The 57671-nt window shown below is 74.5% G+C and carries 32 protein-coding genes (1 of these 32 running past the window's edge); 15 read left to right on the top strand and 17 right to left on the bottom strand.

Annotated elements, in window-relative coordinates:
• Positions 1–186, bottom strand: partial view of an SRPBCC family protein gene (locus BMW99_RS18030; protein ID WP_069466179.1) — the start only. The gene continues 243 nt to the left of window position 1, outside the view; the window shows 186 of its 429 coding nt (coding positions 1–186); its start codon is at positions 184–186; the stop codon falls past the left edge of the window.
• A 124-nt stretch (positions 187–310) separates the two neighbouring features.
• Positions 311–883, bottom strand: coding sequence for a TetR/AcrR family transcriptional regulator (locus BMW99_RS18025; protein ID WP_069466180.1), 573 nt, complete (start codon positions 881–883; stop codon positions 311–313).
• Positions 884–1039: 156 nt separating this feature from the next.
• Between BMW99_RS18025 and BMW99_RS18020 the strand changes: the two genes are divergently transcribed.
• Positions 1040–2011 (top strand): zinc-binding dehydrogenase, encoded by a 972-nt coding sequence (locus BMW99_RS18020; RefSeq protein WP_075017149.1) that lies wholly within the window; start codon positions 1040–1042, stop codon positions 2009–2011.
• Between the two features lie 183 nt (positions 2012–2194).
• Here BMW99_RS18020 and BMW99_RS18015 read toward each other — a convergent pair whose 3' ends face one another.
• The gene (locus BMW99_RS18015; RefSeq protein ID WP_069467703.1) at positions 2195–3082 is read right to left on the bottom strand and encodes an SDR family NAD(P)-dependent oxidoreductase; all 888 of its coding nucleotides are present in this window, start codon (positions 3080–3082) and stop codon (positions 2195–2197) included.
• 71 nt (positions 3083–3153) lie between these two features.
• Here BMW99_RS18015 and BMW99_RS18010 point away from each other — a divergent pair, with 71 nt between their 5' ends.
• Positions 3154–4086, top strand: a complete 933-nt coding sequence (locus BMW99_RS18010) for a LysR family transcriptional regulator (RefSeq protein ID WP_075017148.1) — start codon at positions 3154–3156, stop codon at positions 4084–4086.
• A gap of 6 nt (positions 4087–4092) precedes the next feature.
• Here the strand turns inward: BMW99_RS18010 and BMW99_RS18005 are convergent, their stop codons facing one another.
• Positions 4093–5124 (bottom strand): medium chain dehydrogenase/reductase family protein, encoded by a 1032-nt coding sequence (locus BMW99_RS18005; protein WP_069466854.1) that lies wholly within the window; start codon positions 5122–5124, stop codon positions 4093–4095.
• A gap of 153 nt (positions 5125–5277) precedes the next feature.
• On the opposite strand from BMW99_RS18005, the gene BMW99_RS18000 reads away from it, so the two are divergent.
• Together BMW99_RS18000 and BMW99_RS17995 are read left to right on the top strand one after the other, a co-directional pair.
• Positions 5278–5955 (top strand): TetR/AcrR family transcriptional regulator, encoded by a 678-nt coding sequence (locus tag BMW99_RS18000; RefSeq protein ID WP_069466857.1) that lies wholly within the window; start codon positions 5278–5280, stop codon positions 5953–5955.
• Between the two features lie 124 nt (positions 5956–6079).
• Positions 6080–6820, top strand: a complete 741-nt coding sequence (locus BMW99_RS17995) for a class I SAM-dependent methyltransferase (RefSeq protein WP_069466855.1) — start codon at positions 6080–6082, stop codon at positions 6818–6820.
• Positions 6821–6871: 51 nt separating this feature from the next.
• On the opposite strand, the gene BMW99_RS17990 is transcribed toward BMW99_RS17995, so the two are convergent.
• Complete coding sequence (locus BMW99_RS17990) at positions 6872–7777, bottom strand: sigma-70 family RNA polymerase sigma factor (RefSeq protein ID WP_218108518.1); 906 nt, start codon at positions 7775–7777, stop codon at positions 6872–6874.
• Positions 7778–7836: 59 nt separating this feature from the next.
• Between BMW99_RS17990 and BMW99_RS17985 the strand changes: the two genes are divergently transcribed.
• Positions 7837–8607, top strand: coding sequence for an SDR family oxidoreductase (locus tag BMW99_RS17985; RefSeq protein WP_075017147.1), 771 nt, complete (start codon positions 7837–7839; stop codon positions 8605–8607).
• A 62-nt stretch (positions 8608–8669) separates the two neighbouring features.
• On the opposite strand, the gene BMW99_RS17980 is transcribed toward BMW99_RS17985, so the two are convergent.
• The 4 genes from BMW99_RS17980 to BMW99_RS17965 form a co-directional block, all read right to left on the bottom strand.
• On the bottom strand, positions 8670–9233 hold the full coding sequence (locus tag BMW99_RS17980) for a universal stress protein (protein ID WP_075017146.1): 564 nt from the start codon (positions 9231–9233) through the stop codon (positions 8670–8672).
• Positions 9234–9249: 16 nt separating this feature from the next.
• Positions 9250–10506, bottom strand: a complete 1257-nt coding sequence (locus tag BMW99_RS17975; RefSeq protein ID WP_075017180.1) for an SLC13 family permease — start codon at positions 10504–10506, stop codon at positions 9250–9252.
• A gap of 154 nt (positions 10507–10660) precedes the next feature.
• Entirely contained in the window at positions 10661–13000 is a 2340-nt protein-coding gene (locus BMW99_RS17970) for an FUSC family protein (RefSeq protein ID WP_176735604.1), read from the bottom strand.
• 139 nt (positions 13001–13139) lie between these two features.
• A complete protein-coding gene (locus tag BMW99_RS17965; RefSeq protein ID WP_069465582.1) occupies positions 13140–13769 on the bottom strand; it encodes a MarC family protein in 630 nt (209 codons plus the stop codon).
• A 149-nt stretch (positions 13770–13918) separates the two neighbouring features.
• Here BMW99_RS17965 and BMW99_RS17960 point away from each other — a divergent pair, with 149 nt between their 5' ends.
• The gene (locus tag BMW99_RS17960; protein ID WP_069465581.1) at positions 13919–15043 is read left to right on the top strand and encodes a PP2C family protein-serine/threonine phosphatase; all 1125 of its coding nucleotides are present in this window, start codon (positions 13919–13921) and stop codon (positions 15041–15043) included.
• 9 nt (positions 15044–15052) lie between these two features.
• Here BMW99_RS17960 and BMW99_RS42670 read toward each other — a convergent pair whose 3' ends face one another.
• Positions 15053–16087: a hypothetical protein gene (locus tag BMW99_RS42670; RefSeq protein ID WP_069465580.1), complete on the bottom strand. Its 1035-nt coding sequence runs from the start codon at positions 16085–16087 to the stop codon at positions 15053–15055.
• Positions 16088–16186: 99 nt separating this feature from the next.
• Positions 16187–17419, bottom strand: coding sequence for a fumarylacetoacetase (fahA, locus tag BMW99_RS17950; RefSeq protein ID WP_069465579.1), 1233 nt, complete (start codon positions 17417–17419; stop codon positions 16187–16189).
• 339 nt (positions 17420–17758) lie between these two features.
• Between fahA and BMW99_RS17945 the strand changes: the two genes are divergently transcribed.
• On the top strand, positions 17759–19165 hold the full coding sequence (locus BMW99_RS17945; RefSeq protein ID WP_245791528.1) for an SDR family NAD(P)-dependent oxidoreductase: 1407 nt from the start codon (positions 17759–17761) through the stop codon (positions 19163–19165).
• Between the two features lie 55 nt (positions 19166–19220).
• Here the strand turns inward: BMW99_RS17945 and BMW99_RS17940 are convergent, their stop codons facing one another.
• Positions 19221–20324 (bottom strand): LacI family DNA-binding transcriptional regulator, encoded by a 1104-nt coding sequence (locus BMW99_RS17940; protein ID WP_079176102.1) that lies wholly within the window; start codon positions 20322–20324, stop codon positions 19221–19223.
• A 379-nt stretch (positions 20325–20703) separates the two neighbouring features.
• Between BMW99_RS17940 and BMW99_RS17935 the strand changes: the two genes are divergently transcribed.
• Positions 20704–21819 (top strand): PP2C family protein-serine/threonine phosphatase, encoded by a 1116-nt coding sequence (locus BMW99_RS17935; protein ID WP_069467062.1) that lies wholly within the window; start codon positions 20704–20706, stop codon positions 21817–21819.
• A 177-nt stretch (positions 21820–21996) separates the two neighbouring features.
• Here the strand turns inward: BMW99_RS17935 and BMW99_RS17930 are convergent, their stop codons facing one another.
• Both BMW99_RS17930 and BMW99_RS17925 read right to left on the bottom strand, forming a co-directional pair.
• A complete protein-coding gene (locus tag BMW99_RS17930) occupies positions 21997–22449 on the bottom strand; it encodes a universal stress protein (protein WP_069467061.1) in 453 nt (150 codons plus the stop codon).
• A gap of 5 nt (positions 22450–22454) precedes the next feature.
• Positions 22455–24140 carry an MDR family MFS transporter gene (locus BMW99_RS17925; RefSeq protein ID WP_079139021.1) on the bottom strand — a complete coding sequence of 562 codons (1686 nt, stop codon included), beginning with the start codon at positions 24138–24140 and terminating at the stop codon, positions 22455–22457.
• A 427-nt stretch (positions 24141–24567) separates the two neighbouring features.
• Between BMW99_RS17925 and BMW99_RS17920 the strand changes: the two genes are divergently transcribed.
• Complete coding sequence (locus BMW99_RS17920; protein WP_075017144.1) at positions 24568–25971, top strand: hypothetical protein; 1404 nt, start codon at positions 24568–24570, stop codon at positions 25969–25971.
• On the top strand, positions 25968–30626 hold the full coding sequence (locus BMW99_RS17915; protein ID WP_075017143.1) for an FtsK/SpoIIIE domain-containing protein: 4659 nt from the start codon (positions 25968–25970) through the stop codon (positions 30624–30626). The genes BMW99_RS17920 and BMW99_RS17915 overlap by 4 nt, the downstream gene beginning before the upstream one ends.
• Before the next feature lie 105 nt (positions 30627–30731).
• On the opposite strand, the gene BMW99_RS17910 is transcribed toward BMW99_RS17915, so the two are convergent.
• Together BMW99_RS17910 and BMW99_RS17905 are read right to left on the bottom strand one after the other, a co-directional pair.
• Complete coding sequence (locus BMW99_RS17910) at positions 30732–31037, bottom strand: hypothetical protein (protein WP_069461764.1); 306 nt, start codon at positions 31035–31037, stop codon at positions 30732–30734.
• A gap of 42 nt (positions 31038–31079) precedes the next feature.
• Positions 31080–31964 carry a hypothetical protein gene (locus BMW99_RS17905; RefSeq protein WP_069461763.1) on the bottom strand — a complete coding sequence of 295 codons (885 nt, stop codon included), beginning with the start codon at positions 31962–31964 and terminating at the stop codon, positions 31080–31082.
• A 188-nt stretch (positions 31965–32152) separates the two neighbouring features.
• On the opposite strand from BMW99_RS17905, the gene BMW99_RS17900 reads away from it, so the two are divergent.
• The 5 genes from BMW99_RS17900 to BMW99_RS17880 all read left to right on the top strand — a co-directional run bounded on the left by BMW99_RS17900 (position 32153) and on the right by BMW99_RS17880 (position 56926).
• A complete protein-coding gene (locus BMW99_RS17900) occupies positions 32153–49729 on the top strand; it encodes a scabin-related ADP-ribosyltransferase (protein WP_075017142.1) in 17577 nt (5858 codons plus the stop codon).
• Positions 49726–52476: a right-handed parallel beta-helix repeat-containing protein gene (locus BMW99_RS41355; protein WP_075017141.1), complete on the top strand. Its 2751-nt coding sequence runs from the start codon at positions 49726–49728 to the stop codon at positions 52474–52476. Before BMW99_RS17900 ends, BMW99_RS41355 begins: the two co-directional genes overlap by 4 nt.
• Positions 52477–52559: 83 nt before the next feature.
• On the top strand, positions 52560–53612 hold the full coding sequence (locus BMW99_RS17890; protein WP_075017140.1) for an RICIN domain-containing protein: 1053 nt from the start codon (positions 52560–52562) through the stop codon (positions 53610–53612).
• 456 nt (positions 53613–54068) lie between these two features.
• Positions 54069–56477, top strand: a complete 2409-nt coding sequence (locus BMW99_RS17885; RefSeq protein ID WP_069464525.1) for a glycosyl hydrolase family 95 catalytic domain-containing protein — start codon at positions 54069–54071, stop codon at positions 56475–56477.
• A gap of 101 nt (positions 56478–56578) precedes the next feature.
• Positions 56579–56926: a hypothetical protein gene (locus BMW99_RS17880; protein WP_075017139.1), complete on the top strand. Its 348-nt coding sequence runs from the start codon at positions 56579–56581 to the stop codon at positions 56924–56926.
• A 31-nt stretch (positions 56927–56957) separates the two neighbouring features.
• Here BMW99_RS17880 and BMW99_RS17875 read toward each other — a convergent pair.
• On the bottom strand, positions 56958–57671 hold a 714-nt coding region (locus BMW99_RS17875; RefSeq protein WP_075017138.1), incomplete at its 5' end, for an electron transfer flavoprotein subunit alpha/FixB family protein.

The following is a 57671-nucleotide window of genomic DNA, read 5'->3' as shown; positions in this document are numbered from 1 at the left end:
GCGCTCCCAGGCGGCGGAGGTCCCTTCGGTCACCTCGGCCCAGGTGTCGCCCATCCCGTGCACCTCGAAGTGCTCGGCGTCGATCGTCGGCCACGCCTGGGCGCGCTCCGCGCTGAAGTCGGTCAGCACGCGCTGCACGTCCGCGGGGCTCAGCGTGGAGAGGAGGTGGAAACGCACGACTGCCATGGGAAGGTCCTCGCTTGAGAAGTAACTGTTCCAACCGGTGACGGAAGAGTCCCATGTGCGGGCGTCACTAGTCAAGGCGGTGACGAGCCCTGCCCGTGCGGGATCGCGGGATACGCCGCGCTCGTCACGGGGAGTTCGTGGGTGGGCGGTTGGCCTCGGCGATGACCGCGCCGGCCAGGCGGGCGGAGCGGGTGGCGATCTCGCGGGGCGTGCAGGGGCGGCCGTTGCCGAGCCACCAGGTGATGGACTGCGTGAACATCGCGCCCAGCACCGCGGCGGGCAGGCTGTCGGACGGCGGCGGCCGGAGGTGCTCCTTGACCATGTCCGTCAGGGACGCACGCATCTTCGCGGCGAACCACGGGCTGCCCTTCGCGCCGAGCAGCGCGGCGTAGAAGCGGTGGTACCGGTCGATGTGCTCGAAGAACACCACCCACCGCTCGGCGGCGGGCGGCCCAGCGCCCGCGTCCTCGGACACGGTGCCGAGCAGTTCCGCCATCGCCTCGTCGAAGATCTGCTCGACCAGCTGGTACTTGTCCGCGTAGTTCCGGTAGAAGGCGGCGCGGCTCACCATCGCGCGCTCGGTGACCTGCCCGACGGTGAGCCGGTCGAACCCGCGCTCCTCGATCAGCTCGACCAGCGCGTCACGCAGCAGTTTGCGCGTACGCCGCACCCGCAGGTTCTCCGTGGGCTGAGACACTTCGCGCTCCTTGTCCCGATCGGAACAGCGCCGGTGATCTGTTCCTTGTCGCGGTGCGAGGCCCTCGCGAAGCTGGAAAGCGCACCGGACGCCTCGCCCGGGACAGGCTGTCCCGCCCGGGTGCGGGCGTCAACCAGCGATCCGAGGAGCCCGCCCGTGAAAGCCGTCCGCGTCACCGAGTTCGGGCCGCCGGAGGTCCTGCGCGTCGAGGAGGTCGCGGACCCCGTGCCGTCGGCCGGCCAGGTGCTGGTCGACGTCGACGTGGCCGGCGTCGGCTACGGCGACGTCATCGTCCGGTCCGGCCGCTACCCGTTCCCCACTCCCTACGTGCCCGGCCTGGAGGCGGGCGGCACGATCCGCGCGGTCGGCCCCGGCGCCGACCCGGCGCTCGTCGGCAGGCGGGTGGTGGCGGCCACCCTCGGCATGACCGGCGGCTACGCCTCCCTCGCCCTGGCCGAGGCCGCCAACACCTTCGAGGTGCCCGCGGACCTGCCCCTGGAACACGCCGTCGCGGTCTTCCAGGCCGGTGCCGTCGCCTTCGGCCTGGTCGCGGCGATCGATGTGCGGCCCGGCGAGAGCGTGCTGGTCACCGCCGCGGCCGGCCGGATCGGCTCGCTGCTGGTGCAGCGGGCGAAGGCCGCGGGGGCCGGGCTGGTCGTGGGTGCCGTCGGCGGCGCGGAAAAGGCCGGGATCGTGGGGGAGTTCGGCGCGGACGTGGCCGTCGACCACTCCGCACCGGACTGGGTCGCCCAGGTCAGGAGGGCGACCGGGGGCCGCGGCACGGACGTCACCCTGGACGCGATCGGCGGCGACATCGGCGCGCGGGCACTGGAAGCGACGGCCGGCGGCGGCCGGTTCGGCCTGTACGGCTTCACCTCCGGCACCTGGGTGCCGCTGGACGCCCACCAGATCGGCCGCCGCGGCATCACCGTCGTCGGCGCGCTCGGGATCGCCTTCGCCAAGTCCGCGGCCGAGCAGCGCGCCGACGCGGAGGCGGCCCTGAAGGCCGCCGTGGCGGGCGAGTTGGTGCCGCGCATCCACGACACGTTCCCGCTGGATCAGGCCGCCGCGGCCCACGCCGCGGTGGAGAGCCGTAGCACCGTCGGCGCGGTCCTCCTCACCCCGTGACGCTTCGTCCTGCCGGCCGGCTCGTGGCCCTCGGCGCGGGCGCCGCCCGCGCCGGACGGTGTGCGCCCGGGGCTCCGGCCGCGGGGCTCGGCGCGCCCTCGGTCCGGCCGAGGACCGCTTCTTGGGGACGGGGACGACCAGCCGACGGCGCCCCGGCCCAGGGGCGCCCGGCCGGTGCCGCGGTCACGGTGTGAGCAGCTGGTCCTGCTCGGTGAGCGGGGCCCCGTCGTGCCACGGCAGGACCGTGCCGAACTGGACCAACTCGCCGTACAGCGAGGGGTCCACGCCGTCGGCGAGGACCAGGTCGAGCACCGCCTTGGCGGCCTGCTCGGGCGACTGGGCCTGGCTGTAGTCGGTGAACCAGGGGCGGGACGTGGGGGTGTCGACCATGCCGGGGCACACCGCGGCGACCAGGGTGCCGTCGGCCAGGTCCCGCTCGCGGCGCTCGGCGGCGACCGCGCGCACCGCGGCGACCTGCGCCACCTTCGACGGGATGTTCAGCCAGCGCGGCCAACCGGCTTCCTCGCTGGTCCTGTTGTGGATGGCGGTGCGCCACGACTCGACGGCGTACTCGACCTGCTCCAGGCTCGCGCCGTCGAACAGGTGGTGCAGCCGCGGGTCGAGGTAGCCGAGGGTGCCGAGCCCGCTGGCGACGACGAGCAGCCGGCCGCCGGGGCGCAGGACCTGGCCGAACGAGCGCAGGACCGCGTGGGTGGCGCTGTTGGAGACGTCGATGAACTCGTCGGCCCGCGCGGACTGCGACTCGTCGGGCAGCACCCGGGCCACCGCGTTGGACAGCACGATGTCGACGCCGCCGTGGCGGGCCCGCAGGTCCTCGGCGAGACGGGCGACGGCACCGGTGTCGGTGACGTCGAGGACGCGCCCCTCGACCCGGGCGCGGGTCCCGCGCAGTGCGGCCACCTCGCGGGCGGCGTCCGCCACCCGCTGCTCGTTGCGGCCGGTCAGCAGGACGACGTCCTCCGGGTTCATGCGGGCGGCCAGCCCTTCGGCGAACGCGCGGCCGAGTCCCTGGTTGGCGCCCGTGACGAGGGCGATGCGAGAAGTGTTCATGGCCTCCACGCTAGGAACGTCAGGTTCATGAGTCCAACGAAAGTTCCGCACGGGTAGTATGCGGAAACGTCATGGACTTCACAGAGGTGTCACTGACCGCGCTGCGGGTCTTCCGTGCGGTGGTCGACCAGGGGACGTTCACCGCCGCCGCCGAGTCGCTGGGCTACACCCAGTCGGCGGTGTCGCGGCAGATCGCGGCGATCGAACGCGCCGCGGGCGCCGAGCTGCTGGAACGGCGGCGGGACGGGGTGCGGCTCACGCCGGCCGGCCGCGTCGTGATGCGGCGAGCGACCGTGGTGCTCGACGAGATCGACGCCGCCGCCCGGGAGCTGTCCGGCTTCCCGGAGGAGGCCGGGACGGTACGGCTGGGATGGTTCCCGAGCGCCGGTGCGGTCCTCGTCCCCCGCGCCCTGGCGGAACTGCGCAGGACCGACCCCGCGGTGACGGTCGTGGGCCGGGAGGGCAGCACGCCGGCACTCGCCCGCGCACTGCGGGCCGGCAGCATCGACCTGGCGCTGCTCGCGTCGGCGCCGCCGTTCCGCCCGCCGGACGCCGAGTCGCCGCCGCTGGCCCTGCAGACCCTCACCGAGCGGGCGCTGTGCCTGGCCGTGCCGGCCGCCCACCCGCTCGCCCGCGGCGACTACGTCGACGTCGCCGACCTGCGCGGGCAGCGCTGGATCGCCGGGCCGGCCGCGGAGGGGGACCGGGCGATGGGCGTGTGGCCGGGGCTGGACGAGCGGCCCGAGATCGCCCACACCGCGCGCGACTGGCTGGCCAAGCTCCACCTCGTCGCCGCCGGCTGCGGCATCACCACCGCGCCGTCCACCCTCGCCGCGGCGATGCCCCCCGGGGTGCGGCTGCTGCCGGTGCGCGGCGGCCCGCAGGAGCAGCGGCGGCTGATGCTGGCCCGCCTCCCGGTCCCGCCGGCCGGCCCGGTGGCGCGGCTGGCCGCCGCCCTGCGCGCCGCCGCCCTCGGCGCCGCGCCGCCCGCCGCGCCGTCCTGACCCGGCTCACGGGGTCAGCACGACCTTGCCCGCGACCGTGCCGGACTCGGCCAGGCGCAGCGCTTCGGCGGCGCTGGTGAGCGGGAGCCGCGCCGCGATCTGCGCGGTGACCTCGCCGTCGCGCAGGGCCGCGAAGACCTGGCCGAGATCGGCCCGCAGCCGCGCCCTGAAGCGGTCCTTGGACAGGGCGCGGCCCGCCCAGACGTTGAAGAAGTACGCGTGGCGGCCGTTGGGCAGCGCGTTCCACACCCCCACCCGGCCCAGCAGCTTCAGCACGGGCCACTGCTTGGAGCCCTCGTCGTCCCGCGTGGAGGCGGACCCGTACGAGACGAGGGTGCCGCCGGGCGCCAGCAGATGCCAGGAGTCGACGACGCTGCGGCCGCCGATGTGGTCGAAGACCGCGTCCACGCCGCCGGGTGCGAGTGCGCGGACCCGGGCGGGGACGTCCTCGGTGCGGTAGTCGACCGGGATCGCGCCCAGCGCGCGCAGCGCGTCGTGGTGGCGGGCGGAGGCGGTGCCGATGACCGTGGCGCCGGCCGCGCGGGCGAGCTGGACCAGGACGGAGCCGACGCCGCCGTTGGCGCCGTGCACCAGCACGGTCTGCCCGGCGCGCACCCGCGCCTTGCGGTGCAGCATCTGCCAGGCGGTGACGCCGTTGACGACCAGGGTCTCCGCCTCGGCCGGGCCGACCCCGTCCGGCACCGGCACCGCGTCCGCCGCGTCGACCAGCGCGTGGCTGGCCCAGCCGCCGACCTTCACCAGCGCGGCGACGCGGGTGCCCGCCAGGTCCGCGGCGACGCCCGGGCCGCTCGCGACCACGGTGCCCACGAGGTCGTAGCCGGGGACGAACGGGAACGGCGGCTGGTCGTAGTAGCGGCCGCGGCGCATCTGCTGCTCGGCGAACGAGACACCCGTCGCCTCCATCCGGACCACGACCTGCCCCGGCCCGGGCGTGGGGACCGCGCCGTGGCGGATCTCCAGCCCCTCGGGTTCGACCTTGCCCGGCAGGACGACCTGGACGAGTCCCTCGGCGTTCATGGCGACCTCCGCTGCCGCGTCCTCGGTGAGGACTGAATGATTGGTTCTTGCCTTCGTTATATGTTCTAACTCCGAGTGTACGGGCTCGTCAAGTGGTTGCGTGATAACCTCTCACTGAATCGTGAAGGTGTAGCGCGAGTGGTGGTGACGGACATGGCGGCCGAGGGGGAATCAGGCGTGGCGCAGCCCCCGAGCCCGCGCGAGCGCTACCGCGCGCAGGTGTGCGACGAGATCAAGGACCGCGCGTGGGGGCAGATCGCCACGGCGGGCGCCTCCGCGCTCTCGCTCAACGCCATCGCCAAGCAGATGGGCCTGAGCGGCCCCGCGCTCTACCGGTACTTCGGCAGCCGCGACGAACTGATCACCGAGATGATCCGGGACGCGTACCGCGGGCTCGCCGACGCCTTCCACGCCTCGGCCGAGGCCGCCGGCGGAGCCGACGCGGCCGCGCTCGCCCACGTGCTGCGCCGGTGGGCCCTCGCCGATCCCCAGCGCTACCTGCTCATCTACGGGACCCCCGTGCCCGGCTACCGGGCGCCGGACGAGATCACCGCCATCGCCGCCGAGATCATGGACGTGCTGCTCGACGCCTGTGCGGTGCTGCCGTGGAACGCCGACGCCCCGGCGGCGGCGTTCGACGCCCACCTGGCGGACCACCGCGACTGGGCGCGCGGCCACCGGGCCGGCGCTCCCGTCCTGCACCGTGCCCTGGTCTTCTGGACCCGCCTGCACGGCGTGCTGTCGCTGGAGGTCGCGGGCCACTTCGCGGGCATGGGCTTCGACCCGGAGCTGCTGTTCGCCGCCGAACTCGACGACCTGCTGGCGGGCTGAGGGCGCCCGGGCGGCAGGGCCGCGCGGGCGCGTCCCGCGGGCCGCCGGTGGAGGTCCGGGACCGAACGGCCGCCCCTCCGTCGTGCTGCACGATAATCCGCAAATCGGTGGATATGGTGCACAGGTGGACGCAGTGAACTTCTCCCCCGGCATCGTGGCCGACCTCCACGGCCCGCTCAGGCCGGTCACCCAGGACCCCGAGCCCTACGCCGCGTTCGTCGAGGAGTGCGGCGGGCCGGCCCTGGAACTCGGCTGCGGCGACGGCGACCCGCTGCTCGACCTGTGCAAGCGCGGCCTGGACGTGGAGGGCGTCGACTCCTCGGCGGACATGATCGAGCGCTGCCGGCGGCGGGCCCGCGAGCAGCGCCTGCGCGTCGTCCTGCACCACCAGCGCATCGAGAGCCTGCACCTGGCGTGCCGCTACCGCGCCATCTTCCTCGCCGGACCGACGTTCAACCTGCTGCCGGACGACCCCACCGCGATCGCCGCGCTGCGCGGCATCCGCGGCCACCTCGGCGAGGGCGGCACCGCCCTGGTGCCGCTCTTCGCGCCCCGGCCGACCGCCGCGGACGACATCGGCCAGGTGCGCGTCGCGACCGCCGGCGACGGCGCGGAGCTGCGGGTGTCGGTGCTGTCGGAGGACCGGAACGAGACGGAGCGGACGCAGACGACCCTGCTGCGGTACGAGCGGCACCACAACGGGCGGAGCACGGTCGTCGACCGCCCGTGGGTGCTGCACTGGCACACCCCCGAGAGCTTCGAGGACCTCGCCGCGGCGGGCGGACTCGTCGTGACGTCCATGGAGCAGACCCCCGGCAGCGCCGTGCAGCGCTACCGGCTGCGGGCCGCGCGCTCGGCGGGCTGAACGCGGCGCCCGGCGCGTGGCGGCCCCGGCCGGGCGCCCCGGTGGCGGCCGTCAGCCGTCGAGAACCGCGAGGTCGAGGGCGCGCAGCCGCGCCGGCTCGGCGATCACGTCGATCGCGGTGATCATCCCGCCGGCGTCCACGGTGAAGGCCAGCACCACCGCGGCCCTGCCGCCGCGCGCCATCACCAGACCCGCCGTGCCGTCGACCAGCGCCGCCGCGGTGAACCGCGCGCGGACCGCGGACGCGAACGCGCCCCGGGACACCGCCCGCGCGCCGTGCAGCACCGCCGGCGACGGCGTCGGGCCGACCGCCGCGTCCGCGCGCAGCACCACGTCCGGGTCGAGCAGGGACAGCAGCGCGTCGAAGTCCCCCTCGCGCGCCGCCGCGAGATACGCCTCGACGACGCGGCGCTGCCGGGCCAGGTCCTCGCCCGGTACCGCGGGCACGCCCTCGACCCTGCGGCGGGCGCGGCTGGCGAGCTGCCGGGCCGCGGCGGGGGAGCGCTCCAGCAGCGGGCCGACCTCGTCGAACGGCACGGCGAACATGTCGTGCAGCACGAACGCCACCCGCTCGGCCGGTGCCAGGGTGTCCAGCACCACCAGCAGCGCCAGACCCACCGAGTCGGCCAGCACCGCCTCCCGCTCCGGGTCCCCGCCGTCCTCGGCGGGGGCCGTGCGGCCACCGGCCGCCGCGTCCAGCGGGTCCTCCCGGCGCCGCTCGCGCGACCGCAGCATGTTCAGGCAGACCCGGGACACGATCGTCGTGAGCCACGCCGCCGGGTTCCCGATCCCGCTCGGGTCGGCCCGCGCGGCACGCAGCCAGGCGTCCTGCAGGGCGTCGTCGGCCTCGCTCGCCGAACCGAGCATGCGGTAGGCCACCGCGTGCAACTGCCTTTGGTTCTCGGCGAAACGGTCCGTCAGCCAGCCGTGGTCGTCCACGCCGTCACATTCACCCATCCGGCGGTGTCGGGCAAGCAGCGAAGGAAACGACACGCCAACGAGCTGGGAGAACGACCATGGCCCCCTCCATCCTCATCACCGGCGGCACCGGCACCCTGGGCCGCCGGGTCACCCCGCTGCTGCGCGCGGCCGGGTGCGAACTGCGTGTGCTCAGCCGCACCGGCCGCGCTCCCGGGGACGGCATCGAGTACGTCACCGGCGACCTCGCCCGTGGCGACGGCGTCGCGGCGGCCGTGGACGGCGCCGAGACCGTACTGCACCTGGCGGGCGGCCCCAAGGGCGACGACGTCGCGGCGCGCACCCTGGTGCGGGCGCTGCGCGGGTCCGGCGTGCGGCACCTGGTGTACATCTCGGTGATCGGCGCGGACCGCGTCCCGGTGGCCTGGTTCCGCAGGAAGCTCGCCGCCGAGCAGGAGGTCGCCGGCAGCGGCGTGCCGTGGACGACGCTGCGCGCCGCGCAGTTCCACACCCTCACGTTCTCCGCCGTGCGGAAGATGGCCGGGATGCCGGTGCTGCCCGTCCCCGGTGGCCTGCGCTTCGAGCCGGTCGACGCCGGTGACGTGGCCCGCAGGCTCGCCGACCTCGCACTCGCTGCGCCCGCCGGCCTGGTGCCCGACCTCGCCGGGCCGCGCGTGTACGGGCTCGGCGAACTGGCCGAAGGCTACCTGGCGGCCCGCGGCAGGCGCCGGATGCGGCTGCCGGTACGCATCCCCGGCAAGGCCGGGCGGGCCTACCGGGCCGGCGACAACCTCGCGCGGCCGGGGGCCGACCGCGGCGAGCGCACCTGGGAGGAGTACCTGGCCGAGCGGCTGTCCCAGGACGGCTGAGCGCGCACGGACACGCGCGCCCGGTCCGGTGGCCCCCCCGCTCGGCCCCGTCCACCCCGGCGTCAGGGGCGGCCGGGCGGCGGAGGCGGCGGTGGCGGCGGCGGCTCGTGGGGGCCGCCGTGGGGGTGCGGGTGGTGGTGGGTCGGCGGGGGCGGGATGGTGTCGGTGCCCGGCGGGGTGTCGGGCCACACCAGCAGCACGGGGCACGGCGCGTGGTCCACGACGAAGCGGCTGTGCGGCCCCAGGCTGTGGGGGCCGAGCCGGCTGTGGTCGCCGTCGCGCGCCAGCACCAGCAGCTCGGCGCCGTCCGCCTCGGCGACCACCTCGCGCTCCACCCGGCCCGAGCGCTGCCGGCGGGTGCAGGGACGGCCCAGTCGCGCGGCCGCGTCCCGCAGCAGCTGCTCGCCGTGCGCCACGGCCTCGTGCTCCACCTCGGTCCCCGGGTCGCGCGACGGCCGGCCGCCGCGCCCGAGCAGTCCCGCGAACGCGGCGTGCGCGGCGGCGGGCACCTCGGGGTCGGGGACGTGCAGCAGCACGACCTCGGCGCCGTCCGGCGCGTGGGCGCGGACGGCGTCGACGCACGAGGGCCAGGTGCCCTCGACGATCCAGGCGACGACACGTGCCATTCCGGTCTGCCTCCGATCAGCCGCCGATCACGGTGGACGACACCCACAGTGCCAGCACCGCCACCAGCAGCGCGGCAGGCACGGCCAGCAGTCCCAGCCGGGTGAACTCCCCGAGATCCACGTCGGTTTCGTGCTCCCGCACGATACGCCGCCACAGCAGCGTGGCCAGCGAGCCCGCGTAGGTGAGGTTGGGGCCGATGTTGACGCCCAGCAGCACGGCGAGCACCGCCACCGAGCCGTGCGGGGCGGTCAGCGGCAGCAGCACCAGGACCGCGGGGAGGTTGTTGATCAGGTTCGCCAGGAGCGCGGCCAGGCCCGCGATCGCCAGCAAGTCCGCCAGACCCGTGCCGCCCGGCACCAGATGGCCCAGACCCGCGCCCAGGCCGTGGTCGACGAGCGCGCGCACCACGATGCCCAGCCCCAGCACGAACGCCAGGAACGGCACGGAGGCGGCCCGGAACAGCGCGACGGGCGTGGTGGTGCGGCGGGCCAGGGCGCGGACCGCCAGGACCGCCGCACCGGCGAACGCGGCCCACGCCGGGTTGACGCCCACCGCCGACGCGGCGGCGAACCCGGCGAGCGTGCAGCCGACCGTCACCAGCGCGAACACCGGCGGACGCGGGGGATCGCCCATGTCCGGCCGGCGCGCGCCCGCCGCCAGGTCGGTCGCGAAGAACCGGCGCAGCACCACGTACTCCGTGCCGATCGCCAGCAGCCACGGCAGCACCATCAGCGCCGCGAACCGGGTGAACGTCAGGCCGCTGGCGGCCAGCGCCAGCAGGTTCGTCAGGTTGGAGACCGGCAGCAGCAGCGACGCGGTGTTCGACAGGTGGGTGCAGGCGTAGACGTGCGGGCGCGGGCGGGCGCCGAGCCGGGCGGCCGTCGCGAAGACCACCGGGGTCAGCAGCACGACCGTCGCGTCCAGGCTCAGCGCCGCGGTGATCACCGAGGCGACCGCGAACACCTGCACCAGCAGGCGCTGCGGGCTGCCCGCCGCGCCGCGCGCCATCCACGCCCCGCAGAAATGGAACAGCCCTTCCTCGTCGCACAACTGGGCGAGGACCAGCACCGCCGCGAGGAACCCGATGACCGGCCCGAGCTGCCGGGCCTCCGCGCCGGCGTGGTCCAGCGAGATCGCGCCCGTGGCCAGCACGATCCCGGCCGCGGGGACCGCGACGACCGCCTCGGGCCAGCCGAACGGCCGCACCACGGCGAACGCCAGCACCAGCAGCAGAAGGGCGGCGGACAGGGCCTCGGCGGCCGTGGCGTTCAGCACGGAACCCCTTGGGAAGGACGGGTGGTCGGCGGGCGGGTGGTGGCGGGTGGTCAGCGGGCGGCGCGGTGTGCGGCGGTCGGCGGTGTCCGGACGGTGCGGCCGGCCGGCGTGCGTGATCCCATGCAACCAGCCGCGGCGCCCCGCGCCCGCCTCACACGCGTGTCGGCGGCACCAGGGTGCTGCCGGACGGGCCCCCGTGGCCCGGGGTGGCGGCCACCGGCACTCCCAGCGGGCGGGCCAGCGCGACCACGCTCTCGTCCAGCCGCTGCAGGTGCCGCAGCACCCGGTAGGTGACGGTCTGCGAGCGGTCCACCGCGGAGCCCGAACCCTCCAGCATCGACGCGATGCTCGGCCCGGTCTCGATCTCGCCCGCCGGGGACGGACTCCCGCCCTCGCCGCGGACGGTGGGGCCGCCGCCCGGCAGGTCGGCGTCGCTGACACCGTCGATCAGCAGGTCGATGTTGTGCTCAAGGCGCTGCCCGACCGCCGCCAGCCGCGGGTCGGCGGCCACGTTCTTGCTGTAGGGGACGAGTTCGGCGGTCGCCGCCAGCGAGCGCACGTGATAGGCGCAGGTCTCCAGCAGCGCCACCACGTACTGGGCGGTGCGGCGCCTGACCCGCAGCGGGGTGAACGGGTGCGTCAGCGGGCCCGTGGAGGTGCGCAGGTCGTCCAGCGCCGTGTCCAGCTCGCGGGCCATGTCCACCAGGTCCACGGCGGGGCCGCCGCTCAGCTGCCCGACCGCGGCCGTCGTGACGTCCCGCAGCCTGGCCAGCACCGTGGACAGCAACTGGTCGGTGCGCCGGTCGGTGGGCACGGGGAAGACCAGCACGGCGGCGACGATCCCGCACGCGGCGCCCAGCGCCGTCTCCTCGATCCGCAGCACCAGCACCGACGCGCTGTAGGTGTGCAGCAGCGTGTAGAGCAGGCCCAGGGCCGCGGTGACGAAGAACGACATCAGGGCGTACGACACCGGCGCGGTGAAGAACATCGCGAAGATCAGCAGCAGGACCAGCGCGAACGCCGTCCACGTGTGGTGGCCGACCGCGCCGGCCAGCAGCACGCCCGCCACCACCCCGCACACCGTGCCGATCAGCCGCCGGTAGCCGCGCACCAGGATCTCCCCGGTGGAGGAGGTGTTCAGGAACACCACCCAGCAGGTCAGCACCGCCCAGTACCAGCGCTGGCTCGACAGGAACTCGCCGCCCGCGATCGCCAGGGCGGAGCCGGCCGCGACCTGCATCGCCGCCCGGGTCGTCCGGCGCCGCAGGCCCGTCGGCTCCTCCGCGACCTCGGCCTCGCCCGTCAGCGACGCGTCCTCCGCCTCGATCTCCTCACGGGAACGGGTGGTCTCCGGGGCGTCGTCCGAGGTGTCGCCCGGCCCCTCCACCGCCAGCCGCAGGCCCAGCACGCCGCGCGCGGCCTCGCCGACGCCGCGGAACGCGTCCTGGATCGCGGTGGACGCCCGCGGCAGGTTCTCGTCCTCCCGGTAGCCCAGCAGCCGGTTGCGCACCTGGGCGAGGCCCGTGCCGCGGCCGTCGGAGGCCAGCCGGGACACCAGCACCTGGAGCGCCCGCACCTCCGAGCGCAGCAGGCCGAGCACGTCGTCGTCCGTGCGACGGGCCAGGGGCGGCAGCGGAGCGTCCGGCAGGTGCAGCGTCAGAGTGGTGTCCGCGTGGTCGGCGCTGCGGGCGCCGAGCAGGAGCACGCCCAGGCGCTCCGCCGCGATCTCGGCCGCGGCGATGCGCCGCTGCAGCAGCTCCGCGGTGCGCTCGTCCTCCATGCCCTCATCCAGGCCGGCCTGGATCATCAGCGCGGTCTCGTGCAGCCGAGCGGTGTCCCGCCGCATGTCCGCGAAGGCGCCCTCGCGCTCGTCGGACCCGGCGTCCAGGAACGCGATCTGGCTGCCGAACAGCTGCGCGATGCGCGCCCGGAACGCCTGCCGCAACCGGTCCAGGGCGCTCTCCGGGCGGGCCGGGACGAGCACGAAGCGGAACACCGCACTGGCCGCGAACGCCACGACGACCGTCAGCCACAGCCGCGGCAGCGTGCCGCTCGTCGCGTGCACGAACAGTGCGACGAAGTAGACCTGGAAGGTGATCACGCCCAGCGCCGTGCCCCGGTCGCCGAACCTGCGGACGTAGGCGGCGCCGAAGATCAGCAGGATGAAGAAGAGGTCGCCGAGGACGACATGGGGGTTGAGCAGCGCGCCGAGCGTCACCGACACCAGCGCGGCGACCACCCCCAGCGCCAAGGTGACCGCCTGGTCGCGCACCGCGCGGTCGCGGATCGCGAACGTCGAGACCATCCCGGTGATCGCCCCGGCGACCAGCAGCGGGACCAGCACGGAGATCAGGGACAGGACCAGCAGCGCCAGGGCGATCGAGCCGGTCGTCCGCAGCCCGGCCAGCAGCCGCAGCAGCCCCGGGTCGGACGCCGCGTAACGGTCCCAGAAGGCGGCGATCCGCCTGCGTACCGCCGCTGTGCCAGTCATCGTGCCGCGCGTTCCTCATCTGTCGGACCCGGAATCAGCATCGCACGGACCCCGTCCCGGCCGGTGAAGGCCCCCGCGCCGCTCTGACCTCGGCCGGGGCCGGCCGGGCCGCGTCGGCGGCCCGCGGCCGGCGCCGCCGTCAGCCGCGGTGGCCCAGCGAGGTGATGCCGAGGTCGAACAGGCCGTCCAGGAACAGGTCCACGCCGACGGCCGCCAGCAGCAGGCCGATCAGGCGGGCCAGCAGCTCGATCAGGGTGTGGTGGGTGCGTTCCAGCACCACGCCGAGCACGAGCACGCACACCAGGTCCACGGCGATCACCGCGACGTACGCGCCGACCACCGTGGACCGCCAGCTCCACGCGTCCCGTTCGGCCGCCTCGATCAGCACCGCGGTCAGCGCCAGCGGGCTGACCACGTACGGCATCAGCAGCTCCCGCACCCCGCTCGTCAGGTCCGGCGCGTCGTCCCCTCCGGCCACGCCCCCGATGTGCACGCCGAGCACCAGGCCGACCGCGTACAGGAAGAAGATGATGCCGCCGGCGAGGGCCAGCGCGGCCGTGGAGATGTGGAACAGCTCCAGCAGCCACGGCGCGGTGAAACCGGTGACCACGCCGACGAGCACCGCGACGCCCGAGGAGATCAGCGCGATGGTCCGCAGCTGCGCGCGCGAGTGGTTCTGCGCCAGGCTCGCGAAGGCGAGCAGCACCTTCGGCGGGCCGATCACCGAGAAGAAGGTGATGAAAGCGGCGGAAAACGTCAGAGTGATCACAGGATGCAATGATGGTCAGTCAGCCTGTCCCGGCCGCGTATTGACGGGCCGTTTCACCGCGCCGCCGGCCGCCGGCCGGGCGGCTCCGGACGGGTGACGGCCCCGGACGCGGACGGGCGGGCGGCCCCACCGGGGTGTATCCAGGAAGAATGCGGTCCCAGCCCCGCGGCGGTAGCGGGTCCTGGCAGCAGAACCGGGGCCTGGTGTGGGTGCCCGTCGTGCTCATTCTGGTGATCACCCTCGCCGACGTCATGGCCCCGCAGGACATCCACCTCGGCCCGCTGCTGATCGTCGCCCCCGCGCTCACCGCGTCGTTCGGCGGCTCCCGGCTCACCGCCGCGATGGGCGCGCTCGCCTTCGGCGCGCTGCTGGCCATCTCGGCGGCCCGCAACAGCATCTTCACCGCCAATCACGAGTCCCAGCTGATGTCCCTGCTGCTGATCACCGTGTTCACGGTGATCTTCACGCGCGTACGGGAACGGCACCACGCCGAACTGGAACAGGTGCGGTCGGTCGCCGAGGCGGCCCAGCAGGTCGTCCTGCACCCGCTGCCCGAGCGGATCGGCGCACTGCAGCTCGCCTCCACCTACCAGGCGGCCGCCGACCAGGCGAGGATCGGCGGCGACCTGTACGCGGCGGTCCGGGCCAGGGGCGGCACGCGGCTGCTGATCGGGGACGTCCGCGGCAAGGGCCTGGGGGCGGTCGAGGACGCGGCGCTGCTGCTCGGCGCGTTCCGCAGCGCCGCCCACCACGAGCTGCCGCTGCCCGAGCTCCAGCAGGAACTGGAGGCCACGGTCGCCTGGGGACTGGCCCAGCAGGCCGGCGAGGAGCCCTTCGCCGAGGAGTCGTTCATCACCGCCGCGCTGATCGACGTCCCCGACGACGCGCCGGTCGTGCACATCCTCAACAGCGGGCACCCGGCGCCGCTGCGGCTGCGCTGCGGGCAGGTCGACAAGCTCACCCCCGGCGAGTTCGCGCCGCCCATCGGCGTGGGCCTGGCGGTGCCCGGGGCCGCGGCCGTCGACACGTTCCCGTTCGCCGCCGGCGACATGCTGCTGCTGTACACCGACGGCGCCACCGAGGCGCGCGACGCGCACGGCCGCTTCTACCCGCTGTCCGAGCGGCTCGCGCTGTTCGGCGAGTGCGGCAGCCCGCGCGAACTCGTCGCGCGGGTCCGCGACGACCTGCTCGACTACAGCGAGGGCGAACTCGGGGACGACGCCGCGCTCGTCGCCGCGATGCGGGCCCCCGCGCGGCCCGCGCCCGGCCCGTGACGCCGCGCGTCAGCCGGTGAAGCCGACGTGCACGTGGTCGTGGTGGGTGGCGTCGGAGAAGAACTGGTTGGCGGTCGCGCCGCCGGACAGCTGCACCGGCCCGCCGACGTTGTACGAGCCGGCCGCGGCGGCCGCGCGCATGAATCCGGTGATCAGCGCACGCGAGGTCGCCGGGTCCACCACGGGGTGGCCGTCGATCCGCCACACGTCGAACGCGCGGCCCTGCGGATGGTCGCTGGGCCGGTTCGTCCCGAAGACGTCGAGCGGATGGCCGGAACGCACCACGCTCACCGAGATCCGGTAGGGCCCGGCCAGCTTCTGCATCGCGTTCAGCACGCTGGCGTGCACCCGGCCGGAGCGGATGTCGGCGGCGGACGCCGGGGGCAGCGAGATCCGCGGGTTCGCCAGCACCTCGCGCTGCAGCGTGTCGAGCGGCGCGGCCGGGCCGGGCTGCGCCGGGTGCAGCGACGTGACCGACCAGCCGGAGGACGTGCGGGACAGGCGGACGTCCACGGTGGTGCCGCCGCTGCCGAGCGTCGTGCCGGTCCTGGTGATCTGGGAGCACACCACCAGGACGCTCGCCGAGTCGGAGAGGATGCCGCCGTACTGGGCGTCGATCACGTGGACGACGGCGGCGTCGGCGGCAGGGGTCAGGTTGCCCGTCTGTCCGGCCAGCGCGGTGGCCCGGGCGGCCGGGATGCCGAGCTTCTCCGCGCGGGCGGCCCGGTCGGCCGCCCCGCCCTGGCCGTCGGGCCAGGTCCCGAAGGCCTCGACGAGGCGGACGGCGGCGAGCTTCGCGGCGGGCTCGATCTCGCCGGGCCCGGGCTGCCAGGTGACCGGCGCGGGCAGGGCCGGGGTGGTGGCCGAGCCGGCGGCCGACTGGTGCGTCGGGGGCGCGGCGGATCCGCCGGCCGGCCGCTGGGTCGGGGACGCGGACGTGCCGCCGCCCCCGGAGCACCCCGCGGCGGCGGCGGCTGCCGCCGCGAGCAGCACCGTCCTGCGGCGCACCGCGGCGCCGCCCTCCGTTCCCGCAGCGTGTTCCACCCGGCCAGTATCCGCGCCGGGCGCCCGCGGCTCCCGCCCTGCGCGGCCGTCCGTGTCCCGGTGCCGCCCCCTGCCGCGGCTCCCGGGCCGGCCGGAGGCTCAGGGAGCGGGCGGCTGGACGACGGCGGTGACCTCGCCGAGGGAGAGGCGGGTGCCGGACGGGCCGGGGAACGTCGCGGAGATCGTGACCTCGTCCCCGTCCTCCAGGAAGGAGCGGCCGGTGCCGTCCGGGAGGGCGAGCGGCTCCCGGCCGTTCCAGGTGAGCTCGATGAGGGCGCCGCGGGAGTCGCGCTCGGGCCCGCTGACGGTGCCCGAGGCGAACAGGTCGCCGGCCCGCAGGGCCGCGCCGTTGACCGTCATGTGCGCCAGCATCTGCGCGTACGTCCAGTACATCGCCGAGAACGGCGGGCGCGCGACCACGTGCCCGTTGAGCCGGACCTCCAGGGCGATGTCCAGGCCGGCGGGCGGCCGCACCCCGCCGTCGTCGAGGTACGGCAGCAGCTCGGTGTCCCGGGCCGGCGGCTCCACCCGGGCGTGGGTCAGCGCGTCCAGCGGCACCACCCAGGGGGACAGCGACGTCGCGAAGGACTTGCCGAGGAACGGGCCGAGCGGCACGTACTCCCAGGACTGGAGGTCCCGCGCCGACCAGTCGTTGACCAGGCACACCCCGAAGACGTGCCGGTCGGCGTCCTGCAGCGCGACCCGGCTGCCCAGCGGCGTCGGCGCGCCGACCACGAAGCCCAGCTCCGCCTCGATGTCCAGCCGCCGCGACGGGCCGTACGAGGGGACCGCCTCGTCCGGTGCCTTGCGCTGCCCGCAGGGCCGGACGACCGGTGTGCCGGACACCACGACCGTGCCGGCCCGCCCGTGGTAGCCGATCGGCAGGTGCTTCCAGTTGGGGGTCAGCGGCTCGGAGCCCGGGCGGAAGATCCGCCCGAGGTTGGACGCGTGGTGCTCCGACGCGTAGAAGTCGACGTAGTCCGCGACCTCGAACGGCAGGTGCAGTGCCACCTCGTCCCGCGGCACCAGGCAGGGCCCGACGGCCGCCCGGTGCCCCGGCTCGGTCAGCCACCCTGCGACCTCGGCGCGGGCCTGCCGCCAGGCGGGGCGGCCCGCGGCCAGCAGCGCGTTGAGCGACGGCGCCTCCAGCAGCCCGGCGAGCTCGCCCGCCGCGCCGGTGGCGCGGGCGGCCGCGCCCGCGTCGAGGACGTGGTCGCCGTAGGCGACGCCCAGGCGCCGCGCACCGCCGCCCGTGCTGAACACCCCGTACGGCAGGTTGTCCGGGCCGAAGGGGGAGTCCTGCGGGACGTCGAAGGGGTTCACGGCGCTCAACGGACCTCCAGGGGTCGCCGGGTTCGGCCCGCGGCCGGACCGGGATCGCCGGGTTCCGGCCCGCGGCGGACGGAAACGCCCCGAGACTACCGCCGGGGGTGATCCGCGGGCGGAAGCGGACGCGCACGCGGACCAGCCGCCCGCCGCCCGCCGCGGAGTGCCGCCGCCCGCCGCGGACGGGTTTGGAGGAGCCGGACGTACAAACGTAAAGTTCGCTCCAAAGTGCGGGGGCGCGACGGAGAGAGCAGCAGCGGGATGACGGCGACGACACAGGACGTGCACGGCCTCGGGCCGGAGGAGGACCCGTCCGCGGGCGTGCCCGGGATCGACCCTGCCCGCATGGCGGTGTGCCTGTCGGTGCTGGCCGACCTCGACGGCCTGCCCCTGGACCACCCGGACGCCGTCGCGGTACGGCGGGCCACGGCCGGCATCTACCGTGAGGTGAAGCAGCGCCGCCGCCAGGAGCGCAGGGCCGCCAAGACCGCCAACGACAAGGCGGTCACCGAGGCCACCGCCACCGGCGCCGCCGACCGCATCGACGACGAGACGCTCGGCATCCGGCTCGCGCCCTCGGTGACCACCGAGATCGCCGGCATCCTGCAGCGCCCCCGGTCCTGCTACATCTGCAAGACCCGGTACGTCGAGGTGGACGCGTTCTACCACCAGCTGTGCCAGCCGTGCGCGCAGGAGAACCGGGCCCGGCGCGACGCGCGCACCGACCTGACGGGGCGCCGCGCGCTGCTCACCGGCGGCCGCGCCAAGATCGGCATGTACATCGCGCTGCGGCTGCTGCGTGACGGCGCCCACACCACCATCACCACCCGCTTCCCGAACGACGCGGTCCGCCGCTTCAAGGCCATGCCGGACAGCGCGGAGTGGATCCACCGGCTGAAGATCGTCGGTATGGACCTGCGCGACCCCGCGCAGGTCGTCGCCCTCGCCGACTCGGTGGCCGCCGAGGGGCCGCTGGACATCCTGATCAACAACGCCGCGCAGACCGTGCGCCGGTCGCCGCAGGCGTACGGCGAGCTGGTGGCCGCGGAGTCCGCGCCGCTGCCGGCCGGGGAACTGCCCGCGCGCGAGATCTTCGGCGCCTTCGGCTCCGGCGCGCCGGCCGCGCCCGCGCTGCCCGGGCCGCGCCGCGAGGGGCTGACCGCGCAGGACGTGACCGACCTCGCGCTCGTCAGCGGTTCCGCGACGCTCGCCAGGATCGAGGCGGGCACCGCGATCGACGCGGGCGGCCTGGTGCCGGACCTGGACCCGTCCAACACCTGGGTGCAGACCGTCGGCGAGGTGGACCCGGTCGAGCTGCTGGAAGTGCAGCTGTGCAACGTCACCGCGCCGTTCGTGCTGGTGAGCCGGCTGCGGCCGGCGATGGCCGCGGCCGCCGCGCGCCGCAAGTACGTGGTCAACGTCTCGGCCATGGAAGGGCAGTTCAGCCGCGGCTACAAGGGACCCGGGCACCCGCACACCAACATGGCGAAGGCCGCGCTCAACATGCTCACCCGCACCAGCGCGCAGGAGATGCTGGAGACGGACGGCATCCTGATGACCGCGGTGGACACCGGCTGGATCACCGACGAGCGCCCGCACCCGGACAAGGTCCGGCTGGCCGCCGAGGGCTTCCACGCGCCGCTGGACCTGGTCGACGGCGCCGCCCGGGTGTACGACCCGATCGTCCGCGGCGAGGCCGGCGAGGACCTGTTCGGCTGCTTCCTGAAGGACTACGCGCCCTCGGCCTGGTGACCCGTGCGGGCCGCGCGCACGCCCCGGCGCGGGGCCACCGGCGGCCGGGCGGCGGTCACGGCCGCGGTGGCGGCGCGGTGCTGCCCCTGACCACCAGCTCGCCGGCCACCTCCACCCGCGTCGTCTCCGGCCGCTCCCCGCCCAGCAGTTGGAGCACCATCCGGGCGGCGACCGCGGCCATCTCGGGCAGCGGGGTGCGGACCGTGGTCAGCGGCGGCGTCACCCACTCCGCGAACGGCAGGTCGTCGAAGCCCACCACGCTCACGTCGTGCGGCACCCGCAACCCCAGGGCTGCGGCCGCCCGGTAGGTGCCGAGCGCCTGCTGGTCGCTGCCGGCGAAGATCGCGGTCGGCCGTTCCGGCAGCCGCAGCAGGTCCAGGGCGTGGCGGTACGCGGGCTCGGTGCGGAAGTCCCCCCAGCGCACCAGCCGCGGGTCGAACGGCAGGCCCGCCTCCTCCAGCGCCGAGCGGAAGCCGTCGACGCGGGCCCGGGACGACAGCCGGTCCCGGGGCCCGCCGATCACCGCGATCCCGCGGTGGCCCAGCCGCACCAGGTGCCGGGTCGCGGCCAGGCCGCCCGGCCAGTTCGTCGCCCCCACCCACGGCACGCCCGGCGGCGGCTCCTCCACCGGCGCGATGAGCGCGTACGGGACGCCCAGCCGCCGCAGTTCGGCGTGCTCGTGCGCGTCGAGCTCAGGAACGACGAGGATCGCCCCGCGGGTCCTGCGGGTGGCCAGCGAGTCCAGCCAGCGTCCGGCCGTGGGGCCGCCGCGCTCCCGGGCCGCCGAGACGACCATGCCCATCCCGACCGCGTGCAGCGCCTCCTCGGCGCCGCGGATCAGCTCGACCGCCCACGGGCCGTCGAGCTCCTTGATGACGAAGTCCAGCAGCCCGCCGGGGGCGAGCGCGGTGGCCGCGGGGCGGGAGCGGGCGAGATAGCCGTGCTGCTCCAGCAGCCGCTGCACCCTGGCGCGGGTGCGGGACGCGACGTCGGAGCGGTCGTGCAGCACCTTGGAGACGGTGGAGACGGACACGCCGGCCTGGTGGGCGATGTCGGCCAGCGTGGTGCCGCCGCTCCGCCGTCCGGGTCCGGTGGCCGGATCCCACGCCGGCCCGGCGCCGCGTGACGTGTCCGGTTCGCCGTCCGGGTCCGGGACCATGTGCCGCCCTCCGCCTGCCGCGGAGCACCTCGCACCGCCGATCCCGAGAAGTATGGCAACGCCCGCGCGGGACGGCGCCGCCCGCCGCTCGCCTGGACGTCCGGTTCGCTGTCCCGCTCCCCGGCCCCGCGGGTAGCCGGCAGGCGGTGGTGGCCGTGGCACCGGCGGCGGTGGTGCCGGTGCCGGGCGGTGCACGGCAGGACGTATGCCGTGCCCGCGTCCGCGCGCCCGGCGTGCGCGCTCACCCCGTGCTCGCGGCTGCGCGTACCGTCACCGCGGCCGGGGATGGGGCGGCGGGCAACAGGTGGAGGCCGCGGGCGCACGGTAATTTTGAGTCATGGAGCCGACCGGCCCGCATGGACGGTCGCGGGTGTCGCGGATGCTGCGATCCCCGTGGGCGCGGCTCGCCGCACCGCTGGCGTTCGTCGCGCTGCTGCTGGGCGGCGACCTCGCCGGCGGCACCTCCATCCGCATCGGCGGCCTCATGATCGCCGTGCCGGCGCTGTGCGCGGTGTTCCTGGGGCCGCGGCAGGTCCTGTTCGTCACCGTCGTGACGTTCGGCTGCGTGATCATCGCGGCGGAGGACAACCACCAGTTCGACTCGGCGAACTTCCCCGTGGTCATCGGCACGGTCGTGCTGATCGGCGTCGGCGCGGTCACGGCCGCCTCGATCCGCGCCAGACGCGAGCGGCAGCTCGCCCAGGCGCGATGGGTGGCCACCGTCGCCCAGCAGGTGCTGCTGCGCCCGCTGCCCGCCCGGCTCGGAACGCTCAGCCTGGCCTCGCTGTACATGGCGGCCGAGGAGGAGGCCGCGATCGGCGGCGACCTGTACGCGGCGACGGTGCTCGACTCCGGCGAGCCCCGGCTGATGATCGGCGACGTCCAGGGCAAGGGCCTGGGCGCGGTGGAGGTCGCCGGGTTCCTGATGACCGGCTTCCGGCGGGCGGCCCGCCGCCGCGTGAAGCTGGCCGACCTGCCGGACTACCTCGACCGCCGGCTCCGCGAGGACCTGCTCGACCTGGCGGAGACCGCGCCGCCCGCCCCGGAGGGGGTACGGGCCGCTCCCCGCAGCGGCCCGCGCCTGCTGGAGGGCTTCGTGACCGCGGTCGTCGTGGACGTGGACGACGGGGGGCGCCGGCTGCGCGTCGCGAACTGCGGGCACCCGCCGCCGCTGCTGCTGCACGGCGGCACCGTGCGGCGCCTGGTCCCGGAGGTCCCGGCGCTGCCGCTGGGGCTGGGCGACATCGGCGAGGAGCGGCACGATGTCGACACCTACGCCCTGGACCCCGGCGACGTCCTGCTGCTGTACACGGACGGCGTCACCGAGGCCCGCGACCCCGACGGCGCCTTCTACCCGCTGGCCGACCGGCTCGGCGCGTGGTCCGCCGATCCACCGGAAGCGCTGCTGCGGCACCTGCGCGAGGACCTGCTGCTGCACGCGGCCGGCAGCCTCGGCGACGACGTGGCGATGGTCGCGGTGCAGCGGCCCGCGTGACGGTGCGGTGAGGCCGCCGTGCCTGACCGCCTGACCGCCTGACCGCCTGACCGTTGGCCGGTTGGCCCGTTGGCCCGTTGGCCGGTTGGCCCGTTGGTCCTTTGGCGTGCTCGCGTGCTCGTCGGCCTCGCCCTGACCGGCCGCTGCCCCGCGGGGGGACGGCCCGCGGGGCAGGGGTCAGGGGACGACCACGACGGGCCAGCGGCCGGTCCTGATCAGGCGGCTGCCGGTGGCGCCGCCGAAGCGGTGGCAGAGGGCGTGCGACGTGCCGACCACGACCGTGTCGGCGCGTCTCCCGTCGGCGACCCGTGCGATGCCCGCGACCGGGTCGCCGACCGGCAGCACCTCGAACTCCCAGCGCAGCGTCCGCGCCTCGACCATGCAGGACAGGCCGGCCGTGATCCGGTCACGCATCCGGTCCGCGGCCGTCAGATCCGGCCCGGCCAGCAGCCAGGCGGCCCCGGCCAGCATCGCCAGCGGGTGGGCGGGCAGCACGTGCACGAGGACGAGCAGGGCCTCCTGGCGGCGGGCCAGGCCGACGGCGTAGGCGACGGCACGCCAGGAGGAGTCGGAGTCGTCGAGTCCCGCGACGACGACCCGCGCACCGTCGCCCCTGCCCGGTGGTACCACCGGGGCTACGGCTGGACGCGGTCGGACCCGGCGGCGCTCCCCGCGCCCGCCTCCGTCTTGTCGGCGAAGGCCGCGGCGGTGGTGCGCAGCGGGACCTCCTTGATCATCAGGGCCAGGACGACGGCGATCACCAGCACGGCCGCGCCCACCAGGAAGGCCACGTTCATGGACTCGGTGAAGCCCACCTTGAACGGGTGTGCCAGCGCCGGGTCGAGGCGCTTGACGAACGACGTGTCGTTCAGCGAGCCGGCGCTGCCGGACGACGCCGCGTTGAGGAGCTTCACCTGGTCCGGGTGCGCCTGGGCGGCCTGCTGGAACGGCGCGGTGCCCTTCGCGTCCGCGAACGCCGAGCCGATCTTCCCGCCCACCGCCGAGTACACGATGGACAGGAACACCGCGACGCCGAGGGTGCCGCCCATCTGCCGGAAGAACGTGGCCGACGACGTGGCGACGCCGATGTCCCGCGGCGGCACGGCGTTCTGCATCGCCAGCACCAGCGTCTGCATGTTCAGGCCGAGGCCGGCGCCGACCACGAACATCGCCAGGTCGACGTAGAGCAGGCTGCTGTCGGCCTTCAGCTGCCACAGCATCAGCATGCCGGCGACCAGCAGTACGCAGCCGATGACGGGGAAGATCTTGTAGCGGCCGGTCCGCGAGGTGACCTGGCCGGACACCATGGACAGCACCATGATCCCGAGCATCAGCGGAAGGGTCAGCAGGCCCGCCTTGGTGGGGGAGTTGCCCTTGACGAGCTGGAGGTACAGCGGGATCAGGGTGATGCCGCCGAACATCCCGATACCGACGATCGCCGACTGCGCGGAGCCGATGGAGAACACGCTGTTGCGGAACAGCCGCATCGGCAGCAGCGCCTCGTCGCCCGCCCGCCGTTCGACGAACAGGAACGCCGCCGTCCCGACCGCGCCGATGACGTAGCAGAGCACGGACGTCCCGCTGCCCCAGCCCCACTCGCGGCCCTGCTCGGCGACGATCAGCAGCGGCACCAGCGCGACCATCAGCGCGACCGCGCCCGCGTAGTCCACGCGGTGCGCGCGGCGCTCCTGGTGGACGTGCAGCACGCGGGCGACCACGGCCATCGCCAGCAGGCCGATCGGCACGTTGATGAGGAAGATCCAGCGCCATCCGTCGATGCCCAGCAGCTGGTCCTGTCCGGCCAGCGCGCCGCCGATCACCGGGCCGAGCACGCTGGAGGTCGCGAACGTGGCCATGAAGTAGCCCTGGTACCGGGCGCGTTGCCGCGGCGCGATGATGTCGCCGATGATCGCCAGGGCCAGCGAGAACAGGCCGCCGGCGCCGATGCCCTGGAACGCCCGGAAGGCGGCCAGCATGTACATCGACGTGGACAGCATGCACAGCGCCGAGCCGACGATGAACACGGCGATGGCGAAGAGGAAGAACGGCTTGCGGCCGTACTGGTCGGAGAGCTTGCCGTAGAGCGGCGTGGCCACGGTCGAGGTGATCAGGAAGGCGGTGGTCACCCAGGCCTGCGCGGTCAGCCCGTTGAGGCTCTCGCCGATCTTGTAGATCGCGGTGGACACGACCGTCTGGTCCAGCGCGGCCAGGAACATGCCCAGCAGCAGACCGGAGAGGATCACCATTATCTGGCGGTGGGTGTACGCCGTCGGCGGCGCTTCGACGCCTGCCGCCGGTGCGGCGTCTGCTGCAGCTGTCATGGAGCCGAGTCCTCCTGGTGCGGTTCGCGAGGGCCGTCGCCGGCCGTGCCACGGGCGAGAAGCGTTACTTGCCCCGGGCAACGTTGGGGCCAGATTACGCCTGGACTCCGGAGTAGGGCTCAAGTGCGCCTCGTGGACGTCACTATCGAGCCGTTCGCCGCTGCGGGTGTGGAACTTGTGCGGATGTCGGGTGACAGGAAGGTGACATCCGGCTGTACCGTTCCGCCTTCCGCGGGCGCAGGTGCCGCAAACCGTCGTCCCGGCGACCGAACCGGGCGCGAACAGGGACGTGTTCCCGTTTACACTCCACCAAGAACGTGGATGGCGACGACAAGCGTCCGGTCATATCCGCACAGCATGCGGCACCGGACGGGCACCACGAGGGACGTGGCCACCTCAACGACACCGACCGACCTCCGAGGTTTTCGTGCACATCCACCAGGCGGTCCCGGCGGCCGCCGCGCCCCAGGCGCATACGGCGCTCGCCCTGCAGTGGAGCTCCGGGACGAGTGCACTGCTCGCGGCGCTCGTGGAACTGCTCCTCCTCGTCCTGCTGTTGCTGCGGGTCCTGGTGCGCAGGCAGGGCGGCTGGCGCCGGGCCTGGCACGCGCTCGGGCGGCAGATCCTGCTGACCTGGCGGGCGTTCGCCGACCCGGTCCGCGAGTTCCTGCGCTTCAAGGCGTCGGTGCGGCAGTTGACCCGGCTGCTGTCCTCGACCGAGACGCGGGCCACCGCCGCCGAGGCGCTCGACGACGCCGACGACGTCCTCGCGGCCACCGCCGACGGCGCCTACGGGTACGCGGTGCGCGTCGAGCAGGTGTCCCGGCCGGCGGCCGAGGTCGCCGTGCACCTCGCGGGCCGCCGGGTGCCGCAGCCGGCCGAGCCCTGGCAGCGGCAGGACGGCGACGAGCGGCTGTGGACCGCGCCGGCCGCCGAACTCCTCGGCGCCGCGGGCGGGGACCGCGCCCTGCCGGACCCGCAGGCCGCGACCGGCGCCGCCGCCGAGAACGCCGAGAACGCCGAGAACGCCGAGAACGCAGCCGTCCCAGCACGGGCCCGCCTGCTCGTGCCCGTCGGCCTGCGCGGCGACGCCGTCGTGATGGTCGACCTGCTGCGCGGCCCCGGCGTGCTGACCACCCACGGCAGCACGGCCGGCGGCCGCTCCTTCGTGCAGGCCCTGGCCGCCTACCTCGACATGGCCGGCGGTGACGCCGAAGTGCTGGTGGCCGCGGGCGTGCACCCCCGCCACCACGGCTCCGACCTCGACGAGCTGCTCGCGTCGGTGGAGCGCCGCGCGGTCGAACCGGCCGCCCCCGTCGTGCTGGTGTGCGCGGCCCCCGACGAGCAGCAGGCCGAGCGGCTGATCGGGCTCGCCCGCGACGGCCGCTTGTGCGCGCTGGTCGCCGGACCCGTCGCCGGCCACCGCTGGGAGATCCACGTGGACGCCCGCGGCCGCGTCCGCGCACCCGGGTTCGCGTTCACCGCGGACGCCGCCCCGCTGGGCCCCGCGGTCGCCCGCACCGCCCGCAAGGGGCTGCGCGCCGGTGGCGGTCCCGCCCCCCGACCTCGCGCGGCCGTGCCCCAGGCCCGTCGCACGGCACCGGCACCGGCCCCCGCGCCGTCGTCGCCGCCCCTGCCCTCCCTGCCACGGCAGGCGGTGCTGCCGCCCGGCACCGTGACGGTCCCGCCGATCGAGTCCGCCACCGAGCCGCCCGCCTCCGCCGTCCGCGACCTGTTCGCCGAACCGGAGATCACCGGCGTCTCCGCGGCGGACGGGCGCCACGCCGCGTCGTATGCCACCCCCCACGAGGAAAACCGGAACGAGTCGTGAAACTCCTCATCACCACCGTCGACGGCGAGCGGCGCGAACGCCGGGACGTCCTGCTCAACGCCGCGGCGGGCACCTCCGTCCGGCGGCTGGCCCCCGAACTCCTCGCCGCCCACCGGGGAACCGCGCCCGGCGGGGACGCCGTCCCCGCGACCGGCGAGGCCGCCGGTCCGGTCCTCTACCTCGACGACCTGCCCCTGGACCCGGAGTCGACCCTGTCGGCGGCCGGAATCCGGGACGGCAGCACCATCGGCCTGGGCGCGCCCGTCGCGGGCAGCGCCACCGCCTACGGCCCGGCCCGGCACGAGATGCCGACGCCCGCCAGGCCCGGAGCCGGGCCCGAGGCCGAACTGCAGGTGATCGGCGGTCCGCTGGCCGGCCGCGTGCACCTGCTGGGCATGGGCGCCCACCTGCTGGGCCCGGTCCCGGGCAGTTCGGTTCCGCTGGCCGGCCGCGGTGTGCCCGACGCGGGCCTGCGGATCGCGGTCCGCCCCGACGGCACCGTGCTGGCCGAACTGCCCGGCGGGGACGCCCAGGTCCGGTTGTCGCTGCCGGAGCCGCCGGCGCCGCGCCCGCGCGCCGACGTCACCGCCCTGCCGCCCGAGCCCGTGCCCGAGCCGGGCCGGCGGCCCGCCGAACCCGATCCGGTGCCGGACGGCTGGACGCCGTGGCCGCTGGACGGCGAACTCGTCCTCGGCGAGCACCTGCTGCGGGTCGTGCGGCCCACGCCGGCGGACGCGGCGGTCGTGCCGTCCGCGCACGACACCACCCTGGACTTCAACCGGCCGCCGCGACTGCTGCCGCCGCTGCAGCCGGAGACGTTCCGGCTGCCCGCCCCGCCGGAGGCCCCGAAGCGGCGGCCCATCCCCTTCCTGGTGATGATCGCGCCCATGTTCCTGGGCGTCGCCATGGTCTGGCTGCTGCACTCGTACTACTTCCTGGTCTTCATGATCCTCAGCCCCGTCATGGGCTTCGGCAACTGGCTGAGCGGGCGCCGCAGCGGCCGCAAGGACTTCCTGAACGCGGTCGCCAACTACCGGCTGCGGCGCGCCTCCCTGGAGGCCGACGTCCGCGCCAAGGTCGACACCGAGCGCCGGGTGCGGGTCGCGTCCGCGCCGGACCCGGCGGTCGTCGGCCAGATGGCCGTGGGCCCCGGCGCCCGGCTGTGGGAGCGCCGCCGCAGCGACCCGGACAACCTGATCCTGCGGATCGGCACGACCCGGCAGCAGTCCCTGCTGCAGATCGAGGACTCCTCCCGCGAGGACAACCACCGCACGGTCTTCTGGCAGATCCCCGACATGCCGATCGGCGTGGACATGGCCGGCAGCCTGGTCGTCGGCATCGCCGGCGCCGAGGAGCCGGCCCGGTCCCTGGCCCGCTGGGCGGTCGCCCAGGCGGCCGTGCTGCACAGCCCGCGCGACCTGAAGATCTGCGTGCTGACCGACAGCGGCGCCGCCGACTCGTGGCAGTGGGCCCGCTGGCTGCCGCACACCCGGTCCGGGCTGTCCACCGGCCAGGACAACGCGCCGGTCATCCTGCTCGGCAACGACCCGGAGACCGTGGCCAACCGCGTCACCGAGCTGATCAACCAGATCCGCACCCGCACCATGTCGCAGCAGGCGACGCTGCGCGGCGCGCTGGCCAGCCAGCCCGACGTGCTCGTGGTGCTCGACGGCGCCCGCGAACTGCGCGACGTGCCCGGCATGGTCCAGGTGCTCAAGGAGGGCCCGGCCTGCGGGATCTACCCGTTGTGCATCGACCGCGAGGAGCGGATGCTGCCCGAGGAGGCCAACGCGGTGGTGTCCCTCGCCAGGGACACCCTGACGCTGCGCCGCACCGGGATGCCGGACGTCACCGGCATCCGGCCCGACTACGTGACCGCCGAGTGGGCCGAACGGCTCGCCCGCGGCATCGCGCCCGTCATCGACGTCACGCCCGACGCCGGCGGCGGCCTGCCCGACCAGGTCTCGCTGCTCGACCTGCTGGACCTCGAACCGCCCGGCGCCGACACGATCCTGGAGCGCTGGACCCGCCGCCCGGCCTCCACCTCGGTGCTGCTCGGCCAGGGGTTCGACCGGCCGGTCTCCTTCGACCTGGTCAAGGACGGCCCGCACGCGCTCATCGCCGGCACCACCGGCTCCGGCAAGTCGGAACTGCTGCAGACGTTCGTCGCGTCACTGGCCGCGGTCAACCACCCCGACGAGCTGACGTTCGTGCTCGTCGACTACAAGGGCGGCAGCGCCTTCAAGGACTGCGTCCGGCTGCCGCACACCCTCGGCATGGTCACCGACCTCGACAGCCACCTCGTGCAGCGGGCGCTGGCGTCGCTGACCGCGGAACTCATCCGCCGCGAGCACATGCTGGCCGCCGCCGGCGCCAAGGACCACCCGGAGTACCGGGCGTTGCGGCGCCGCGACCCGTCACTGCCGCCGATGCCGCGACTGCTGCTGATCATCGACGAGTTCGCGACCCTCGCCCGGGAGATCCCCGACTTCATCCCCGGCCTGGTGGGCATCGCCCAGCGCGGCCGCTCCCTCGGCCTGCACATGGTGCTGGCCACCCAGCGGCCGGCCGGCGTCGTCACCAACGACATCCGCGCCAACACCAACCTGCGGATCTCGCTGCGCGTCACCGACACCAACGACAGCACCGACGTCCTGGACGTCCCCGACGCGGCCAGCATCTCCTCCGGCACGCCCGGCCGCGCCCTGGTGCGCACCGGCCACCGCTCCGCGATGAGCTTCCAGACGGCGTACGTCGGTGCCCCGCGTCCCGAGGAGGCCGGGCCCGCGGGCGCCGCCCCCGACGGGGCCGCGGACGACGGAGGAGACGGCGACGGGCAGCCGGCGTACGACGACGAGTCGACGCTGTGGAGCACGCCGCTGCCCTGGCAGCGCCTGGGGCGCGCGGTCGAGGCACCCGAGGACGAGGAGTCGGAGTTCCCCGAACTCGACGCGGACGAGGGGCCGACCGACCTGATGGTCCTCGTCGACGCCATCCGCGAGGCGGCCGAGCGCTCCGGGCACGTGCCCGCGTCCAGCCCGTGGCTGCCGCCGCTGGAGATGTCCCTCGACCTGTCCGAACTGCCCGCGCCGCGGCCGCCGACCGGCGACGGCCGGATGGTGCCGGCGGCGTGGGCCCGCGAGGACCTGCCGTCGCTGCAGATCCAGCCGCCGGTGATGCTCGACCTCGACGAGTTCGGCCACCTGTACGTGATGGGCATGCCGCGGTCCGGCAGGTCGCAGACGCTGCGCACCATCGCCGCCGCGGTCGCCCGCGCCAACTCCTGCGCCGACGTCCACTTCTACGCCGTGGACGCGGCCGGCGGCGCGCTGTCCGCGCTGTCCGCGCTGCCGCACACCGGTGCGGTCGTGCCGCGGGCCGACATCGAGCGGCTGAACCGGCTGCTGAACCGGCTCACCGCCGAACTGGTGCGCCGCCAGGAACTGCTGGCCACCCATTCGGCGAGCACCCTGACCGAACTGCGCGGCGTGCTGCCGCCCGGGCAGCGGCCGGCCCACCTCGTGCTGCTGATCGACGGCTGGGACACCCTGAACGCCCTGATCTCGGACATCGAGGACGGACGGATGGTCGCCCAGGTCGCCACGCTGCTGCGCGAGGGCTCGGCGGTCGGCGTCCACGTCGTCGCGACCTCGGAACGCGCCCTGATGGGCGGCCGGATCGCCGCGCTCAACGACAACAAGCTGCTGCTGCGGATGAGCGAGCCGGGCGACTTCGTCATGCACGGCATCGACCGGGCCCGCATCCCGTCGGCGATGGGCCCCGGGCGCGGCTTCCGCACCGAGGGCGGCAACGAACTCCAGGTGGCGGTGCTGCCCGGCGGTCCCAGCGGCCAGGAGCAGGCCGAGGCGCTGCGGCTGATCGGCAGCGAGGCGGCGCGCCGCGACCAGGACGTGCCGCCGTCCGCGCGGCCGTTCCGGATCGAGACGCTGCCGTCGCAGATCCCCTTCAAGGACGCCTGGGCCAGGGCCTCGGCGGCCGAGCAGCGGCGGCCGCTGCACGGCCTGGTGGGCCTCGGCGGCGACGACGTCGCCCCGGTGTGGGCGGACTTCGCCGGTGTCTCCGCGTCGTACGTGATCGTCGGCCCGCCCGGCTCCGGGCGCAGCACCGCCCTGGCGTCGCTGGCGGCCTCGCTGCTGCGCGGCGGCACCGGGGTGGTGGCCCTCACGCCCCGGGAGTCGCCGCTGCGGGCCCTGGAGGGGCGCAGGGGAGCGGCGGTGATCACCTCGCTGCAGCCGACCGAGCACGACGTCACGACCGCGCTGGAGTCGGTCGGCGGCGGCCCGGCGGTGCTGCTCGTCGACGACGCCGACCTGCTGGCGATGACGCCCGCCGACAACCTGCTGCGCGACATCGCCGCGTCCGGCCGCGACCGCTCGCTGGGCATCGCCGTCGCGGGACCCGCCGAGGCACTGGTGTCCCCGCTGAGCAGCTGGATCGGGCAGGTGCGCAGGTCCCGCAAGGGGCTGCTGCTGTCGCCGCAGAGCGTCGGCGAGGGCGACATCCTGGGCCTGCGGCTCCCGCACAACATCATCCGGGTCAACCGGGTGCCCGGCCGCGGGTACACCACGGACGTGACGGGCGCGCTGCTCACCGTCCTGGTCCCGGAGACCTCGCCGGGGCAGGACGCGGGCTGAGCCGTACGGCCCGCACGCGCGGGCCGCACACGGCGCCGTACCACGCCGAAGGGTGCCGGCCGCGGAAGATCCGCGGCCGGCACCCTTCGCCGTTCGGGCGGGCGGTCAGCCCTGGTTGATCTGCTTCGCCATGGTGGTGTCCATGTCGTTGATCTGCGTCTTGATGTCGGTGAACTGCTTGGCGAAGTCGCCGATCTTGGTGACGATCTGCGACAGCTGGGTGGTGAACTGCTCGTAGGCATGCTGCATCGCCGGGCTGGTCTGCTGCAGGAACAGGCCGTCGGCGAGCAGGTTGTCCACCGACGTCTTCAGCGTCATCAGCTGCGGGTTGATGTTCTGCACCGCGTTGTTGAGCTGCGACGAGACGGTGTCGATCTGGTTGTACTCGAGCTGGACGTTGTTGCTACCCATGTGCCCTGACCTCGCTCTGTGATGGTGGCTGTTCTGCCGCTGCTACTGCTGCTGGTGGCTGCCCGCGGTGGGGTGCGGGCCCCCGTTGCCGTTGCCGTGCCCGTTGTTGCCGTTGCCGTCGCCGTTGTTGCTGTCGTCCTTCTTCGTCCACTGGGGATCGGCGCCGTTGACGCCGGTACCCGTGTAGACGGTGACGGTCTTCTTCCCGTCGGCATCGGTGGTGGTGTCGGTCCTGGTCCCCGTGCCGTCGGCGTTGCCGTGCACCTCCTCGACGGTCGTGCTGCCGTCGCTGTGGTTCACGGTCGAGTTGTAGCTGCCGTTGTCGCCGAACGTGGTGTTCTCGTGGTAGGACATGCCGCCCTGGCCGTCACTGATCGTCGTGTTGCTGCCGGTCAGATTGCCGTTGGCGTCATAGGTGTTGGTGGTCGTGTGCTTGCTGCCGTCCGACGCGGTGTAGGTGTACGTGGTCGGCTCGGCCCCCGGATCGGCGGGCGGCTTGTCCGGGTCGGCCAGCGGCACCTGCTTCTCGTACGGGTTCCCGTTGTCGTCGAAGCCGTGCACCGTGACGTACGTCTCGCTGAGCTTCTTCCAGCTGTCGTACTCCATCTTGTGCATGTTCCAGATGGCGTGCTCGAAGCCGAGGGCCTGCTCGTTGCCGACGGCCGCGTACTGCGCGTCCTGGTCGAACCACTGCTGCGCGACCGTGGTGTACGTCCCGCTGAGCGATTCCAGCAGGTCCCAGGCGTGCTTGAACGCGCCCTTCCAGGCCTGGTAGTACCAGTCGATGCCGAGCGAGGCGTCCGCGCCCACCTCGTTCGGCGGGTAGTAGTGGTTCGCCTGGCGGGCGTCGGACACCTTGTTCTTGAGGGTGTCGGTGTCCTTGCCGAGCTGGTTGAGCAGCTCATAGTCGATAACGATGTCGGCCACTCGTCACCCTCCGCTTCGCGGCGTTCAACTCTTCATGAGATCACGTATGTTGGACGTCTGCGGTTCCGGGACTCGACGTCTCAATACGTGACTCCCGGGGGTGACCATAATCTCTGTGGCTCCTGAGAACCAAGTCCACGCCTCCCCGCGTGGAAGCAGGCAGCGACGGGCCGACGTGGAGGATCGAGATGGCGCGACCCGGTGACTGGAGCGCGTTGGGGCTGCACGGGGACCCCACCCCGGGCGACCCGGACGTCCTGCAGTCCATCTACCACGAGATGGACGACCTGGGCGGTCTGGCCCGCGAGATCACCTCGGGCCTCAACCGCGTGCTCGACCAGTCCTCGGACGGCTTCGTCGGCAAGACCGCGGAAGCGGTCCGCAAGAAGATCGACGGGCACCTGAAGAAGTTCATCGACTCCGTCGGCGACTCCTTCGGCGTGGCCGCGCCCGCCACCATGGACTACCTCAACGCCATCAAGGACGCCCAGGCCAAGGCCGACCAGGCGCTCGCCGGCGCCCAGGGCCTGTCCAAGGACGACCCTGCCCTGGCCGGCTGGAAGAGCCAGGTCCACGACGCGCAGGAGGCGTACCGGTCGGCGGCCGGAACGTACTTCGACAAGCTGTCCGAAGCGTCGCACATGATCCAGCAGCCGATCAGCGGCTGGAAGCTGTTCCTCGAGGCGCTGGGCATCCTCGGCATCATCCTCGCCGTGCTCGGCGCGATCTTCGGCGGCTGGGTCGGCCTGCTGGCCCTGGCCGTCAACGTGGCCCTGCTCATCAAGACCGCGGTGGACTTCGCCGAGGGCAAGGCCAGCGTGCTGGACCTGGTGCTGGCCGTGATCGGCGTGCTGTTCCCGTCGACGAAGGGCCTGAACCTGGGCTCGATGTCCAAGGGCATCTTCAACGCGCTGAAGAACCTGCCCAAGACGGTGATGTCCGGCCTCACCGACATCGGGCGCGGCCTCACCCACATCTTCACCAACCCCGGCAGCCTGGTCACCGCCGTCAGCAGCCTCAAGTCCCTGCCCGGGCTGGTGATCAACGGCCTGCTGACGATCGGGCGGGTCACCCTCAACGCGGGCAAACTGGCGTGGAGCGGCCTGAAGGTCATCGGCGGCGCGATCCGCAACGACTTCCACCTCGCCACCATCGGCGTCCAGGGCACCCTGCCCAGGATCGGCGTCTACGCCATCAGCTTCGGCAGCCGCTTCCTGGTCAGCGCCACCCTGCCGCTGGACTTCTTCGAGCTCGGCGTCGGCGCCCGCGCGGCGATCAAGATGGGCCTGGGCACCCGCCTGACCACGCCGTGGGCGCACCTGTCGCAGCCGATCGTCAGCGGCGGCGTGCACCTGGGCGCCACGGCCGGCGGCCACTTCGGGGTGCACACCGGTACCCAGACCGGCTTCCACGACATCACCGGCGGCAGCGCGCTCGGCGGCGTGCACGGGCTCAACCTCACCTCCGACGCCGGCGGTCTGCACAACCTCCCCGGCATGGGAGCCGTGCACCTCGGTGGCGTCACCCCCACCTCGCTCGCCCACTCGATGAGCAACGTCAGCCCGGGCGTCGGCGCCGTCGAGCACCTGACGGCCTTCGACCACGCCACGGGCTTCGACCGCACCTCCAGCGGGCTGCTCACGCCGTCCTCGATGCACTTCGGCGGCTTCGACGCCGGCACCTCGCACCTGGGCGCGGTGTCCCCGGGGACGGTCGACACCGGCGGTTCGCACCTCGGCTCGATCAGCTCGCACACCGTCCGCACCGACCTGACCGGCAGCGCCACCGGGCTGCGCACCACCATCGACGACAGCTTCTCCGGCTTCCACAACGCGACCTCGCACGTGGAGAACTTCCAGGCACTGGGGATCTCCGAGCTGAAGAGCATCGTCGACGGCGACGTCAGCGTCGGCCGGATCACGCCGGACAGCATCTCCCTGCACGTGGGCGCCCAGTCCGGCACGCCCACCGCGCTGCACATGAACTTCCGGACCATGTCCCTCACCAACGACGCCGGCCAGCAGGTCGTCGTGGGACCCGAGGTGCACAGCGCCCTCGGCACCGCCGGGGACACGCACGTCGCCGCGCACGCGGCGGGCGCGCCCCCGGTGGACGGGGGCCACCTGTCCACCGGCAGCGGCGAGTTCAAGGCCGCCCCGGGGAGCGGCACCACCGTCGACGGGACGGCCGGAGCCCTCACCGACCACGGCGTGAAGGTCAACGGCACCACCCCGGCGGCGCACGGCACCACGCTCGAGACCGGCAAGGCCACGTTCGGTGCCGGCGGCGGGACGTTCGACACGGCCGGGGCCAAGCTCACCGAGAGCGGCCTCAAGCCCCACGACACCCCCGTCCGGACCGAGCCGGGCGGCGCCCGGCTCAACGGCGACGACGCAGGACGCGGCACGAGCCCCGAAGCTTTCACCGAGGGCGGCGCCCAGCCGGCGGCCGGCTCCCACGCGTTCGGGGAGAGCGCCGAGGCACCCGGCGTCACCGCCCAGGGCGACCGCCTCGGGGTGTCCGCGGGCGACCGCCTCGACCTCGGCGGCGCCAGCAAGGGCACCGGTGACACCTCGGGGGCCGCGCACGGCGCGCGCGCCTCGGAGTTCACCGAACCGGCCGGGTCGGGGCTGCTCGCCGCCTCGCAGACACACATCGCCGTCCGCCCGGAACCGCACCCGCAGGGGCGCCCGGCCGGCGGGCCCGGCGGCCACGGCGCCGAGCCCACCGGCCGGAGCCAGCCCCGGCCGCCCAGGAGCCGGTTCGAGGCCGTCACCGGCGGCGTCGGCGGCCGCATCGGCGCCCAGCGGGTGGCCGGCTGGAACAAGTACGAGGAGGCGATCGGCACCGCCTCCCAGGCCGAGAAGACCCTGGAGGGACTCGGCGGCGGGCTGGACCGGGCGTCGTCGACCGTCGACCAGGCCGCCGCGAAACTCGACGCCCAGCAGGCGCTGCTCGGCGTCGACGGAGCCCGCCAGGAACTGGCCCGCATGGGCATGGACGCCGACGCGATCCGGGCGCGCCTGGACCAGATCGGCCCCACCCCCAAGGGCCGGCCCGGCAGCCACCCCGGCCCCCCGCCCGGACACGCCGAGGGCCTCCGCGAGGGCCCGCACGGCACAACCGGTCACGAGACGCCGCACGAGGACGTGTCGGCGCACGGGCAGGTGCCGACGCACGACGCGTCCACGCTCGACCGCCTGCGCACCCTCGACGCCCCCACCCACCCGCCGGTGCGCTCCGGCATCGAGGCGGCGCCGTCGGTCCCCACCACGGCGCCCGTCTCCGGCCTCGGCCGCCAGACCGGGCACTACGTCGAACAGCTCGACGCGATCGCCAAGGACGCCGGGATGTCCCGCGCCGACCGGGACCTGTACCGGCAGGCCGTCGACGACGCCGTACGGGCCGGCGACCACCGCGGGGTCGCCCAGCACTACGGCGCGTTCCGCGACCACACCGAACTCTCCGTGCTCAACCAGCGCTTCGCCGCCTTCCAGTCGCACATCGACCAGGGCTTCGACCGGTTCGGGCAGCTCGGCGTCGACCGGGCCGAGTGGCAAGGCAGGGTCGACGCGGTCCACGACGCCCGCCGGACCCACGACCCCGACCTGCAGAACGGCGCGCTGCGCGACTACACCGCCTTCGTCGAACGGCACGTGCCCTCCGACGTGCTCACGGGCAAGGACGTGCCGCGCCCGTTCGACACGGGCCTGCGGCAGGTGCTCGGCGACCTCGCCACGGCCGGCGGCCCGGGCGAGTACGCCCGGCTGCGCGAGGAACTCGGCAACCTGCTGGAGCTCAACGGTTTCCGGGAGCGGCTGGACGCGCTGCGCGGTGAACTCGGTGACGAGGAAGCCGCCCTGAACGCGCACCTGCTGTCCGCGGGCACCCCCGAGGAGTCCGGCGCCGCGCTCAAGGCGCTCCAGGACTTCCGCGCGGACCAGGACCTCGCGTCCCGGCTGGACGCGCTGAAGTCCGGGGCCCCGACCGGATCGGCGACCGGGGCCAGGACCTTCGAGGAGCGGCTCGACGCGCTCCGCGGGCCGGTCACCGACCCCCGGGAGCTGGAACTCCAGCAGAGGCTCGACGCCGCCGCCGACGGCCACGAGGCGGGCCAGGCCCTGCAGGAGCTGCACGACTACCGCGCGGAACGCGACCTCGGCGACCTCCAGGCGCGGGTGGACGCGCTGCGCGACGTCCACATCGGCGACGCGCACACCGAGGCCGGATCCGGCGACGGTGCCGGGGCGCCGCACACCGGCACCGGGCCCAGTGACGAGGAACTGGCCGAGCGCTTCGCCGCGCTGCACGACGGCGGGAGCGACCCCCACACCGACGCGCTGCGCCGGCAGGTCCAGACGGCCGGCTCGTTCGAGGAGGGCGCCGCCGCCCTCGACAAGCTGCACGCCCACCAAGCCGGGCAGGAAGTGCTGCGGCAGCAGCGGGTGGGCGAACTCCGGCTGCACATCGACCGGTTGACCGGCGAGCGCACCGAGCACCTGCTCCAGGGCCGGCTGGACGAGGCCGGCCGGCTCAAGGGCGAACTGGACGGCCTGAACAGCGAGCTGGACCGGACGATGAGCGCCGGCGAGAAGCACGCCGAGCTGATCGCCGAACTGGCCAAGGGCGTCGACCGGCCCGAGGCCGCCGGCCACCTCGACCGGATCGTCGACAAGGCCGTGGAGAAGGCCGGGGGAGGCTCGGAGCGCTCGGCCGAGGAGATCGAGAAGCTCCTCGGCGGCCTGCCCGACGTCAACCGTCCCCTGGCCCCGCACATCCGCGAGGACGTCACGCCGCAGGGCGGCACCGCCCACGGCGGCGACGGACCGGGCGACGCGCACACCGGCGACGCGCACTCCGGCGACCCGCACACCGGCGACCCGCACGGGGGTGACCCGCACACCGGCGCGCCGCACGCGCCCGAGGAACGCCTCACCGCGGGCAGGCCCGGCGACGACGGGGCGGCGAAGGGCGCCCGGCCCGGCGACCGGCCCGCGCGGCTCGACGACCCCGGATCCCAGGAGCTGACGCTCACCGCGCCGAAGGAGCGGCCGGAGGCGGAGCGGCCGACGGAGCCGGCGCTCCCGCCCGGCACGGTGCCGAGCACGCTGGACATGGACGCGGTGCGGGCCGCCCGCAACGAGACCGGCGACGCGACCGTCACCGCCGGGCACACCCCGCTCGGCGGGGACGTGCACACCGGACCCGACCGGGTGGAGACCGGCACCGGGGCCGCCAGGGAACTGCCCCCCGAGACCGACCTCCACCACTCGGCGAACCTCGCCGCACGCGAGCTGGACCCGGCCGCCGCCCACCTCGACGAGGCCCGGGTCGCCGCCCTCCACCAGCAACTGCTCGACGAGGCGGGCGGATCGCTCGGCTCCATGGGCACGCGGGAACTGGCCGAGAAGATCGCCATGCGGTCCCTCGACATGACGCCGCCGAGGATGCGCGGCGGGATGCACGACGCGACCGGCGAGCAGGTGGGGCACCTGGACGCCCCGGCGCCGCACGCGTCCAGCTCCACGTCCGCGCGCCGCTTCACGGCCGGTGACCTGACCCACGACCTGCGGACGCGCCTCAACGACTCCGGTCTGCCGGACGTCGTCCACGACGGCGTCGCACTGCGCGGCCTGACGGAGCTGGAACGGGCCGAGCAGGTGTTCCAGAACCCCGAGCTGGCCCCCGAGTTGGCCGCCGCCCTGGGCCGGCCCGACCTCGGCCGGGACCTGGCGAAGGAGTTCCCCAAGATCACCGGGAGGGACGCCACCGACCTGCGCCTGAAGCTCGGCGCGCTGATGGGCCGGCCGGAGTTCGCGAGCCGGTTCCGGGATCCGGCGGTCAGGGCGCGCGGACTCGTGGACGCCCTCGGGCCCGATCTGGCGCAGAAGGCGGGCGGTCGGGGCAAGCTGGAGACGGGCCTGGCCAAGGCGCTGCAGAAGCTGGAGAAGCCGCCCGTCAAACCGCGCGTCCTCAAACAGCCGGGCTACGCCACGGGTGACCAGTTCGGCATCGCCGCCGCGCTGATGGGCGACAAGGACATGCACGTCGTGGTCGTCACGGGCATCCCCGAGAAGGAGGCCGTGGACAAGGGCGCGTCCATCGCGAAGTTCTACAAGGACAGCGGCATCGACGAGAGCCGCATCCACCTGGCGAAGGTGCAGGAGGGCGAGACCGTCGACAACGCGGCGGACCGCGAGATCCAGGGCTTCCTGCCGGACGTGAAGGTCGACAAGGTACCGGTGGGCGCGGGCACGACGTGGGTGGCGGACAACTTCACCGTCGGTGTGCGCCAACTGGTGCGGTCGCACTGGAAGCTGGACGACGCCGGGTTCTCGGCGGCCCAGAAGTCCCACCTCGGCGACTGGCTCGGCACGAAGGGCATCGTCCCCACGCCGGACCGCGACACGATCGTGCTGTGGTCGCGGTTCAGCGGCAAGAAGGGTGACGTGCACGTCGAGCACGACACCTCGTACACCGGGATCGGGCAGATCCTGGAGCGGCTCCAGCTGGAGAAGGAGGCCTCCGGCGGCCCGGGCCCGCTGGTGATCATCGCGGGCGACGCGTTCGCGAACGAGGCGAAGGCCGCCGGCAAGTACCCCGCGCTGGCGGAGAAGTTCACCGGCCAAGGCCTCGAGGTCCACAACCTCACGCACTTCTGGGAGGCGAAGGGCGAGGGGGCGAAGGACGCGCTGAAGGCGTGGGGCGGCGACAGCCGCATCGGCCAGATGAAGCTGTACGAGTACCTGCGGCAGAACAGCCACGACGTCCGCCACCTCGGTTTCCGCAGCGGCAACCTGGAGGGGCTGGCGCTGTCCGGGCACACCGTCCGCTACATGGAGGAGCCGGGCAGCATCGGCGGCGAGCGGATGGCCAAGTGGCACGCCGCCGAGAACTCCCCGCTGTCCGCCGCCGGAACGGGCAAGTTCGGCAAAGGGCAGTCGCTGGCGACCGGGTACGAGCGCATCCTCGTCAAGGAGCCGCCGACCCGTTCCGGCAAGTACATCGCCCAGCGCCTGGACGACATCAGGACGCAACTGCAGAAGGGCGACCTTCCCAAGGACGCGGCCAGGGCCCAGGAGAACTCCCTGATGCACCCGGACTGGGCGTTCGGGGCGGACAAGGGCGTGAAGAAACCCGAGGAGATGTCCAAGCTCGCCAAGGGCTTCGCGGCCGAGGACCTCGACACGATCACCGGCTACCTGACCGGCGGGCACGCGTCGGGCGCCGCGCATCCACCCGTCGCGACCCCGCACGGGGGCCCGTCGGTGTCCTCGCGCGCGCCCCAGCCGGACATGAAGGTCTCCCCCCGCGCGCCCCAGCCCGACATGAAGGTGTCCCCCCGCGCCCCGCAGCCGGACATGAAGGTCTCGCCGCGCGCGCCCCAGGCGAGCACGTCGACGGGAGCCGGCGCGCTGCGGGTCGCGACCCCGGAGGGCGACGTCCACCTCGTCGCGCAGGACACGGCGGCGCACACCGGGTCGACCGGGTCGCACCTGCTGGCCGACTCCGACCTCACCGACGGTCTCCGCGGGTGGCTCAACCGCCCGGGGCTGCTCGACACGGTGCACGACGACGTTCGGCTCGGCGACCTGACCGACCTCCAGCGCGCCGACCTGGTACTGCGGCACCCCGAGCTGGACCTCCACCTGGCCGGCGCGCTGGGCCGCCCCGGGATCGGCCGGGACCTGGCCGACGTGCTGCCCAGGAACGCCACCGCCGAGGCGAAGGCGGACCTGGCGGCGAAGATCTCGGCGGCCGCGGCCCGGCCCGAGTTCGCCGACCTGCTGCACCAGCCGGCGCTGGGCAAGGACCTGGCGGCGGCGGTGGGCAAGCCGCAGCTGGGCGGCAAGTTCGTCAAGGCGCTGACCGAGCGCGCGCCCGGGAAACGGGTGCTGTGGCAGCCGGGCTACGCCACGGGTGACCAGTTCGGCATCGCCGCCGCGCTGATGGGCGACAAGGACCTGCACGTCGTCGTGGTCACCGGCATGCCGGACCGGGTGGCCACCGACCAGGGCGCGTCCATCGCGAAGTTCTACAAGGACAGCGGCATCGACGACAGCCGCATCCACCTGGTGACCGTGAAGGAAGGACAGAAGACCGACGCCGCGGCGACCGAAGTGGCCGAGCGGATCCTCGACCTCCCGGCGTCCGCCGCCAAGAAGAAGATGCTCCCGGTGGGCGCGGGCACGACGTGGGTGGCGGACAACTTCTCCGTCGGTGTGCGCCAACTGGTGCGGTCGCACTGGAAGCTGGACGACGCCGGGTTCTCGGCGGCCCAGAAGTCGCACCTCGGCCAGTGGCTGGGGGACCGGCACATCGTGCCGTCACCCGAGCGCGACACGGTCGTGCTGTGGTCGCGGTTCAGCGGCAAGAAGGGTGACGTGCACGTCGAGCACGACACCTCGTACGCCGGGATCGGGCAGATCCTGGAGCGGCTCCAGCTGGAGAAGGAGGCCTCCGGCGGGCCGGGCCCGCTGGTGATCATCGCGGGCGACGCGTTCGCGAACGAGGCGAAGGCCGGCAAGTACCCGGCGATGGCGGAGAAGTTCACCGGTCAGGGCCTTGAGGTCCACAACCTCACGCACTTCTGGGGGGCGAAGGGCGACGGGGTGAAGGAGGCGCTGAAGGCGTGGGGCGGTGACAGCCGCATCGGGCAGATGAAGCTGTACGAGTACCTGCGGCAGAACAGCGCGAGCGTCCGCCACCTCGGCTTCCGCAGCGGCAACCTGGAGGCCCTGGCGCTGTCCGGCCACACCGTCCGCTACATGGAGGAGCCCGGCAGCCACGGCGGCGAGCGGATGGCCAAGTGGCACGCCGCGCAGAACTCCCCGCTGTCCGCCTCCGGAACCGGCAGGTTCGACCGGGGGGCGTCCCTGGCCACGGGCTACGAGCGCATCCTCGTCAAGGAACCGCCGACCCGTTCCGGCAAGTACATCACCTCCCAGATGGCGCAGCTCAAGGCCCTCAAGGACGCCGGCACCCTGGCCCCGAAGGACGCCAAGGCCATGAACGACGCGCTGCTGCACCCGGACTGGGCGTTCGGCGCGGGCAAGGGCGCGGTGAAGCCCGCCGAGACGGCCAAGTTCACGAAGGGCTTCGCCGCCGAGGACCTCGACACGATCACCCACTACCTGACCGGCCCGATGCCGGGCCTGCACCACCCGCACACCCCTGCCGCTGCCGTCCACGACGCGCACGGCGCGGTCCCGCACACGCTCACCACCCCGCACGGCGGGACCGTCACCTCCGTCTCGCCCCGCGCCCCCCTGCCGGACCCCGCGGTCGCGGCGCACACGGGAACGCACGCGGCACCCCACCCCGGCGTCCACGACCTGCCCGCCGCCGCCCACCAGTTCAAGCAGGCGCCCGAGCAGTTCCTGCAGCACGCGAGCGTGCTCATGCGCACCCTCGACGGCATGAAGGCGCGCACCCCCGGCCTGGAGATCGACTACGGCCGGTTCCTCACGTGGATGGACGGCCAGGACCGCCACTGGTTCACGCTGACCCCGCACGCCGAGAGCGCCCGGGCGGGGCGCGAGGTCTACCTGCTCACCCCCGCGGTGGAGAAGTACGCCCACGCGTTCGCCGGCGACCCCCAGCTCCGGGAGATCCTCGGCGGCCGCGAACTGCCGCCGCTGCGCGGTGAGGACGAGTACCTCGCCGCGCACTACGTGCCGTACTTCCAGGGCAAGCCGTCCCTGCCCGAGACGCAGGTCGGCCACGCCGACATCCCGCTGGAGCGCGGCGACGGCTTCAGCCCCGACTTCGTGTTCACGGCCGCGATGAACGGCTGCGCCTTCACCGTCACGAGAGGCGAGGCGGAGGGCACGTTCCGGGCCTGGCACTTCCAGTCGCCCACGACCAACCGGGCCGAGTCCGAGCAGTTCCGCCTCGACCAGGAGCCGATGGACTGGTTCGGCGACGCCGAGTACCAGAGCCCGCTGGACCAGAGCGTGACGCCCGAGACCACCAACATCATGTGGCGCGGCGACCACGGCTGGCAGTTCCTCAGCCAGGAGAACCACACCACCCGGCAGGACGTCAACGACGTGTGGACCCGGCAGGTCAGCTCCCGCGCCGTGGACTTCCAGGGCGGCCACCGGCTCGACAGCCTGCTGAAGTTCTACATCCGGACCACCGAGGACCGCCTGCTCAAGCTGTCCTGGTACCACCGGGACTACACGGCGCGGCTGGACGGCAGCCAGTCCAGCCTGAACCTGAAGGGCGCCTGGGCGCTGCACACCCTCCAGGCGCAGCGGGACGTGGCGGCGCTCGGGCACGTCACGACGCTGGACGAACTCCACCGCACCCTCGCCGAGCTGACGAAGGACCACCAGGCCACCGCGGACCTGATGAAGGGCTACTTCGACAAGCAGGAGGCGGCGTTCAAGGAGGAGCGCGAGGCCCTGCAGAAGCAGGGCTCGTCCTGGTGGTCCGGCGGGAAGGCGGCGACCCGCGCGCTCGACGACCTGGAACGGCTCCAGGGCCAGGTCCGGTTCTGGATCCAGGACCAGAGCGACCCGCGCTGGCTGCCCGGCCTGCAACGGGAGGCCGACGCCCTCACCGCGCACGCCGCGGACCCCGTCGGGGTGAGCGCGGCCGCGCCGTCCGCCCACACGCTGGAAGGCGCCGCCGGACCCGCCGCCGGCCACACCCTCGCGCACACCGCCGGCCACTCGCCGGCCCCGGCCACCGTCCACGCGCCCGTGTCCGGCGCGCACTGGCAGGCCGCCCGCTCCGCGGCTCCCCACGTGACGAGGACGCACCGGTGGGTGGACCCCGTCTCCCGGCCGCGGGGCGGCGTCGGCCACGACGTCCCCCGGTACGTCGTGGAGTCGTCGTTCGACGCGCGACGGTTCACCGTCGACGGGCAGCGCTACACCGACCTGACGGTCAGGGTGCACCTGTCCGGCACCGGCGAGGTGACCGCGGGCCGGCTCGACGAGGTGTGGCAGCGCGCCCAGGCCGGCACGGACCGGCTGTTCAACGCCCCGGGCCACACCATGCCCGACGGCAGCGTGCTGCACGTGACGCTGGAGCGCGCCAAGTCCGCCACCGACGCCCACCTCAGCGCGGAGGTCGGCCCGCACGGCACGCCGTCCAGTCAGGACACCTGGGCCGTGGACGCCACCGACCAGGTCCTGGCGCACGAGCTGGGCCACCAGCTGGGCCTGCGCGACGAGTACCGCGACACGGTCTCCCCGCACCGCCCGGAGATCACCGGCAGCCTCATGGGCGACTTCCACCGGGCGCCCGAGGCCGACCTGCCGCGCGGCGGGATGCGCGACCGGTACCTCCAGCTGATCCACGCCGTCATCGGCGACCTGGACGACGCGCCGGTCACCGCCGCCGCCCACACCCCGCACACCGCCCCCGCGGACCACGCGCCCGGTGCCGTGGCACCGCGCGCGCCGCTGAACGGCACCCTGGCCGCGGACGGGATCCGCGATGCGCCGCGCACTCCCGAACCGGGGCAGGCACCGCCGCTGCCGGCCGCCGCCCTCCTCGCGCAGGCGCCGCCGCCCGCGGCGGCCGTCGTCACCGACCCGGCGCTGCCCGGCCGGCTCGCGCAGGGGCAGATCGGTGGCGCCGACCGCATCCTGCCGTCCGCCGGCACCGAGCACGAACTCACCGACGGGCTGCTCGCCGGCCTCGGCACGCGTTTCGGCGCGGACCAGCTGACGACCCTGAGGACCCAGTGGGAGCCCGAGTTCCGCGCCGCGATCCTCCCGTCGTTGTCCGCGATGACCCGCGGCGAGTCCAGGACGCTGCACATGGACGTCGGCGGCTGGAGCGGCGACGTCAAGGTCACCGCGCGCGTCGAGCACACCGGAGCCGCGCACACGGTCGACTCGCTGGAGTTCGAGGACGGCACCGAGACGTTCAACCGCACCGGCTTCCTCAAGGAGCGGATGCTCGGCGGTGGCGGCGGCCTCCTGGTCAAGGGCAAGGCCGCGCAGACGACCGACCTGACCGGATCCCTCAACGCCACGTACACCTCGACCACCGCCGACCGCGTGGCCACCAGCAGCCGCCAGTTCAGCCGGGGCAAGACGCCCGAACCGGCGATGCGGACGGAGGCGGAGATCCGGCTGGACTTCGACTTCTCCCAGGTGCGCGACGTCCTCCACCGCAGGCTCGACCTGTCCGCGGGCGGCGGTGAGCGTCTGTCCACGCTGTCCGTGCCGGTCCACGCGCCGGTGGCGACCAGCGCCGCCGAGGCCGCCGGCCACGTGCCGGCCGCCACCGACGCGGTCTACCTGCCGCCGCTGCGGGTCGAGCAGACCCGCGCGCTCGGCGGCACCGACATCGTCCGCGACGTCTTCACCGTCGACGCCCGCGGCGAGCGGGGCCCCGTCCCGCTCGCCGACGCCCTGCTCGGCGCGGCCGGCGACCCCGCCTCGCTGACCGCCTACGGCACCAGGACCTTCGGCGCGGACTGGCCGGCCGTGCGCGAACTGATCCTGGGCCGCGCCGGTTCGCTGGACGTCCTCCACTTCAGGCTCAAGTCCATGACCGGCGGGCACGCCCTGGAGGTCGACCTGGGCGCCCACGGGACGCTGCTGATCACCGCGGAGGTGTCGTCGATGACGCACCTGCGGAACACCAGGCAGACCGAGTTCAACACCGGCAGCGACGTCACCCGGATCTTCACGCTCACCGAGTCCCGCAACCGCGCCGTGCGCGCCGCCTTCACCGCGCAGAGCTCCGACCTGCACGCCGGGCCGGGCACGCTGAGCGGAGAGGTGTCCGCGCAGCACGACACCGAGGGCGTCACCACCCGCCAGGTGGCGGTCCGTTCCGGCCGCGCGGTCAAGATGAAGGTGCCCGGCGTCGTGTTCGACGGCGTGGTCGCGTTCCGCTTCGCCCACCGTCCCGCCGGCGGCACCGTCACGCGGGCGACCGGTGCCACCTCCGGGCGCCTCGGCTTCCAGGCGCTGGTCGAGGCCGCCGACTCGCGGATCGCCGACGGCGCGGTGCGCGCCTTCCACGCCCCGGAGGGGACGACCGCCCCGCGCCGGATGGCGGGCCCGCAGCTCGCCGAGGGCGACCTCGCCTGGCGCCCCCACGACGACGTGTGGCACGGACTGCCCGAGCACTCCGTCGTCCTCGACGTCCTCCTCGGCGAGGACCGGGCCGCCGGCGACACCGGCGCACCCGCCCTCGACTCCCTCGTGGACGATCTCGGCCGCCGCTACTTCGGCGACCACTGGACGGAGGTGCGCGGCTCGGCCACGGACATGGTCACCCCCGAGCAACTCGCCGTGTGGCTGCCCGAGGCGACCCGCGGGGCGACCGCGCACAGCGTGCCGCTGCCCGAACCGCTGCACACCGACGCCCGTCTGTCCGCGACCGGACGGCTGCTGGACCTGGAGTACCTGCGCCCGCTGAACGAAGCGGAGCTGAACCTGCTCAACGAGATCACCGAGGACGCCGGCACCCGGCTCAACACCGCGCTCACCGGCGGCGGGACACTGCAGGGCGGCGTGCAGGGCGACATCGCGTCCAACCTGTCCGCGGGCATGCACCCCCTCGGCGGCGGCATGTCCCACCGCTCCGGCACCGGCACCAGCGCCTCCGGCGCCGGCAACAACGTGGCCAGCGCCAAGTTCGGGCAGCCCATGGCGCTCTACATCGGCCGCGTGCACGTCGACGCGGGCCTCGGCCGGCCGGGGGACCCGGCCGCCAGGAACGGCGCCTCCGACCTCCGTTTCGTGGTGGCCCTCCCGCAGTCGCACGCCACGCAGTACGAGGTCGGCGCCGCACAGGCCGGCCGGCAGGTCTTCACGCCGCCCGCCACACCCGTGCCGGGCGGCCGCGCCGCCCACCCGCCCGCCCCGGCCGCCTCGACATCGAGGGCCGCGGCCTCCGCCACCGTCCCGGACCCCACCGTCCTGCCGCCGGGCCGCGTCACGCGCACCGGCCAGATCGGCGCGGGCGACGCCATCGTGAAGGGCGGCGACAGCGGGGCCATCGTCAAGGCCCTCAGGGCACGCCTCGGCGACGCCTTCCAGGACAAGTGGGCACAGGTCGAGGCCGACCTCAACCTGTTCTTCGACGGCTCCGTGGTCGTCCCCAAGACCCCAGGCCTCACATCCGGCGCCACCTGGGGCACGACCGTCTCCGCGAACGGCGTGACCGCCGACATCACCATCACCTCGGCGCACGCGACCATCACCGGCTTCGACCGGGTGGAGAGGAAGTTCGAGTTCGAGCAGGGCACGGAGTCGGCCGCCGCCGTCGGCACCGCGCACACCGGCACGACCCGCCGCACCCTGTGGCAGCGGCTCGGCTTCCGGCCGCCGCACACCTCGATCACGGTCACCCGCACCGGGGCCTTCGACCGGTTCGTCAGCCGGGTCCTGGACAACCGCAGCGGCCTGATCACCAAGGGCAAGACCGTCGAGCCCGCCGCGGTCTTCAAGGGCGACCTCGCCTACCACCTGGACATCACGCTCTCCCGGCGCCTGCCCGGCACGCGCACCACGGGGGACCTGACCGTCACCACCCAGGGCGAGTTCGCCTTCCCGGTCCGTGAACTGCCCGCGGACCCGGCCACGAAGCAGGCGCCGAAGCCCGCGCAGGGCTACCGCCCGCCGCGCCGGGTCGAGGACTCCCGGGTCCTCGGCGCCAGCGACATCGTGCTGGCCGTGCGGCCCCCGAAGACGGCCCTCGCGCACGGCGTCACCGACGTCCGTGACGCGTTCCTCGACCAGCTGGCGGACGCCGGCGTCAAGGCGTTCGGGTCGCAGCGGGCCTGGGCCGCGGCACGCACCGAGCTGCGCGACGCGATGCCCGCCGACGAGTTCCACCGCAGGCTGAAGCCGATGATGGGCCGGCAGCCCTGGGAGATCAAGGTCAAGGGCCGCCGCATGCTGGTGACGGCCGGCGTCGAGGAGATGGAGCACGCGGGCAACACCGACGCCACCGAGTTCTACTCGGCGGCGGTCGGCACCCGTACCACCACCGAGACGCAGCCCCCGCTGCTCGGCGACCACGCCGAGTCGACGGCCACCGGCGTGAGCGTCGTCGGCACCTCCAACCCCGTCGGTGGGCTGCCGGTCGAGGTCTTCGCCGGCGGCGGTGTCACCCACACCGCGACGCGCGAGGACGTCACGCAGAGCACGTCGGCCGCCCGCGTCGGCTCCGGCACCAAGTACAAGGCCCCCGGCGCCGTGTTCGACGGCACCACCCGCCTGCACGTCGAGTTCCGGCAGTCCTGGCGTCCCTGGGGCCGGAAGGTCGACCAGCGCGTCCCCAGGGCCGTACTCGGCGAACAGCGCCGGATCTCCGAGCTCCAGGGGCGGATCGCGCGCCTGGATCCCGGCAGCCGCTGGGGCGAGATCCTGCGGCAGCAGGTCGACGATCTGCACGCGCAGCAGACCGCGAGGATCCGCGCGAGCGCCCTCGACAAGGCCGCCGCGTCGCCGGGACAGGCCCCCGCGCCCATGACCCGGCACGGCTTCGGCGTGCGCCGCCGCACCTTCGCCCACGCCGACCTCGGCTTCCAGGCCGTGCTGGAGAGCGCGGACGCGGTGAGGACCGACGCCACGACGGTGACGAAGGCGACCACGACGGCCAACGGCACGGCGGGCGCGAGCAGTTCGGCTGCCGGCAAGGGCGTGGTGGGCGAGGGCGGCACGGCCGTGAAGGCCGCCGTCGCCGAGACGCCGCCCGCGACCGTCCCGGTGCCGCCCAGGGAGGTGTTCACCCAGGGCCTGTCCGCCGACCACCTCGTCCGCGACCTGCCCGACGTGGGCTCCCTGCGCAGCCTCCTGGACGCCGAGGGCCGCAAGGCGTACGGCGGCGTCTGGACCTCCTCGACACGCAACGGCCGGCTGCGCTCCGAACTGGTCATGGACGCCTTCCCCAAGGACCGGCTCATGGAGAACCTGCCGGACATGACCCGGGGCGGCGAACTGACCAGCGACGAGTTCCGGGTCAACGGCAGGAAGGCGTGGGTGTCGGCGACCGCCGTCGTCCACCAGCTCACCCACGACCGCGCGGAGACCCGCGCCGAGACCGCGCTCGTCAACGAGAACACCAGGCAGTTCGGCCGCCGCGCCCTGCGCTCCCGGCAGCTGTTCCTCAACGCCCAACTGGGGGCGCAGGCCAGCGACCTGGTGAACAAGATCGGCGCGGCCGGGACGTTCGGCATCGGCGGCCGCGCGCGGTCCGGCGGTGAACGGGCCAGCGGCGGCCGGACCTTCGCCAACGCGAAGATCCCGGCCCAGCGGGAGCACTTCGACGGCTTCGTCGAGATCACCTTCACCTTCCACCTCGGCGACGGCGGGACGGCCGCGGGCGGCGTCGTGCCGTTCTCCGTCGCCATCCCCGCGGCCGAGATCGCCGAGCACGTCCCGGCCGTCCCCGGCGGCCACTTCACGGGCCGCGGCTACGAGAGCCGCCCGCCGCTCCCGGACGGCCCCCTCGCACCGCCCGCCCCCGAACGCCCGGCACCCCCGCTCCCGCACCTCCCGAAGCTGGAGCCGCTGCGCAGGCCCCCGGAGCCGGCCCCGATGCCGAAGCCCCCGGCCGCCGAGACCCCGCCGAAGGCGGACGCATCCCTCCCGCACCCGGCTGAGCCGTCGCCGCCGCTGCCGCCTGCGCCGGAGCCGCTGGTGCCGTCGGCGGCGGGGGTTCTCCCTTCCGGGACGGGGGTGTTGCCGTCCGAGGCAGAGTCCCTGCTGAAGGTGGACGTGCCGCTGCCGCCTGCGCCGGAGTCGCTGGTGCCGTCGGCGGCCGGGGTGCTGCCGTCCGGGGCCGAGGTTCTGCCGAAGGCGGACGGGTTCGTGCCGCAGAGCGGCGGTCACCGGTACGGGCAGCCGCTGGAGACGATCTCCGAGGAGGAGGAGCCGGCGCCCGTGCCCGGACCGGCCGGGCCGGCTGGTGCGCCGCGCGACTTCGACACGATCCGCACGGCCTACCCCGAGCCCGTTCGCCGGCACCAGCGGTGGACGATGTGGGGCGTCGACGGGGCCACGCCGCAGACCTCGGCGTACGCCGTGGAGTTCCCCGACCTGGGCCTGCGCGGCGTGTACGCGCCTCCCGCCGAGACCGCGGGGAGCGCCGGGGCCGCAGTCGACGCCGCAGGGCTCGGCTCCTGGCTGTGGCACTCGGGCCCGGGGACGGAGCCGGTCGCGGTCACGCCGTTCCGCCTGCTGCCGCCCGAACCCGGCGCGCACGGGCAGGCCACCGCGGTGCCCGGAACCGACGCGGCGCCGCCCGCCCTCCAGCAGCAGGTCGCCGACGCGCTGTCGGACACGGGATGGGCCGGCGGGCTGCGGTGGCGCACCGACACCGACGACCTGTACGTGTTCGCGGACGCGGCGGGGCAGGACCCGCAACGGGTCTTCGCCGAGGGGCTCGTGCCGTCCGGCGCGCACGCGGTGCCCGTCGTCGCCCATGCGGCGGACCCCCGTCAACCGGGCAGCCTGTGGGTCACCGCCACCCGGGACATCGGCTGGCTGCGCAACCAGGCCGCGGCCGCCAACCCGGCCGACCAGGCGGACCTGCTGGACCGCTACGGTTGGCGCTACGACATCGCGGCACCCGGGGGAGTGGACGTCAACAGCACGCTCAACCTCGCCACCCCGCATCCGGAGCGCCGGGAAGTCCTCTTCCCCGGCGGGATCGACGGCCGGCTCGTCCTCGGCGCGCAGCGCCTGAGGAACGGCAGGCCCGTCGGCAGGTACGTGATCAACGACGCGTCCGCCCAGGCGCCGGGAACCGTGACCGACACGAAGGGGACCGCAGGGTGACCGCCGCAATACATCTGGTCCAGCCCGGCGCCCGCCGAGGAGCGTTCCGCACGATCGCCGAGGCGGTGCGGGCCGCCGCCAACGGCGACGAGATCCGGATCGCGGCCGGCGAGTACCAGGAGCGGCTGCTGATCGACCGCCAGATCACCCTGGTCGCCGAGGACGGCCGCGGCACCGTGCGGATCCTGTCCAAGGCCCCGGGCCTGCCCGTCGTCGAACTGGGCGTGTCCACGGCGTTCTCCGGCATCGCGATGATCGGCAGCGACCGGGCACGGCCCGCGGTGCTGGTCACCGGCGGGTCCGCGGAACTGGTGGACTGCCAGATCGTCGGCGGCCGGCTGGAGGTCCTGCGGTCCGCCTCGCTGCGGATGGACGGCGGTGCGGTCAGGACCGCGTCGCTGGCCGGGGTGCACGCCGACACCAGCGGGACGGTGGCCCTGCACGACTGCGTCATCGAGGACATCGAGGGCACGGGCGTCGTGGTCGCCGGGACCGCGACCGCGCACCTGGTGGCCACCACCGTGCGCGGCGTGGAGGGTTCGGGGGTCCGGGTCCGCGGCGAGGGCCGGGTCGAGCTGCGCCGCTGCGAGATCCTCGGCCCGGGGCGCAACGGGCTGCTGGTCGAGGACCAGGCCACCGCGTTCGTCGACGACTGCCGCCTGCGGGACTCGGTCGCCGAGGCGGTCCGCGTCCTGGGCAGCGGCGCCCGCTCGGCCGGCATCGGCACCGGCATCGGCACCGGCGTCCACCTCATGGCCAGCGAGGTGTCCGGCGCGCGGGCCGCGGGCGTGCTGGCGACGGGCACCGGCGACGTGCTGGTCGCCGACTGCCGGATCCTGGACTGCGCGGCGGCCGGCGTCGCCGTGGACAGCGGCGCCCGCCTGGAACTGGCGGACTGCCGGATCATCGCGCCGCGCGGCTCCGGCGTGGTGGTGCGCGGCGCCGCCAAGGCGACCGTCAGCGGCACCACCGTGCGTGCCGCCGCGGGCAACGGCATCCTCGTCGCCGAGCGCGCCGACGTGCGGGTGACCGGCAGCACGTTCGCGGACTGCACGTTCAGCGCCGTGCATGTCGGAGGCGACGCGGTCGCGTCGCTCACCGCGGTCCGGGTCCAGGGCACCCCCGAGCACGGGTTCGGCGCGACCGAGCGCGGCCGGCTGACCCTGGAGGACTGCTCGGCGGCCGACTGCGGCATGTCGGGGCTGCACGCGGACGGCTACGCGGCCGTCACCGCGGGCGCGCTGACCATCCGCCGCGGGCGCAACGGCGTCACCGCGGAGACCCTCGGCGAGGTGCGGGTGACGGACGGCCGGGTCTTCGACGCCGAGCGCGCCGGGCTGACCTGCGGCGAGGGCACGTCCCCCGAGTTCCGCGACTGCCGGGTGTCCGGCGCGGGCACCGCCGGCGTCGTCGTCGCCGAGCGGGCGGCGCCGGTGCTGCGGGACTGCGCCGTGTTCGGCACGGAGGGCTCCGGGATCGTCGTCGCCCGCGCCGCGGACCCCGCCGTCAGCGGCACCCGGATCGGCGGCACCGGCAAGAACGGCGTCTACGTCGGCGAGGGCGGCAAGGGCACCTACGAAGGGTGCGTCCTGTCCGAGACCGGCTTCCCCGCGGTGCATGTCGCCGCACAGGCCACGCCGGTCCTGCGCGACCTGCTGGTCCGCGACACCGGCGACGACCTCAGCGTGGACGAGGGCGCCGCCCCCGTGGTCGAGAACTGCCGCTCGCTGCACGTGAAGAAGGCCGTCTGGCCCGCCCCCGGCGGGCCCGGGGGCGGAGGCGGCGGCACCGGCGCCGCGCCCGGCAACGGCACCCGGAACGGCACCGGAATCGGCACCGGACCGGCCGTGCCGCGCCCCGCCGCGGCCGGCGGCTCCGCCGGTGCCCCGGCATCCCCGGCCGTACCGGCCGGCGCCGACGCGCCGCAGGTACCCGAGGAGAGCCTCGACGACCTCCTCGCCGAACTCGGCCTGCTCGTCGGCCTGGAGCGCGTCAAGCACGACGTGGCCTCCCTGGTGAAGCTGATGCAGATGGTCCGCCGCCGCGAGGAGGCGGGCCTGGCCGCGCCGCCGCTCAGCCGCCACCTGGTCTTCGCGGGCAACCCCGGTACCGGCAAGACCACCGTGGCCCGCCTGTACGGGCGGATCCTGGCGGCGGTCGGCCTGCTGGAGCGCGGCCACCTCGTCGAGGCGGACCGCTCGTCGCTGGTCGGCGAGTACGTCGGCCACACCGGCCCCAAGACCCAGCGGGTCTTCGAGGAGGCGATGGGCGGCGTGCTGTTCATCGACGAGGCGTACTCGCTCACCCCGGCCGCCGGTTCCAACGACTTCGGGTACGAGGCCATCGCCACGCTCGTGAAGCTGATGGAGGACCACCGCGACTCGGTGGTCGTCATCGTGGCCGGATACCCGGACGAGATGGAGCACTTCATCGACTCCAACCCCGGCCTCGCGTCGCGCTTCAGCCGCACCCTGCAGTTCGAGGACTACGCCACGCCCGAACTGGTCAGCATCGTCGAGCACCACGCGGAACGGCACCAGTACGTCCTCACCGACTCCGCGCGCGAGGCGCTCGAGGCGTACTTCGAGGCCATTCCGCGCGGCGACCGGTTCGGCAACGGCCGCACCGCGCGGCAGACCTTCCAGACCATGACCGAGCGCCAGGCGTACCGCGTGGCCGAGCTGTCCGAACCCGACGAGTCCGACCTCGTCACCCTGCGGCCCCAGGACCTGCCCGACTGGCCCTGACCGCGGTCCGACACCCCGTCCCCCGATCCACCCCGTCCCCCGATGCCCCCCGCCCCGCACGCCCCCGCCCCGGAGACCACGTCATGACCTCCCCCGACGCGTCCGACGCGCCCGACACCCCCGGTACCCCGCTCGGTGCCGAGCCGCCGACGGAGGCCCCGGCCGGGGCCTCCGCCGAGGAGCCGCTGCCGACGGCCGAGGAGCCCGCCGTCGCCATCTCGCCGGCCGCCGCGCGCGCCACCGCCGGCGGCTCCGCCGTCCCGTCCGAACACGGCGCGTTCGCCGCCGGTTTCGCCCGGCAGCGCTTCTCCGGCCTGCGGCTGCTCAAGCCCGGCCGCCGGGTCGGGATCGCGATCGCCGCGGCGGTCGCCATCGCCGCCGTGGGCGTCGGCATCGCCGAGGCCGTCTCCCATCTGGGCGGCGGCAGCGGCGACACCGCGGACAAGCCGGCCGCCACCACCTCCGCCCCGGCCACCGGCTCCTCCTCGCCGTCGGCGAGCGCGGCGTCCCCGGCCGCCACCGCGGCCTCGCCCACACCGAGCCACGGCAAGCCGGCGAAGGGCGGACCCGGAGCCGGCGCGACGACCGTCGTCACCGTCCCGGCCCCGCCTGCCGCGCCGCCTTCGGGCACCCACAGCGGCGGTGGCAGCACCGGCGGCACCACCGGCGGGACCACCGGCGGCAGCACGGGCGGCGGCAGCAACCCCACGCAGAAGCCGACGAGCCGGCCGGTCACGTTCACCGGCGCGTACGTCGTCAACTTCGCCTCCAGCCGCTGCCTCGCCGCGCAGGGTGGGTCCAGTGCCCCCGGCACCCAGATGGTGCTCGCCGACTGCGACCACGGCGATCCGTCGCAGGGCTGGACGTTCCCGTCCGACGGCACCGCCCGGGACTTCGGCGGCACGATGTGCCTCGACATCTCCGGCACCGCCGGCAACGGCGCGACCGTGCACCTGGCCCGCTGCTCGTCGGCCCGCCACAGCACGCAGGCGTTCGTGCTCAAGTCCTCGTACGACCTGGTGGAGGTCCAGCCGGATCTGTGCGTCGACGCCAAGGACAAGGGCACGTCCGCCGGCACGGTGCTGCAGATGTGGTCCTGCACCGGGACGTCCAACCAGAAGTGGCGCGAGCCGTAGGCCGGTAGACATCGGATCATCGGCGAGGGGTGGCCGTCGCGACGAGTGGGGGGCCGGGCGAGATGAGGTGACGAGGCGCCAACTTCCCGCACATACCTGGAGGATCGTGTGCGATGCTGCGCGATTCTCCGGGCATGCGCACACGTCTTGACACTCCCGCACGCGGGCTCCACCATCAGACATCGGATCTGTTCCCCCTGGTGTGGTCGATGAATGATGCGCGTCCGCGGCTGGACCCCGCCGGGCGTGTGCGGCGCGGTCGTTGACGACCTCCCTGGACGGAGGCGTCCACCGCGGGCCATCGGCCCCCGGCCAGGGGGCCCGCTCGCCCTGCCCGCGCCCCGAACGGAGTCCCGCATGCACGAGCCCGGACCGACTGCCTCGTCCCAGCCCTCCCAGCCGTCCCGGTCCGCCGACGGCCGGCCGGCGGACGTGCCCGCCGGCCACCCCGCGGGAATGACGCGACGCGGCGCGCTGCGCGGCGCCGGCGCCCTCGGGGCGCTGCTCGCGCTCTCCGCGCTTCCCGAGTTCACCGTCGCGGCCGCCGCCGCGCCCGGTCCGGAGCACCGCCCGCGCGCGCCGCACCTCGTTCCCGAGGACAAGGCCGTCACCCTCTGGTACGGCGCCCCCGGCACCGAGCCGCTGATCATGGAGCAGGGCCTGCCGCTCGGCAACGGCCGGCTCGGCGGTCTGACGACCGGGGACCCGGCGCACGACGCCCTCTACCTGACGGACGCCACGCTGTGGACCGGCGGCGCCAATGCCGTCCTCGGCTCGGACGGCCAGTTCCCCTACGAGGCCGCCACCGACACCGGGTTCGGTACCTTCGGCCTGCTCGCCAAGGTGTACCTCTCGCTCCCGGCGCACACCTCCGGTGCGGTCTCCGGCTACCGGCGCACCCTCGACCTCAGCAACGGGCTCGTCACCACCAGCTACGTGCACGGCGGCGTCACCTACCGCCGCGAGGTGTACGCCAGCCACCCCGACGACGTGGTGGTCGTGCGCCTCACCCAGAGCGGCGGAGGGGCGTACACCGGCACCCTGGCGCTGACCGGCACCCGCGGCGAGGCCACCGGCGCCGAACCCGGCGGCCAGGGCGTCTCGTTCACCTCGGCGTTCGCCAACGGCCTGCGGTACGCGGCCGTGGCGCGAGCGGCGGCCGGCGGCGGCAGCGTGGGCGTCTCCGGTGGCACGGTGACGTTCACCGGATGCCGCGAGGTGGTGCTCGTCCTCAGCGGCGGCACCACGTACTCCCCGGACGCCGCGACCGGCTTCATGAACCCCGGCGCCGATCCGCTCGCCACCGCCCGCGCCAAGGCCGCGGCGGCCACCGCCGTGGCGGGCTCCGCCCTGCTCGCCACCCATGTCGCCGACTACCGGCGGCTGCAGCAGACCATGACCGTCCACCTGGGCACCTCCACCGCCGCCCAGCGGGCCATGGACACCGCGGCGCGGCTCACCGCCCGCGCCGCCGACGGCTCCGCCCCCGACCCCGAACTGGAGGCGTCCTACCTGCAGTTCGGGCGATACCTGATGATCTGCGGCTCGCGCGGCAGCCTGCCGCTGAACCTCCAGGGCCTGTGGCTCGACCGCAACGACCCGGCGTGGATGGCGGACTACCACACCGACATCAACGTGCAGATGAACTACTGGCTGCCCGACCGGGCCGGACTCCCGGGCTGCTTCGACGCGTTCACCGACTACTGCGTCAGCCAGTGGCCGTCGTGGCAGGACGCGACCGCCCGGCTCTTCGAGGACAGCCGCAACGGCTTCCGCAACTCCTCCGGCACGGTGGCCGGCTGGACGGTGGCGATCTCCACCAACCCCTACGGCGGCAACGGCTGGTGGTGGCACCCGGCCGGCAGCGCTTGGCTCTGCAACGCGCTGTTCGACCACTACGCCTACACGCGGGACACCGCCCACCTGGCCAGGATCTACCCGCTGCTCAAGGGCGCCTGCCAGTTCTGGGAGGCGCGGCTGGTCACCACGACGGTCACCGACCCGGACACTGGCGTCACCCGCCAGGTCCTCGTCGACGACCACGACTGGTCGCCGGAGCAGGGACCGACCGACGCGATCGGCATCACCTACGCGCAGGAGATGGTCTGGCAGCTCTTCACCGGCTACCGCGAGGCGGCGGCCGCGCTGGGCAGGGACGCCGGGTACGCCGCGGTGATCGCCGGGCTCCAGGAGCGGCTCTACCTGCCGCGGATCAGCGCCACCACCGGCTGGCTGGAGGAGTGGATGACCGACGCCAACCTCGGCGAGACCACCCACCGCCATCTGTCGCCGCTGGCCGGCCTGTTCCCCGGCGACCGGATCAACCTCCAGGACTCGCCGCCGTCGCTGATCGCCGGGGCGACCGCGCTGCTGACCGCCCGAGGCATGATCAGCTACGGCTGGGGCAGCGCCTGGCGCGCGCTGTGCTGGGCCCGGCTGAAGAACGCGGAGAAGGCGTACCAGTTGGTGCAGGCGGTCCTCAAGCCGTCGGTGAACCACAGCAACGGCACCGGCATCAACATGTTCGACATGTACCAACTGAGCGGCGACAGCTCGACGTTCCAGATCGACGCCAACTTCGGCACGCCGTCCGCGATGGTGGAGATGCTGGTGCAGTCCCGGCCCGGCCGGATCGAACTGCTGCCGGCGCTGCCCGCGGCGTGGGCCGCCTCCGGCAGTGTCACGGGCGTGGGCGCCCGCGGGGGTCTCACCGTGGACGTGGCGTGGGCGGGCGGCGCCGTCACCACCGCGACGGTGCGCGGCCCGGCGGGGGCGACGGCCACCGTCGTGGCGGGCGCGTGGAGCACACGGGTCACGATCCCGGCCGGCGGCGCGGTCACGTTGCGGCCCACCCGGACCGGGTGACGCTCACCGGCGTGCGCAGCGGCAGGGTGCGCGGTGTCGCGGTGTCGCGGTGTCGCGGTGTCGCGGGGCAGGATTGCCACCGTCGGCCGTAGCATGCGGCCATGCCCGAAGCCGAGCTCCCCGACGCGCTCGTCGCGCTGCAGAAGCGGTGTGACCAGGCATGGGCCGACGTCGAGGCGCACCGGCGCGACGTCGACGGCCGCCGCCACCGCGACGCCCAGGCCGAGGGTGCCGAAGCGGACCCGTCCCGCCCGTGGGCCGGCCCCGCGCTGCGGCCGTGGAACGACGCCGAGGACGCGCGGCACGAGGAGCTGACGGCGGCCGCGCGGGCCGCGGGGGAGGAACTGCGCCGCGCGCTGGCCGAGTCGGGCCTCGGCGGCGGAGCCGAGGTGCTGCGGGGTCTGCGCGCTTCCGCACGGAAGACGGAGGAGCCGGGGCCGCCGCAGTGAGTGCGGCGGCCCCGGCTCCTCCGTCGGGTGGTCAGCCCTTGTGGGTGGTGATGGCGTCGGTGAGTTGGGGCAGGACCTGGAAGAGGTCGCCGACGACGCCGTAGTCGACGAGGTCGAAGATCGGGGCTTCGGGGTCCTTGTTGACCGCGACGATGGTCTTGGAGGTCTGCATGCCGGCGCGGTGCTGGATCGCGCCGGAGATGCCGTTGGCGATGTACAGCTGCGGGGAGACGGTCTTGCCGGTCTGCCCGACCTGGTTGCTGTGCGGGTACCAGCCCGCGTCGACCGCGGCCCGCGAGGCGCCGACGGCCGCACCCAACGCGTCGGCCAGCGCCTCGATCAGCGGGAAGTTGTCCGCACCGCCCACACCCCGCCCACCGGAGACCACGATCGCCGCCTCGGTCAGCTCCGGACGCCCGGTGGACTGCCGCGCAGTACGCGAGACGACCTTCGTGCCCGTGGCCAGCTCCCCGAACGCCACCGCCAACTCCTCCACCGCCCCGGCGGCCGCCGCCGGCTCGACCGGCGCGGAGTTCGGCTTGACCGTGATCACCGGCACCCCCGCCGAGACCCGGGAGGTCGTGGAGAACGCGGCCGCGAACGCCGACTGCGTGGCCACCGGACCCTCCGCACCGGCCCGCACGTCCACCGCGTCGGTGATCAGCCCCGACCCCAGCCGCAACGCCAGCCGCGCCGCGACCTCCTTGCCCTCACCCGAGGACGCCACCAGCACCGCCACCGGAGC

Origin of the sequence: Actinacidiphila rubida (genome assembly GCF_900110255.1) — a bacterium.
In the GTDB taxonomy this organism is placed as follows: domain Bacteria; phylum Actinomycetota; class Actinomycetes; order Streptomycetales; family Streptomycetaceae; genus Actinacidiphila; species Actinacidiphila rubida.
This window is presented reverse-complemented; position numbering and strand designations above follow the sequence as displayed.

What these genes read in the sequence shown, in the direction of transcription:
- BMW99_RS17945 (WP_245791528.1), top strand. Translation starts at nt 17,759, where the DNA reads ATGGCGGTGTGCCTGTCGGTGCTGGCCGACCTCGACGGCCTGCCCCTG.
- BMW99_RS17890 (WP_075017140.1), top strand. Translation starts at nt 52,560, where the DNA reads ATGACCTCCCCCGACGCGTCCGACGCGCCCGACACCCCCGGTACCCCG.
- BMW99_RS18015 (WP_069467703.1), bottom strand. Translation starts at nt 3,082, where the DNA reads ATGAACACTTCTCGCATCGCCCTCGTCACGGGCGCCAACCAGGGACTC.
- BMW99_RS18010 (WP_075017148.1), top strand. Translation starts at nt 3,154, where the DNA reads ATGGACTTCACAGAGGTGTCACTGACCGCGCTGCGGGTCTTCCGTGCG.
- BMW99_RS17985 (WP_075017147.1), top strand. Translation starts at nt 7,837, where the DNA reads ATGGCCCCCTCCATCCTCATCACCGGCGGCACCGGCACCCTGGGCCGC.
- BMW99_RS17990 (WP_218108518.1), bottom strand. Translation starts at nt 7,777, where the DNA reads ATGGGTGAATGTGACGGCGTGGACGACCACGGCTGGCTGACGGACCGT.
- BMW99_RS18005 (WP_069466854.1), bottom strand. Translation starts at nt 5,124, where the DNA reads ATGAACGCCGAGGGACTCGTCCAGGTCGTCCTGCCGGGCAAGGTCGAA.
- BMW99_RS18000 (WP_069466857.1), top strand. Translation starts at nt 5,278, where the DNA reads ATGGCGGCCGAGGGGGAATCAGGCGTGGCGCAGCCCCCGAGCCCGCGC.
- BMW99_RS17980 (WP_075017146.1), bottom strand. Translation starts at nt 9,233, where the DNA reads ATGGCACGTGTCGTCGCCTGGATCGTCGAGGGCACCTGGCCCTCGTGC.
- BMW99_RS17960 (WP_069465581.1), top strand. Translation starts at nt 13,919, where the DNA reads ATGCGGTCCCAGCCCCGCGGCGGTAGCGGGTCCTGGCAGCAGAACCGG.
- BMW99_RS17910 (WP_069461764.1), bottom strand. Translation starts at nt 31,037, where the DNA reads ATGGGTAGCAACAACGTCCAGCTCGAGTACAACCAGATCGACACCGTC.
- BMW99_RS17885 (WP_069464525.1), top strand. Translation starts at nt 54,069, where the DNA reads ATGACGCGACGCGGCGCGCTGCGCGGCGCCGGCGCCCTCGGGGCGCTG.
- BMW99_RS17880 (WP_075017139.1), top strand. Translation starts at nt 56,579, where the DNA reads ATGCCCGAAGCCGAGCTCCCCGACGCGCTCGTCGCGCTGCAGAAGCGG.
- BMW99_RS17970 (WP_176735604.1), bottom strand. Translation starts at nt 13,000, where the DNA reads ATGACTGGCACAGCGGCGGTACGCAGGCGGATCGCCGCCTTCTGGGAC.
- BMW99_RS17935 (WP_069467062.1), top strand. Translation starts at nt 20,704, where the DNA reads ATGCTGCGATCCCCGTGGGCGCGGCTCGCCGCACCGCTGGCGTTCGTC.
- BMW99_RS17940 (WP_079176102.1), bottom strand. Translation starts at nt 20,324, where the DNA reads ATGGTCCCGGACCCGGACGGCGAACCGGACACGTCACGCGGCGCCGGG.
- BMW99_RS17925 (WP_079139021.1), bottom strand. Translation starts at nt 24,140, where the DNA reads ATGACAGCTGCAGCAGACGCCGCACCGGCGGCAGGCGTCGAAGCGCCG.
- BMW99_RS17900 (WP_075017142.1), top strand. Translation starts at nt 32,153, where the DNA reads ATGGCGCGACCCGGTGACTGGAGCGCGTTGGGGCTGCACGGGGACCCC.